This window comes from Arthrobacter sp. MDT2-3 (genome assembly GCF_059090465.1).
Genome location: NZ_JBNHFS010000004.1, coordinates 55,489 through 110,817, shown reverse-complemented (window position 1 = coordinate 110,817; position 55,329 = coordinate 55,489). Strand labels below are relative to the sequence as shown.

The 55,329-nt window shown below is 65.5% G+C and carries 55 protein-coding genes (2 of these 55 cut by a window edge); 22 read left to right on the top strand and 33 right to left on the bottom strand.

All coding sequences use genetic code 11. The features are described 5' to 3' along the window. On the bottom strand, positions 1–333 hold the start of the coding sequence (locus AC5RUQ_RS13265; protein ID WP_493947806.1) for an ABC transporter substrate-binding protein. 987 nt of this gene lie to the left of the window's left edge; only the first 333 of its 1,320 coding nucleotides appear in the window; the start codon lies at positions 331–333; its stop codon lies off the left edge, out of view. 193 nt (positions 334–526) lie between these two features. Between AC5RUQ_RS13265 and AC5RUQ_RS13260 the strand changes: the two genes are divergently transcribed. After that, entirely contained in the window at positions 527–2,587 is a 2,061-nt protein-coding gene (locus AC5RUQ_RS13260; protein ID WP_493947805.1) for a beta-galactosidase, read from the top strand. A gap of 3 nt (positions 2,588–2,590) precedes the next feature. Next, complete coding sequence (locus tag AC5RUQ_RS13255) at positions 2,591–2,803, top strand: hypothetical protein (RefSeq protein ID WP_493947804.1); 213 nt, start codon at positions 2,591–2,593, stop codon at positions 2,801–2,803. 5 nt (positions 2,804–2,808) lie between these two features. On the opposite strand, the gene AC5RUQ_RS13250 is transcribed toward AC5RUQ_RS13255, so the two are convergent. After that, the gene (locus AC5RUQ_RS13250) at positions 2,809–3,903 is read right to left on the bottom strand and encodes a serine hydrolase domain-containing protein (RefSeq protein ID WP_493947803.1); all 1,095 of its coding nucleotides are present in this window, start codon (positions 3,901–3,903) and stop codon (positions 2,809–2,811) included. A 247-nt stretch (positions 3,904–4,150) separates the two neighbouring features. Here AC5RUQ_RS13250 and AC5RUQ_RS13245 point away from each other — a divergent pair, with 247 nt between their 5' ends. Continuing rightward, positions 4,151–5,500 (top strand): MFS transporter, encoded by a 1,350-nt coding sequence (locus AC5RUQ_RS13245; protein WP_493947802.1) that lies wholly within the window; start codon positions 4,151–4,153, stop codon positions 5,498–5,500. A gap of 69 nt (positions 5,501–5,569) precedes the next feature. Here the strand turns inward: AC5RUQ_RS13245 and AC5RUQ_RS13240 are convergent, their stop codons facing one another. Together AC5RUQ_RS13240 and AC5RUQ_RS13235 are read right to left on the bottom strand one after the other, a co-directional pair. After that, entirely contained in the window at positions 5,570–7,213 is a 1,644-nt protein-coding gene (locus tag AC5RUQ_RS13240) for a glycoside hydrolase family 53 protein (protein WP_493947801.1), read from the bottom strand. Positions 7,214–7,432: 219 nt separating this feature from the next. After that, positions 7,433–8,041 (bottom strand): TetR/AcrR family transcriptional regulator, encoded by a 609-nt coding sequence (locus AC5RUQ_RS13235; protein WP_493947800.1) that lies wholly within the window; start codon positions 8,039–8,041, stop codon positions 7,433–7,435. Positions 8,042–8,221: 180 nt separating this feature from the next. On the opposite strand from AC5RUQ_RS13235, the gene AC5RUQ_RS13230 reads away from it, so the two are divergent. From AC5RUQ_RS13230 to AC5RUQ_RS13215, 4 genes are all read left to right on the top strand, one after another. Then, complete coding sequence (locus AC5RUQ_RS13230; protein WP_493947799.1) at positions 8,222–9,505, top strand: MFS transporter; 1,284 nt, start codon at positions 8,222–8,224, stop codon at positions 9,503–9,505. A 6-nt stretch (positions 9,506–9,511) separates the two neighbouring features. Continuing rightward, on the top strand, positions 9,512–11,125 hold the full coding sequence (locus AC5RUQ_RS13225; protein ID WP_493947798.1) for an amidohydrolase: 1,614 nt from the start codon (positions 9,512–9,514) through the stop codon (positions 11,123–11,125). Positions 11,126–11,214: 89 nt separating this feature from the next. Beyond that, complete coding sequence (locus tag AC5RUQ_RS13220) at positions 11,215–12,009, top strand: oxygenase MpaB family protein (protein ID WP_493947797.1); 795 nt, start codon at positions 11,215–11,217, stop codon at positions 12,007–12,009. 75 nt (positions 12,010–12,084) lie between these two features. Next, on the top strand, positions 12,085–12,897 hold the full coding sequence (locus AC5RUQ_RS13215) for a phosphatase PAP2 family protein (protein WP_493947796.1): 813 nt from the start codon (positions 12,085–12,087) through the stop codon (positions 12,895–12,897). A 79-nt stretch (positions 12,898–12,976) separates the two neighbouring features. Here AC5RUQ_RS13215 and AC5RUQ_RS13210 read toward each other — a convergent pair whose 3' ends face one another. Genes AC5RUQ_RS13210 through AC5RUQ_RS13180 form a run of 7 tightly spaced genes read right to left on the bottom strand, consistent with a single transcriptional unit; the run spans position 12,977 to position 19,802 of the window. Next, positions 12,977–14,008 (bottom strand): aldo/keto reductase, encoded by a 1,032-nt coding sequence (locus tag AC5RUQ_RS13210; protein ID WP_493947795.1) that lies wholly within the window; start codon positions 14,006–14,008, stop codon positions 12,977–12,979. Beyond that, positions 14,005–15,375, bottom strand: a complete 1,371-nt coding sequence (locus AC5RUQ_RS13205; protein WP_493947794.1) for an LLM class flavin-dependent oxidoreductase — start codon at positions 15,373–15,375, stop codon at positions 14,005–14,007. The genes AC5RUQ_RS13210 and AC5RUQ_RS13205 overlap by 4 nt, the downstream gene beginning before the upstream one ends. Continuing rightward, positions 15,375–16,754 (bottom strand): LLM class flavin-dependent oxidoreductase, encoded by a 1,380-nt coding sequence (locus AC5RUQ_RS13200; protein ID WP_493947793.1) that lies wholly within the window; start codon positions 16,752–16,754, stop codon positions 15,375–15,377. The genes AC5RUQ_RS13205 and AC5RUQ_RS13200 overlap by 1 nt, the downstream gene beginning before the upstream one ends. A 27-nt stretch (positions 16,755–16,781) precedes the next feature. Then, entirely contained in the window at positions 16,782–17,588 is an 807-nt protein-coding gene (locus AC5RUQ_RS13195) for an ABC transporter ATP-binding protein (protein WP_493947792.1), read from the bottom strand. Further along, positions 17,564–18,427 (bottom strand): ABC transporter permease, encoded by an 864-nt coding sequence (locus tag AC5RUQ_RS13190; protein ID WP_493947791.1) that lies wholly within the window; start codon positions 18,425–18,427, stop codon positions 17,564–17,566. The genes AC5RUQ_RS13195 and AC5RUQ_RS13190 overlap by 25 nt, the downstream gene beginning before the upstream one ends. Next, on the bottom strand, positions 18,424–19,539 hold the full coding sequence (locus AC5RUQ_RS13185) for an ABC transporter substrate-binding protein (protein ID WP_493947790.1): 1,116 nt from the start codon (positions 19,537–19,539) through the stop codon (positions 18,424–18,426). Before AC5RUQ_RS13185 ends, AC5RUQ_RS13190 begins: the two co-directional genes overlap by 4 nt. Positions 19,540–19,571: 32 nt before the next feature. Then, positions 19,572–19,802 (bottom strand): hypothetical protein, encoded by a 231-nt coding sequence (locus AC5RUQ_RS13180; RefSeq protein ID WP_493947789.1) that lies wholly within the window; start codon positions 19,800–19,802, stop codon positions 19,572–19,574. A gap of 358 nt (positions 19,803–20,160) precedes the next feature. On the opposite strand from AC5RUQ_RS13180, the gene AC5RUQ_RS13175 reads away from it, so the two are divergent. Next, complete coding sequence (locus AC5RUQ_RS13175; RefSeq protein WP_493947788.1) at positions 20,161–21,300, top strand: PQQ-dependent sugar dehydrogenase; 1,140 nt, start codon at positions 20,161–20,163, stop codon at positions 21,298–21,300. A gap of 43 nt (positions 21,301–21,343) precedes the next feature. Here the strand turns inward: AC5RUQ_RS13175 and AC5RUQ_RS13170 are convergent, their stop codons facing one another. Continuing rightward, positions 21,344–22,237 (bottom strand): helix-turn-helix transcriptional regulator, encoded by an 894-nt coding sequence (locus AC5RUQ_RS13170; protein ID WP_493947787.1) that lies wholly within the window; start codon positions 22,235–22,237, stop codon positions 21,344–21,346. 142 nt (positions 22,238–22,379) lie between these two features. Between AC5RUQ_RS13170 and AC5RUQ_RS13165 the strand changes: the two genes are divergently transcribed. The 4 genes from AC5RUQ_RS13165 (at position 22,380) to AC5RUQ_RS13150 (ending at position 25,982) form a co-directional block, all read left to right on the top strand. Then, positions 22,380–23,642 (top strand): multidrug effflux MFS transporter, encoded by a 1,263-nt coding sequence (locus tag AC5RUQ_RS13165; RefSeq protein ID WP_493947786.1) that lies wholly within the window; start codon positions 22,380–22,382, stop codon positions 23,640–23,642. Between the two features lie 115 nt (positions 23,643–23,757). Beyond that, on the top strand, positions 23,758–24,798 hold the full coding sequence (locus AC5RUQ_RS13160) for an NAD(P)-dependent alcohol dehydrogenase (protein ID WP_493947785.1): 1,041 nt from the start codon (positions 23,758–23,760) through the stop codon (positions 24,796–24,798). A 182-nt stretch (positions 24,799–24,980) separates the two neighbouring features. Beyond that, positions 24,981–25,751 (top strand): hypothetical protein, encoded by a 771-nt coding sequence (locus AC5RUQ_RS13155; protein ID WP_493947784.1) that lies wholly within the window; start codon positions 24,981–24,983, stop codon positions 25,749–25,751. A gap of 51 nt (positions 25,752–25,802) precedes the next feature. Beyond that, positions 25,803–25,982, top strand: coding sequence for a hypothetical protein (locus AC5RUQ_RS13150; RefSeq protein WP_493947783.1), 180 nt, complete (start codon positions 25,803–25,805; stop codon positions 25,980–25,982). A gap of 14 nt (positions 25,983–25,996) precedes the next feature. Here the strand turns inward: AC5RUQ_RS13150 and AC5RUQ_RS13145 are convergent, their stop codons facing one another. From AC5RUQ_RS13145 to AC5RUQ_RS13090, 12 genes are all read right to left on the bottom strand, one after another. Next, complete coding sequence (locus tag AC5RUQ_RS13145) at positions 25,997–26,593, bottom strand: GNAT family N-acetyltransferase (RefSeq protein ID WP_493947782.1); 597 nt, start codon at positions 26,591–26,593, stop codon at positions 25,997–25,999. Continuing rightward, a complete protein-coding gene (locus tag AC5RUQ_RS13140) occupies positions 26,590–28,623 on the bottom strand; it encodes a penicillin acylase family protein (RefSeq protein WP_493947781.1) in 2,034 nt (677 codons plus the stop codon). Before AC5RUQ_RS13140 ends, AC5RUQ_RS13145 begins: the two co-directional genes overlap by 4 nt. A gap of 184 nt (positions 28,624–28,807) precedes the next feature. Then, the gene (locus AC5RUQ_RS13135) at positions 28,808–29,992 is read right to left on the bottom strand and encodes an ROK family protein (protein ID WP_493947780.1); all 1,185 of its coding nucleotides are present in this window, start codon (positions 29,990–29,992) and stop codon (positions 28,808–28,810) included. A gap of 36 nt (positions 29,993–30,028) precedes the next feature. Next, entirely contained in the window at positions 30,029–31,006 is a 978-nt protein-coding gene (locus tag AC5RUQ_RS13130) for an N-acetylglucosamine kinase (RefSeq protein ID WP_493947779.1), read from the bottom strand. Further along, entirely contained in the window at positions 31,003–32,379 is a 1,377-nt protein-coding gene (gene ggh, locus AC5RUQ_RS13125; protein WP_493947778.1) for a glucosylglycerate hydrolase, read from the bottom strand. The genes AC5RUQ_RS13130 and ggh overlap by 4 nt, the downstream gene beginning before the upstream one ends. Continuing rightward, complete coding sequence (locus AC5RUQ_RS13120) at positions 32,376–33,458, bottom strand: ABC transporter ATP-binding protein (RefSeq protein WP_430227334.1); 1,083 nt, start codon at positions 33,456–33,458, stop codon at positions 32,376–32,378. Before AC5RUQ_RS13120 ends, ggh begins: the two co-directional genes overlap by 4 nt. A 40-nt stretch (positions 33,459–33,498) precedes the next feature. Continuing rightward, positions 33,499–34,338: a carbohydrate ABC transporter permease gene (locus tag AC5RUQ_RS13115; protein WP_256249799.1), complete on the bottom strand. Its 840-nt coding sequence runs from the start codon at positions 34,336–34,338 to the stop codon at positions 33,499–33,501. Then, positions 34,335–35,228: a carbohydrate ABC transporter permease gene (locus AC5RUQ_RS13110; protein WP_493947777.1), complete on the bottom strand. Its 894-nt coding sequence runs from the start codon at positions 35,226–35,228 to the stop codon at positions 34,335–34,337. Before AC5RUQ_RS13110 ends, AC5RUQ_RS13115 begins: the two co-directional genes overlap by 4 nt. After that, entirely contained in the window at positions 35,228–36,571 is a 1,344-nt protein-coding gene (locus tag AC5RUQ_RS13105; protein WP_493947776.1) for an ABC transporter substrate-binding protein, read from the bottom strand. The genes AC5RUQ_RS13110 and AC5RUQ_RS13105 overlap by 1 nt, the downstream gene beginning before the upstream one ends. A 381-nt stretch (positions 36,572–36,952) precedes the next feature. Continuing rightward, complete coding sequence (locus AC5RUQ_RS13100) at positions 36,953–37,231, bottom strand: hypothetical protein (protein ID WP_493947775.1); 279 nt, start codon at positions 37,229–37,231, stop codon at positions 36,953–36,955. Between the two features lie 66 nt (positions 37,232–37,297). Then, entirely contained in the window at positions 37,298–38,053 is a 756-nt protein-coding gene (locus tag AC5RUQ_RS13095; protein WP_493948130.1) for a CPBP family glutamic-type intramembrane protease, read from the bottom strand. Positions 38,054–38,139: 86 nt separating this feature from the next. After that, positions 38,140–38,490, bottom strand: coding sequence for an ArsR/SmtB family transcription factor (locus AC5RUQ_RS13090; protein ID WP_493947774.1), 351 nt, complete (start codon positions 38,488–38,490; stop codon positions 38,140–38,142). 187 nt (positions 38,491–38,677) lie between these two features. Between AC5RUQ_RS13090 and trxB the strand changes: the two genes are divergently transcribed. Next, positions 38,678–39,682 carry a thioredoxin-disulfide reductase gene (trxB, locus tag AC5RUQ_RS13085; protein ID WP_493947773.1) on the top strand — a complete coding sequence of 335 codons (1,005 nt, stop codon included), beginning with the start codon at positions 38,678–38,680 and terminating at the stop codon, positions 39,680–39,682. 210 nt (positions 39,683–39,892) lie between these two features. Then, positions 39,893–41,272 carry an FAD-dependent oxidoreductase gene (locus tag AC5RUQ_RS13080; RefSeq protein WP_493947772.1) on the top strand — a complete coding sequence of 460 codons (1,380 nt, stop codon included), beginning with the start codon at positions 39,893–39,895 and terminating at the stop codon, positions 41,270–41,272. 76 nt (positions 41,273–41,348) lie between these two features. On the opposite strand, the gene AC5RUQ_RS13075 is transcribed toward AC5RUQ_RS13080, so the two are convergent. Further along, complete coding sequence (locus AC5RUQ_RS13075; protein ID WP_493947771.1) at positions 41,349–41,546, bottom strand: hypothetical protein; 198 nt, start codon at positions 41,544–41,546, stop codon at positions 41,349–41,351. A gap of 304 nt (positions 41,547–41,850) precedes the next feature. Further along, entirely contained in the window at positions 41,851–42,588 is a 738-nt protein-coding gene (locus AC5RUQ_RS13070) for a GAF and ANTAR domain-containing protein (RefSeq protein WP_493947770.1), read from the bottom strand. 362 nt (positions 42,589–42,950) lie between these two features. Here AC5RUQ_RS13070 and AC5RUQ_RS13065 point away from each other — a divergent pair, with 362 nt between their 5' ends. The 3 genes from AC5RUQ_RS13065 (at position 42,951) to AC5RUQ_RS13055 (ending at position 44,494) form a co-directional block, all read left to right on the top strand. Continuing rightward, positions 42,951–43,208 (top strand): hypothetical protein, encoded by a 258-nt coding sequence (locus tag AC5RUQ_RS13065; protein ID WP_458779613.1) that lies wholly within the window; start codon positions 42,951–42,953, stop codon positions 43,206–43,208. A 2-nt stretch (positions 43,209–43,210) separates the two neighbouring features. Then, positions 43,211–43,642: a hypothetical protein gene (locus tag AC5RUQ_RS13060; RefSeq protein ID WP_493947769.1), complete on the top strand. Its 432-nt coding sequence runs from the start codon at positions 43,211–43,213 to the stop codon at positions 43,640–43,642. 120 nt (positions 43,643–43,762) lie between these two features. Further along, positions 43,763–44,494 (top strand): GAF and ANTAR domain-containing protein, encoded by a 732-nt coding sequence (locus AC5RUQ_RS13055; RefSeq protein WP_493947768.1) that lies wholly within the window; start codon positions 43,763–43,765, stop codon positions 44,492–44,494. Between the two features lie 23 nt (positions 44,495–44,517). Here the strand turns inward: AC5RUQ_RS13055 and AC5RUQ_RS13050 are convergent, their stop codons facing one another. Beyond that, positions 44,518–45,243 carry a Type 1 glutamine amidotransferase-like domain-containing protein gene (locus tag AC5RUQ_RS13050; protein WP_493947767.1) on the bottom strand — a complete coding sequence of 242 codons (726 nt, stop codon included), beginning with the start codon at positions 45,241–45,243 and terminating at the stop codon, positions 44,518–44,520. Positions 45,244–45,342: 99 nt separating this feature from the next. On the opposite strand from AC5RUQ_RS13050, the gene AC5RUQ_RS13045 reads away from it, so the two are divergent. Both AC5RUQ_RS13045 and AC5RUQ_RS13040 read left to right on the top strand, forming a co-directional pair. Beyond that, positions 45,343–45,675: an ArsR/SmtB family transcription factor gene (locus tag AC5RUQ_RS13045; protein ID WP_493947766.1), complete on the top strand. Its 333-nt coding sequence runs from the start codon at positions 45,343–45,345 to the stop codon at positions 45,673–45,675. A 15-nt stretch (positions 45,676–45,690) separates the two neighbouring features. Next, the gene (locus AC5RUQ_RS13040; RefSeq protein WP_493947765.1) at positions 45,691–46,188 is read left to right on the top strand and encodes an SRPBCC family protein; all 498 of its coding nucleotides are present in this window, start codon (positions 45,691–45,693) and stop codon (positions 46,186–46,188) included. Between the two features lie 60 nt (positions 46,189–46,248). Here AC5RUQ_RS13040 and AC5RUQ_RS13035 read toward each other — a convergent pair whose 3' ends face one another. Further along, positions 46,249–46,773: a PaaI family thioesterase gene (locus AC5RUQ_RS13035; protein WP_493947764.1), complete on the bottom strand. Its 525-nt coding sequence runs from the start codon at positions 46,771–46,773 to the stop codon at positions 46,249–46,251. A gap of 138 nt (positions 46,774–46,911) precedes the next feature. Between AC5RUQ_RS13035 and AC5RUQ_RS13030 the strand changes: the two genes are divergently transcribed. Then, positions 46,912–47,517: a DnaJ family domain-containing protein gene (locus tag AC5RUQ_RS13030; protein ID WP_493947763.1), complete on the top strand. Its 606-nt coding sequence runs from the start codon at positions 46,912–46,914 to the stop codon at positions 47,515–47,517. Here the strand turns inward: AC5RUQ_RS13030 and AC5RUQ_RS13025 are convergent, their stop codons facing one another. Next, positions 47,518–48,132, bottom strand: coding sequence for a GNAT family N-acetyltransferase (locus tag AC5RUQ_RS13025; protein WP_493947762.1), 615 nt, complete (start codon positions 48,130–48,132; stop codon positions 47,518–47,520). It lies immediately after the preceding gene. Positions 48,133–48,208: 76 nt separating this feature from the next. Further along, complete coding sequence (locus AC5RUQ_RS13020) at positions 48,209–50,386, bottom strand: transglycosylase domain-containing protein (protein WP_493947761.1); 2,178 nt, start codon at positions 50,384–50,386, stop codon at positions 48,209–48,211. Positions 50,387–50,565: 179 nt separating this feature from the next. Here AC5RUQ_RS13020 and AC5RUQ_RS13015 point away from each other — a divergent pair, with 179 nt between their 5' ends. Further along, positions 50,566–51,192 carry a PadR family transcriptional regulator gene (locus AC5RUQ_RS13015; RefSeq protein ID WP_493947760.1) on the top strand — a complete coding sequence of 209 codons (627 nt, stop codon included), beginning with the start codon at positions 50,566–50,568 and terminating at the stop codon, positions 51,190–51,192. On the opposite strand, the gene AC5RUQ_RS13010 is transcribed toward AC5RUQ_RS13015, so the two are convergent. Further along, positions 51,171–52,472 (bottom strand): ammonium transporter, encoded by a 1,302-nt coding sequence (locus AC5RUQ_RS13010; protein ID WP_493947759.1) that lies wholly within the window; start codon positions 52,470–52,472, stop codon positions 51,171–51,173. The two genes, AC5RUQ_RS13015 and AC5RUQ_RS13010, sit on opposite strands and share 22 nt — an antisense overlap. A 448-nt stretch (positions 52,473–52,920) precedes the next feature. Next, a complete protein-coding gene (locus AC5RUQ_RS13005; protein WP_493947758.1) occupies positions 52,921–53,715 on the bottom strand; it encodes a carbon-nitrogen hydrolase family protein in 795 nt (264 codons plus the stop codon). Positions 53,716–53,746: 31 nt separating this feature from the next. Here AC5RUQ_RS13005 and AC5RUQ_RS13000 point away from each other — a divergent pair, with 31 nt between their 5' ends. Beyond that, positions 53,747–54,403 carry a GntR family transcriptional regulator gene (locus AC5RUQ_RS13000; RefSeq protein WP_493947757.1) on the top strand — a complete coding sequence of 219 codons (657 nt, stop codon included), beginning with the start codon at positions 53,747–53,749 and terminating at the stop codon, positions 54,401–54,403. Between the two features lie 71 nt (positions 54,404–54,474). On the opposite strand, the gene AC5RUQ_RS12995 is transcribed toward AC5RUQ_RS13000, so the two are convergent. After that, positions 54,475–55,329: the 3' portion of an MFS transporter gene (locus AC5RUQ_RS12995; protein WP_493947756.1), read on the bottom strand. The gene runs 531 nt beyond the window's last position; 855 of the gene's 1,386 nt are visible here — the last part of the coding sequence; its start codon lies off the right edge, out of view; the stop codon is at positions 54,475–54,477.

Below are 55,329 nucleotides of genomic sequence, written 5' to 3'. Positions count from 1 at the left end.
GTCGGCTGCGACCAGCGTGGGGATCTTCTGGTATTCGGCCTGGATCAGGTCGGGGGCGCCGCTGCCGGCCTTGACGGCTGTGAGCAGCTTGGTGACGGCGGGATCGCCGCCGTCCTGCTTGTAGACGGTGACGTGGATGTTGGGGTTTTTCTCGTTCCAGACCTCCACCACCTTGTCCAGGTTGGGGGCCCAGGCCCAGTAGGTCAGTTCCACCTTCTGGTTGGGATCAGTGGCTGAGCCGGCGTCCGTACCTGAAGTACCGGAGCATCCTGCGGTGAGCATCGCGGCCGCGGCGAGCATGGCCACGGCGCCTGCACGAAATGACTTGCGCATTTCGTCCTCCTTGTCGAAAAGCTGAATGGTCTGTCTGAAATATCACCGCTCATCCGAACCGAGGCCGCATGACTGTGAGCGGTTCCAGTAATTCATAGTGCTGCAAGCTGTGTCAATAGCGGATTGGGGATGGTGTTGCCCATTTGCCCTGTGATAGAACTGGGACCGCACACAGTCCTAAGGAGAATCCCCCATGACAGACGTCCTTCACCGCACGGTGCCGCAGACCGCTGCAGCGCCCGAGCGCTCACCTGCGCCCTGGGTCCAGCGGCCTGCCGGCCTTTGCTACGGCGGGGACTACAACCCTGAGCAGTGGCCGCGCGAGGTGTGGGTGGAGGACATCGCACTGATGAAGGAAGCCGGAATCAACCTGGTCAGCATCGGCATCTTCTCCTGGGTCCTGTTGGAACCGCGCGAAGGCGAGTATGACTTCGAATGGCTGGACCACCTGATGGACCTCCTGCACAACGCCGGCATCAGTGTGGATCTGGGCACGCCCACGGCAGCCCCGCCGGCATGGTTCTGGAAAAAGTACCCGCAGGCCCGTCCGGTCAACCGCGAGGGCGTCACCCTTGGGAACGGCTCACGGGGCATGGCCAGCCCCAGCTCGCCCGAGTACCGCAGCGCCGCCGCCAACATCACGGAGCAGCTGGCCTGCCGCTACGCCTCACACCCGGCACTGGTCCTCTGGCATGTGCACAACGAGTACGGCGCTCCGATCAGCGACTCCTACGATGACTACTCCGTGACGGCGTTCCGGGACTGGCTCCGGGCCCGCTACGGCACCCTGGAGGAACTGAACAACGCCTGGGGCACCCTTTTCTGGGGCCAAAAGTACGGCCAATGGGACGAGATCGACGCCCCCCGGCTCTCGGCCAGCGTCAGCAACCAGTCCCAGCGCCTGGACTTCCGCCGCTTCACCTCGGACGCGCTGCTGGCGTGCTACATCAACGAGCGGGACGTCATCCGCAAGTACACCCCGGACATTCCCGTCACCACCAACTTCATGGCCACCAACTGCCTCGCGGCCGACTACTGGAAGTGGAGCACGGAAGTGGACATCGTCGCCAACGACCACTACCTCGTGGCCCAACGGGCCGACAACCACATCCTGCTCGCCATGGACGCCGACCTCACCCGCTCCCTTGCAGGGAACAAGCCCTGGATGCTGATGGAACACTCCACCGGTGCGGTGAACTGGCAGGGGCGGAACATCGCCAAACGCCCGGGCGAACTGGCGCGCAACAGCCTCTCCCACCTGGCCCGTGGCGCGGACGCCGTCATGTTCTTCCAGTTCCGGGCGTCCCGGTTCGGTGCCGAGAAGTTCCACTCGGCCATGCTTCCGCACGCCGGTACCGGCACCCGGATCTGGCGTGAAGTGCTGGACCTGGGCGATGACCTGAAGAAGCTCGCCGCTGCCAAGGGGTCCACAGTGAAGTCCCGGGTGGCCATCCTCTGGGATGTGGAGTCCTTCTGGGCGCAGGACCTGGAATGGCGGCCCAGCAGCGACCTCAACCACCGCGAACGCATCGAGGCGTACTACACCGCACTCTGGCAGGCCGGCATCAGCGTCGACTTCGCGCACCCGGAGACGGACCTCTCCGGATACGATCTCGTGCTCGCCCCGTCCCTCTACCTGGTGGGGAACAAGGCTGCAGCCAACCTCAAGAACTACGTCCAGGGCGGCGGCAACTTGGTGGTCTCCTACTTCTCCGGGATCGTGGACACCAACGACACCGTTCCGGTTGGCGCGTCACCCGGCGCCCTCCGCGACGTACTCGGCCTGGAAATCCACGAGTTCCTGCCGCTCCGCGAGGACGAGACAGTCACCCTGAGCAGTGGTGCCGCGGGCAGCGTCTGGGCGGAGGAAATCCATCCCGGCACCGCCACCGTTCTCAGCCACTACGTGGACGGGCCCGCAGCTTCGCGTCCCGCCGTAACCCGCAACCACTTCGGCAGCGGAACCGCCTGGTACGTCTCCACCAAGCTCGACGGCGGCGACCTCGCCGCTGTGGTGCTTGACGCCGTCGGAAGCGCCGGCATTGAGGCGGCACCGCGGCCGCCGGCCGGGCTGGAAGTCGCTTCCCGCAGTGCCGGGACGGACACCTTCACCTTCCTGATCAACCATGCGGACACCGACGCCGAGTACCCCGCCACCGGGCGCGACCTCCTCAGCGGCGAAACGGTCACTGGTACCGCTGTGGTCCCCGCCGGGACCGTGTGCGTTATCCACTCCAGCACGGAACAGGGGTAAGACATGGCAACCGCAACCGCTGAGTTCAGGGAAGTCAGGGTTAGCAGCGCCAACGAGGTCGAGGACCGGCTGAATTCGGCGGTCAAGGACCTGCAGGTGATCGCAACCCGCAGCCGGACCCACGGGATCTTGGTCACCCGCCTCAACCCCGGCCACTTCCGAGTCTCCTTAAGCGACCAGGTGCCTTTTGGGCTGACCCGCGAGCTGATCCATTAGGCGGCTCAGGTTGCGGTGATGATCGCGTCCAGCTTCCGCAGCGGTCCCCAGGCACCGTCTTCGCTGTTGGCTACAACAGCGAGGGTGACATCCTGGGCAGGGTAGTAGCGGACCATGGCGCTGGCGCCCACGTTGATGCCCTCCTTGTAAATGGAACGCACAGCCCCATCCGAGGTGAGCTCGATGGCAGGGCCGAGCCCATAATGAAGTTCGGCCCGTGCCCCCGGCGCCGGGTCCGGCTTGGAGCTGTGCAGCGCGTGCGGCGTGAGGAAGGCCTCGGTTGTGGCCTGGCTGAGCAGTTCACCTTTGCGGACGGCAGTCAGGAATCGGGTGAGGTCCGCCGCTGTGACGTGGGCGCCGCCGTCGGGGGAGCCGATGGGCGGGTAGGAGTAGATGTTCTGCCGCCACCCCTTGACGGGCCCGCCTGGTCCTTCCCGGACGGGCTCCCAGCCTTCTGCGACGTCGGGCTCGGCTTCACGCATGTCGAAGAACCCGGCGGTCCCCATTCCTGCCCTGGCAAACACCTCCCGGCGCACTGTGCTGCGGAAAGTTTCGCCGGTGGCATGCTCCAGGGCGAGGCCGCACAGGATGTAGCCCACATTGCAGTACCTGCAGCCGTCACCGGGTTGAAAGACGGCAGGTTTGTGCACGAATTGCGGCAGGAAGTCTGCGGTTTTTGTAACGGAGTAGGAGGGGCGGTCCAGCCACAGCGCCGCGTAGGACTCACCCGCTTCCTCATCGGCGTCATCTGCTATGCCGGAGGTGTGGCTGAGCAGGTGCCGCAACGTCACCGCGGGGGAGATGGTGGTTCCGGCCAGGTCCACGTAGGAATGGATGGATTCATCGAGGTGGAGTGTGCCGGCATCCACCTGCTGCAGGATGGCGACGGCGGTGAAGAGTTTCGTCACCGACGCAACGTCGAAGCGGGTTCCGGGGGTTACCGGGACGTTCCAGCGCCGGCTCGCTGTGCCATGGGCAGACTCCATCAGCACCTCGCCTGCCCGCTCCACCCGGACGACGCCGGAGAAAGCGTCCGCGGCCGAGAGGGCAGCCAGCTCGGCATTGACGTCCAGCAAAGGGCTTTCGAGCGAAACAGTCATGTGGCGTCCTTTCATCTCAGGCCATCCTAGGGACCAGAAGGGGCGGCCACCTGTCAGTCCACACCTTCCCACGTGGCTTTGACGTGACCGACGGCACTGTTTATACTTTATGAAACGATTCAAAAAGGCAGCAACCTACTGGCCCCTCAGCGTAGCCAGTCAGCTCCGCGGCATCCCCGTGATCACTAAGACAATCCGGAATAGGACACTTCCGGTTCCTTGCCAACGACGAGAAGGAAATCAGCGAATGACCATAACGACCAACGGGAATGCCCAGCCCGGCCACAAAACCAGCATCGAAGGCAGGGACCCGAAGCGGGCCGCGATGAGCGGCTGGATCGGTGGCGCGCTGGAGTACTACGACTTCGCGCTGTACGGCCTGGCCGCGACACTCGTCTTCCCGGCCATCTTCTTCCCTTCCGAAAACCCCACAGTCGCGATCATCGCGTCGTTGGCGACCTACGCGGTGGGCTACGTTTCCCGTCCGGTGGGCGCTGTTGTCCTGGGCGCCTACGGCGACAGGCACGGGCGCAAGAACGTGCTTGTCCTGGCGATGCTGCTGATGGGCTTCGCAACTTTCGCCGTCGGGCTCCTGCCCACGTACGGGCAGGTGGGTATCCTCGCCCCCATCTTTCTGGTGGCCCTCCGCCTGATCCAGGGTTTTGCGGTGGCAGGCGAACTCGGCGGCGCCAGCGCCATGATCGTGGAGCACTCACCGGACGCCCGGCGCGGCTTCTTCGCAAGCTTTAGCCTTCAGGGCACCCAGGTGGGATCCATCCTGGCCACCGGAGTCCTGCTTCCGCTGGCGGCCCTTCTCCCCGCCGACCAGTTCCAGAGCTGGGGTTGGCGCATTCCCTTCCTGCTCAGCGCCTTCGTGATCCTTGCCGGCTACATCATCCGCCGGCGGGTCCAGGAGCCCCCGGCCTACCTGGCGCAATCCGAAAGCGGTACAGCCAAGCGCCGGTTCCCGATCGTTGACCTCCTGCGCACGCACCCGCGCGTTATGATCCTGTGCGTCATCATGACCTTCACCAACGTGGTGGGCATGGCGACACTCATCTTCGGCGTCTCCTATGCGACCCAGGAGGGCTACGGCATCGGCTTCTCCAGCAGCGAGTTCCTGTGGGTAACCCTCGTGGCCAACCTCGCCGCAGTAGCGACCATCCCGGTGTTCGGCGCCCTGTCCGACCGGATTGGCCGGCGCGTGTTGATGGTGGCCGGCGGAATCGGCGGGGGCCTCATGTCCGGGGCCTACTTGTGGGCCATCGACCAGAAGAGCCTGTTCCTGGTCTTTGTCTGTGTGGTGATCGTGCAGGGCATCTTCTTCCAGATGTGGAACGCAACCTTTGCCACGTTCTTCCAGGAACAGTTCCCCATGCGGATCCGCGTGACCGGCTTCGCGGTGTCGCAGAACGTTGGCCTTATGATCGCATCGTTCTTCCCGAGCATCTTCACGGCGGTGGCTCCTCCCGGTTCAGGAAACGTTCCGGTGGTCATTGGCCTGATCACCTTCGCGATTTGCCTCCTGGCAGCCGCGGCCACCTTCCTGTCCTCCGATACAAAGGGCAAGTCACTCGAGGACCTCGAAGCACATTAGTCTTAACGGGCCAGCCAGAAAAGCCGCGCCTGCCCTGATGGGCAGGCGCGGCTTTTCTGCGCAAAGGGGTCAGTGTTTGACGTCGGGATCCGGCGCGAATTCCTGCAGTGCCGGAAGGACCCGGCCGTCGAAGCCGAACATCGCCTGGTTTTCCCACGCGTTGCCCGTAGTGGCGTCCGCCGGATCCCAGCCGTTGCCGGGAACCGCGGTCCAGGCAGGCTCCCAGGAAACAACGCCGAGACCACGTCCGCCGGGTGCGGAGGCCACCACGTCCTGGACCGCCCGGAAGTTGGCTGCCTGTCCCTCCGGTGTGGCCGGGTAGCCGGGGATGAGCTGGTTTTCCCGGGCTATGACGTTCTCCCACGGATCAACCGGGTTGTCCGCGAGCGTGAACGGGTAGGAGTTTTCCACCACGATCACGTTCCGGTCATAGCGGGCGGACAGGGTGGTGACGGCGTTCTGCAGGTCAGCCATGGAACCGTGCCAGAAGCCGTAGTAGGACAGACCGATCGTGTCGAACTGGACGCCCCGTTTGGTGACCTCGTCGTACCACCAGGTCAGGCCGCCGATTCCGTTATTGATATTGGTCAAATGCAGGATGACGTCCGTCTGGGCGTTGACGTCCTTGGTGGCCCGGGCGCCGGCCGACAGGAACAGTGCCAGGTTGTCCCACTGGGCCCCCTTGACGTCATCCGTCGGGTTGACGTCCCAGGTTTGTCCGAGGGGCCAGAGCATACCTGGGTTGATTTCATTGCCCACCTGCACCGAGTCCGCCGTGGCGCCGGCGTTCTTCAACGCAGTCAGCACCTCGAAGGTGTGGGCGTACACGGCATCGGCCACAGCCTGTGGGCCCAGGCCCGCCCAGGCCGCCGGCATCCCCTGGGCACCGGGATCGGTCCACCGGTCGCTGTAGTGGAAGTCCACCAGGACCTTCATGCCGGCTGCCTTGGCGCGCTTGGCGGTTGCGACTACTTCGTCCGTGGTGTTGTAGCCGTCAGCGGGATTGACCCACACCTTGAGCCGCACCAGGTTGGCCCCCGCATCGGCAAAGGCCTCCACCGCGTCCACCGGCCGGCCGTGTGCGTCGAAGTACACCGCGCCCATGTCCTCGTTCTTTGCGAGGTTGGAAAGGTCGGCGCCACGGACAACACGCTGCACAGATCCGGGGGTGAGCGTGACGTCGTCAGCCACTGCCCAGTCACCGGCCTTGCCGCGGGTTTCGATGACTATCTCGCATGCACTCTTCGTGACGTAAGCGTCGGCGGAAATCTGCAGCCACGCGCCGTCCTGTGCCGTGGACGGAAGGACGGTCTCGCCGTCGACACCGCAGTTCTTGAGTCCGATCCGGGAAGCCCCAAGTGTCCCCTCAGCCTTGACCCGCGCTGAAACCGTCCACCAGCCCTCTGCAAGGTTCCCGGTTTTCTGGCGCAGGTTCACCGTGCCGTCTGAGCCGAGCCGCTGGACCAGTTGGGGATTTCCGGCCTCTGCCGCCGTGGTGGTTGAGGCCGGGTCGCCGGTGGCCTTCCAGCCGGCCAGTCCCTGGGAAAAATCTCCGTTGACGACGGCGCCCGCTGCCTGGCTTTGGGGGCTCTCGGCAACGGCCGGGGCGATTCCTGCCGGCAGTGCCGCAGCAGCGAGGAGTGACGTCACCACCAGTGCTGATCGTCGTTTCCGGTTTCTTGGGTGGTGGATCATTGAGTCGTACTTTTTCATGTCGTCCTCCCTGACGGTACGAAGTGGAAACCGGTCCCTAACCGCAAAAGCTGTTTTAGACCGTGTGCGCTCCCAGTAGTAGCACACGCCAATGAGCGCTGAATAGCCCGTTTCAGGCGACTCAGTTAGTGTGCTTTATCGTGACTCAGCTGTGATCGATCCCAAGGCGAGGCTGTGGACAGCCTTCCTTATGATTTGACGCAGGCGGACCGCCGGGCGTCAGTGCGAAGCTAACCGCATCCGAAGCGAGTCGAGGAGGAGCTGAAGGCCGGTCTCGAAAGCCCGGTCGCTGCGTTCCCGGCCGTGGCCGGATGCCTTGAGCAGCCGCCACAAAGTGGCGGCGGACTCGGTTGGTTCCCAGACGTCGTCGGGGGCTGCAAGGTCCAGGCCGGCGCCCAGTGAAAAAGAGTCGATGACTGAGATGATCGTCAGCACATCGTCGTCAGGGAACCCGCCGGCGATGAGGGCCGATGCCATCCGCTCGTAGGCGGTGATCACTCCGGGATCGGTAATGGTCTTACCCACGATGAGGGGCACCACGAACGGGTGGGCCGCGTACATCTCCCGCTGGCCGCGGACAATCAGCGAGACCACCTCGTGCCAGCCGGCATCCTCCGGAACATAGGGGATGGATTGGGTGGCCAGCCGCGCGCGCATCAGTTCGATGATTTCGTCGCGCCCGGAGATGTGGTTGTACAGGGACGACGCCGTGACGCCAAGGCGGCGGGCGAGGGCATTGACGCCGAAGCCGGCCCCTTCATCCACCAGTTCGATGGCGGCATCGGCGATGCGGTCCACCGACAGGATCGGGGTTCTGGGCCGTGGCATGGGGCTCCCTTCGTCAAATGCCAGTCTATGGACTCTTCCCTTTGATCCACGTCACATGCATAATAAAACGAACGCCATTCGTTTTAGGGGACGCTGCCGGTGATGGCAGCAGGCACGGAGGACGCAACGGAGCGCCGCCGGCCCTGTACCGCGCATATTCCTGTTCAAAGGACACATCCAATGACCCAGCCAGAACCGCAGCGGCTTCCGCTGACCACACAACGCGCCGTCTCCACGTTCGGCATCGGCGTTGTCGGCTTTATGAGCGCCAACCTCGTCCCGTTTATGATCCTCGCCATTCAGGACTCCCTCGGCGTGGGCGCGACGGAAGCCGGAACACTCATGACCGCCTGCCTCCTGGCCACGGCTCTCGCATGCCTCCTGGTCACCCGCTTCACGGAAGGCCGCGGGCGGTACCTCGTGGCACGGCTGGGGCTGGCCGTGACGGCGGCAGGGTTTGGCCTCGCCGCCCTTGACCTGGCTCCCGCGGCGTCCATCATCGGCATCATCGCCGGTGGTATTGGAGCCGGCGGTGCCGTGGCATCCGGCGGGGCAGCCCTGGCCGCCCTCCGCAATCCAAACCGGGCGTCCGGTATCAGCGGACTGGCGAACCGTGCCATCGTCACGGTTGTGCTGGCTGTTATCCCGGCGGTGGGCATCGGGATGGGGAGTGCCTTCGGCTTTGTGGCCGGGCTTGCCCTCGTGCTGCTGTTCACCGCCGGGTGGCTGCCGATGGCTGAGGCGCCAGAGGGACACGACGGAACGCCGGGTGCGTCACCCGCGCCAAGTACGACGGCGGCAGCTGCCACCGGGGGAGCCGTCACCACGGGGACCATCACCACCAGGACCATCACCGTGGCGGGTTTCGCTTTGCTGGCAATTTTCGCGCTCTGGGCGGTGGGCGAAGACTCACTCTGGGCGATGTCCGGAGCCATCGGTGTTGCCCAGGCCGGGATGACGGAGGAACAGTTGGGGCTGGTTCTGAGCGCGTCCACTGCAGGAGGGCTGCTCGCCGCCATCGCGCTGATCTTCCTGGGGACCAGGCTGGGCAGGGCGCTCCCGCTGGGCATCCTGCTGGTACTCGGCAGCGCCCTGAAACTGACTGCCTGCCTCACCACCGACCCCACCATTTTCCTTGTCACCATGATCGCCTGGAACACGGTGTACGCCGTTGCCTTTATGTTTTTCATCGCCACGGCGGCCGCGCTCGATGCCAGCGGCCGCTGGTCAGGGCCCGTGCTGGGGGTCTACCTGGTGGGATCCAGCTTCGCGCCCATGTTCGGGGCCTGGATCGGAGAGGCGTTCGGCTTTCCCGCCCTCGGCTGGGTGCTCGCCGGCTTCAGCCTGGTGCTCTTGGTTCCCGCCGTGTTCATCGCCAGGCTCTCATCCCGGGTCGAGGCGGAACACGCCTCAACCACTCCAAACTCATCCGACATTGCCACCATCCGAACCGCAGGAGTCTGAAACCCCATGACTGTGCTTTACCGCAACGCCCGCGTCTTCACCGCCGACCAGTCTGCCCCCTGGGCTGAAGCGTTCATTGCCGACGCTGGCAAGCTCACCCATGTAGGCAGCGATGCCACCGCCGCTGCGGCTGCCGGTGACGCCGAAGAGGTGGTGGACCTGGGCGGGAGGCTGGTGCTGCCGGGGTTCATCGACGCCCACACGCACGTGATGATGCTCGGCGAGGCACTGGGAAAGGTGGGCCTCACAGATGCCAGAACCCTGCCTGAGATGCAGGAACGCCTGCGCACCGCACGGGCTGCCGACCCCGGTGCCAACCGGATCCTGGGCAGGGGCTGGCTGTTCGACTCGCTGCCCGGAGCACCAACCTCGGCCATGATCGACGAAGCAGTCTCAGATGTACCCGTCTACCTTGATGCCAACGACTACCACTCCTGCTGGGTGAACCGGGCCGCGCTTAAGGAACTGGGCATTAGCCGGGACACCCCTGATCCACTCGGCGGACGCATCGGGCGGGACAGCCAGGGCGAACCGGACGGGATGCTGTACGAGACCGCAGCGCAGCAGTTTGTGTGGCCGTTCCTGGGGGAGGTGACCTCGGACGCTGACCGCGACGCCGCCGTCGAACGTTCCGTTGCGGCCTACCTGGCCGCCGGTGTGACCGGGGCAGTGGACATGGCACTGGGTGAACTCGACCTGGCGGCGTTCCTCCGTGCGGCAGGGCGGCGCGGCGGCCGGCTGCCGATCCGCGTCGTGGCGCACTGGTTCATTCACAACACCGGCGACGAGGCCGAAAACCTGGCGCAGGTGGAACGCGCCGTGCTCCTGGCCAGGGACGTCAATACCGAGTGGCTGCGTGTGGCCGGCATCAAACTGGCGTTGGACGGTGTGATCGACGCCTGCACTGCTGCCATGAACCGGCCCTATGCGGACGGTTCACAGGCCGGGCCTATCTGGTCCCCTGAGCAGTTGGATCCGGTGGTGGCAGCCGCCGATGCCGCCGGGCTGCAGGTTGCCCTCCACGCCATCGGGGACCACGCCAGTGATATTGCCCTGGATGCGCTGGAACGTGCTGCAGAAATAAATGGGCCGCGCCACCGCCGCCACCGCATCGAGCACCTCGAATACGCCTCACCGGAGACCCCTGCCCGGATGGCCCGGCTCGGCGTCACTGCGTCCATGCAGCCCGTCCACGCCGACCCTGCCATCTACGGCAACTGGGTGGCGATGCTTGGAGACGACCGGCCGGACCGCAGCTTCGCCTGGCCCGAATATGTGGCGGCCGGCGCCCTGTTGGCCTTTTCCACCGACGCCCCCACCGCGCCGTACGAGGCCCTGCAGAACATGTTCGTCGCCGCAACGAGGCAGTCGGCTCTGGACCCGTCTTTTCCGCCCAACAATCCCCATTTCGCCCGTCCCTTGGCTGAGGCCATCACACACGCAACCCGCGACGCTGCGGCCTCAGTTATGGAAGAGGACCGACGTGGCCGCCTGGCGGCTGGCCTCGCTGCGGACTTCACCGTGCTCGACGCCGATCCTTTCAAGGACGGCGAGGAATCACTGCTGAATGCCCGCGTACTGCGCACCGTCGTTGGCGGCCGCACGGAGTACGCGGCCTGACTCGGCCAGCTGAAGGGGCCGGGGCGAGGGGGCTGTTCTTCGTGGCAGCTCCCATCCCGCCGCCCGGCGCGCTCCGGTACCCTGTTGAGATGGCGCGAGAACTTGCCGAATTGAACGCGGAGGGCATCCTGCTGGCGGGGGCGGGCCGGGCCATCCTGCTTCAGCTTGCCGATCCGGCGGTGGGCCGCGGCGTCGCCGAGAACAGCACCTTCACGGACCGCCCGATCAATCGGCTCAAAGGCACCCTCACGTACGTGTACGCAGTCACCTACGGGACCGAGGAGCAGGTCAAGGAGGTCCGCCGCAGGGTGAACCGCGCCCATATACCTGTGCGCCGGGGTGCCGATGAGAAATCTCCCGGGTACAACGCCTACGATCCGGAGCTGCAGCTGTGGGTGACGGCAACGCTTTACGACACTGCGCTCACCATCATTGAAAAGATTTACGGCCCGCTCGACGACGAATCCGCCGATGCCATGTACCAGGACTACGCCAGGCTCGGAACCGCCCTGCAGCTTCCACCCGGCAAATGGCCCAAGGACCGTGAAGAGTTCAACCGCTATTACGAAGAACGCATGGCAAACCTTCGGGCCAGCGACGCCGCTGTTCGCGTGGGCCGCGGCCTCCTGTACCCGAAGCGCGCAGCACTGTGGTACCGGGCGATCATGCCGCTCGCCCGGTTCCTCACGGCCGGTCTCCTTCCGGACCAGCTGCGCCAGGACTTCGGCCTGCCATGGAGCGACCGCCATGAGCGCCGCTTCCACCGCACCATGAAAGTCCTCGCCGTGACCTACCCCAAGCTGCCGCAGGGCATCCGGCATTGGTTTAAGAACTACTGCCTCAACGAACTGGAAACGTCCCCGCGCCGGGCAGTGAATGCGTAGTTCCTCCCCGCTGGCGCCGCGCAAGGTAAGGTTGCTTACTAATTTCGGATAACCGGCAGGGAGGGTTCAGGAGACATGGCTGCAGAAACGAAACCGCCCGAGACCGGCGTGAGCGGTGAAGTCCACCAGGACCGCTTTGTCGGCGGGCAGGACCTCACCCGGTGGGACACCAAACCCGGCCAATTCCTGGCCTCCACAGTCCAACGGGCCAGCAGGCTGCTCGGCTCCCATGCGGCGTTGGTCCTCACCCTTTCCGTCGGGGCAGTGCTGGCCGTTGCGCTCGCCGCCGTATTCGCCGAGGTCTATGAATCCGTGGTCCAAGCCGACGGCGTTGCCGGGCTGGACCATCCGATCCTGGACGGTGCCAAGACACTCCGCTCACCGGGCCTGGACATGATCATCACCGGCTACACCGACGTGGGCGGGACCGTGGGGATGCCCGTGCTGGCGCTGGCCATCATGATTGGGCTGGCCCTGAGGCGACGGTCCTGGACCCCGGTCATCCTGATGCTCACCGCCGGACTCGGTTCGCTCCTGATGACCATCGCAGGCAAGGAATTGGTGGGCAGGACCAGGCCTGACCTGGCAGATGCGGTCCCTCCCTACGAGTACTCCGCCTCATTCCCCAGCGGCCACTCGTTGAACTCCGTGGTGATCGCGGGCATCGTGGCGTACCTGGTGATCCTCCGCCTCAAGTCCTCCCGTGCCCGTGTCCTCACGGCGGTGGCAGCAGGAGTCTTTGCCGCCACCATGGGGCTGAGCCGTGTTTATCTGGGTCACCACTGGCTTACCGACGTGCTGGGGGCATGGGCGCTGGGGGCCGCCTGGCTTGCGCTGGTCATCACCGCCCACCGCCTCTACCTCACCACGCGGGTGCACCCAGCCTGACGGGGTGAGAGGTAACCGGACGACGGCGGGACCTTCCCGTGCCGTCCGGCCCACCTGCCGCTCCACCTGACAGGGCAGATCAGCGGCTGCGGCGGCGCAGCGACGGGTCCGTCAACGACGGCGGCCGGTAGCCGGCGTCGGCCTGGTTCAGGGTGGTGCCGGGCGGGACAATCTCGTCGATCCGGTCCAGCACGTCCTTGGAGAGACTGACCTTGTCCGCGCCGAGCGCCCCCTCCAAATGCTCCAGCGTCCGGGGCCCGATGATGGCGGACGTGACGGCCGGGTGCTCCAGCACAAAGCCGAGGGCCAGATGGATGAGCGACAGCCCGGCCTGGTCGGCGAGTTCGGTCAGCTCCAGCACAGCCTGCGTTTTGCGGGCGTTTTCGGCCGACGACGGGTCGTGCCGTTCCGGCTGCCGGACGGCCCTGCTGGAGGTGCTGTGCGCGCCGTCGGCCTTGATCCTGCCGCTCAGCCAGCCGCCGGCCAGCGGGCTCCACGGCAGAACGCCGAGCCGGTGTTTCTGGGCCAGGGGCAACACTTCGCGCTCGATGCCGCGGGCCAGGATGGAGTACGGCGGCTGCTCCGTCACAGGCCGCTCTCGGTGTCGCTCGCGGGCTACGTACTGGGCCTCGACGATCTGGCCAGGCTCGAAGGTGGAGGTGCCGATGTACCGGATCTTGCCCTGCCGCACCAGATCGGTGAGCGCCCCCAGCGTCTCGTCGATGTCCGTGTCCGGTTCCGGCCGGTGCACCTGGTAGAGGTCGATCCAGTCGGTCTGCAGCCGGCGCAGGCTGTCCTCCACCTCGCGGATGATCCAGCGGCGTGAATTTCCTGCCTGGTTTACGTCCTCGCCGAGACGGCCGTGGACCTTGGTGGCCAGCACCACGTCGTCCCGGCGGCCCTTCAGGGCCTTGCCCACGATGACCTCGGACTCGCCCTTGGAGTAGACGTCGGCGGTGTCCACCAGGTTGATGCCGGAATCGAGGGCCTGGTGGATGATCCGGATGGAATCCTCGTGGTCCGGGTTCCCGATGGCCCCGAACATCATGGTCCCCAAGGTCAGCGGGCTGACCTTGAGTCCGGTGGACCCCAAGCTGCGGTATTCGGTCATGCGGATGCTCCTAACAGTTGTTTGGTGTGCTGGCTTGCGGCGCTGTGTGGGCTCTGAGCGGTGTACTGGCTGCCTGGACGGTCGAGTCCGAAGTGTTCGCGCAGGGTCCGGCCGGTGTATTCCGTGCGGAAGAGGCCACGGGACTGCAGGATGGGGACAACCTCATCCGCGAAGGCCTCGAAACCGCCCGGCAGCCACGGCGGCATGACGTTGAACCCGTCCGCGGCCCCGTCTTCGAACCAGCGCTGAATCTCGTCCGCCACCTGGACCGGTGTTCCGGCGAACACGTAGTGCCCGCGGGCGCCGGCGAAACGGTGCAATACCTGCCGGACGGTGAGGCCTTCCCGCCGGATCACGTCCAGGAGCAGCTGGCTGCGGCTGCCCGCCCGGCCCGCTGCCGCCAGCAGGTCCGGAGGGAAGGGCGCATCCAGCCTGACACCGTCGAGGTCCACGCCCAGCAGTTTCCGCAAGATGCCCAGCCCGTACTCCGGCTGGGTCAGTTCGTCGAACTCCTGCTTGAGGGCCCGTGCCTCCGCCTCGGTGGAGCCGAGGTAGGGGCTGATGCCCGGCAGGACCAGGAGCTGCTCCGGGTTCCGGCCGTTCGCCGCGGCCTGCGCCTTGATATCGGCGTAGAACCCCTGCGCGCTCTGCAGGGTCTGGTGCGCGGTGAAAACCGCTTCCGCGTGCTGCGCGGCGAAGGCTTTCCCGTCGGCGGAGGACCCTGCCTGCACGAAAACCGGCCTACCCTGCGGGGACCGCGGAGTGTTCAGCGGTCCCTCCACGCGGAAGTGTTCGCCCTCGTGACCGATGGGATGGATCCGTGAGGTGTCCGCGAAAACTCCCGTGCCGGCGTCGGACACCACTGCCCCGTCCTCCCAGCTGTCCCAGAGCTTGCCGGCCACGCGGACAAACTCATCCGCCCGCGAGTAGCGTTCGGCGTGCGGCGGATGCTCGTCCAGCCCGAAGTTCCGGGACGCCCGCTCCGCGCCGGTGGTGACGATGTTCCAGCCTGCGCGGCCGCCGCTGAGGTGGTCCAAGGATGCGAACAGGCGCGCCGCGTTGTACGGCTCAAGGTACGTGGTGCTGGCCGTACCTATCAGGCCAATCCGTTCCGTGGCTACCGCAACGGCGGAGAGCCACGTGAACGGCTCCAGCCGGAACCGGGTGGCGTACTGCACGTTGCTCTCCAGCGCAGGCCCGTCCGCGAAGAACACGGCATCCAGCTTGGCGGCCTCCGCGCGCTGCGCCAGTTCCTGGTAGAACCGGATGTCCAGGACCCTGTCGGTCCGGGACTTCGGGTGCCGCCAGGCGGCCTCGTGGTGGCCTCCGGGGTAGATGAACAGGTTGAGTTTGAGCTGCCGGCCCATCAGAACGCCGATCCGATGGATGCCAGTTCCCCTGCGCCCGCGCCGGCGTAGCGGTTGGCCGGGCGCTGCAGGCCGTAGTGCTCCCGCAGTGTCCTGCCGGTGTATTCGGTGCGGAACAGGCCGCGTTCCTGAAGGATGGGGACCACCTGGTCCACGAACGTTTCCAGCCCCGAGGGCAGCACCGGCGGCATGATGTTGAAGCCGTCCGCCGCGCCGCCGTCGAACCATTCCTGGATGGCGTCCGCAACCTGGACCGGGGTGCCTGTGAAGGTGCGATGACCGCGTCCGCCGCCCAGCCGTCCGATGAGTTGGCGCACGGTGAGCTTTTCGCGGCGGGCCAGCTGGACGATCAGCGTGTAACGGCTCTTGGCGCCCTCAATCTCGTCCTCGCTGGGCAGGTTGTCCGGCAACTGGCGGTCCAGGGGAAGGTCTTCAGGAGCAACACGCAGGGTCTTGGCCAGCTGGATGCGGGCGTACTCCGGCTTGATGAGGCGGTCCAGTTCCCGTTCCAGCTCCACCGCTTCCGCTTCGGTGGCGCCGATGACGGGCACGATGCCCGGCAGGATCTTGATGGTCTCCGGGTCGCGGCCAGCAGCAGCGGTGCGGTTCTTGAGGTCCCGGTAGAAGGCCTGTGCATCAGCGAGCGTCTGGTGGGCGGTGAAGACGGCGTCCGCGTACCGTGCGGCGAGGTCCTTGCCGTCCTCCGACGATCCGGCCTGGACGATCAGCGGGTGGCCCTGCGGGGAACGGGGGACGTTGAGCGGGCCGCGGACCTTGAAGTGCTTGCCTTCGTGGTCGATCACGCGGATCTTTTCGCCGTCTCCCCACACACCCTCAACTTTGTCCGCCAGTACGGCGTCGTCCTGCCAGCTGTCCCACAGTTTCTGCGCCACCTCAATGAACTCGGCGGCACGCTCGTACCGCACGGCGTGGGCGGGCTGATCGTCGACGCCGAAGTTGCGGGCGGCGTCCGGTCCGGCGGTGGTGACCACGTTCCAGCCGGCGCGGCCGCCGCTGACCCAGTCCACTGACGCGAACCGCCGGGCCAGGTTGAAGGGTTCGTTGTAGGTGGTGGAGGCGGTGGCGATCAGGCCGATGTGTTCCGTGGCGCCGGCAATGGCGGTCAGGAGGACGGTGGGTTCGAGCTTGCCGGCAGGGCGCCGGCCCACCTCACCGAACAGCACGGGGGAGTCGGCGAAGAAGATGGAGTCCAGCTTGCCGCGTTCAGCAGTTCGGGCAAGCTGCTTGTAGTGCTCCACGTTGGTGCTGGACTGCGGGTCGCTCTCGGGCAGCCGCCAGGATGCCTCGTGGTGTCCGGTGCTCATCAGGAAGGCGTTGAGGTGGAGTTGGCGGGTAGTGGGAGAGTTGTCAGAAGTCATGGGATGGTCCTTCAGCTGAGGTAGAGGTCAGTGGCTGGTGCCGACGACGCCAAGGTCGGCAAGGAGGTCGCGGCGGAGGGCTTCGTGGCCGGCGGCATCCACTGCGGTGCTGATCTCCGGCGTCACGGTGCGGACGGTGGCAACGCGGCCGCGGTCCAGCACCACGATCCGGTCGGCGAGGGCAATGGCTTCGTCCACGTCGTGGGTGACCAGCAGGACTGCGGGCCGGTGCAGGGCCACCAGGTCCTGGAGCAGTCCGTGCATTTTGATGCGGGTGAGGGCGTCGAGGGCGCCGAACGGCTCGTCGGCCAGCAGCAGCTGCGGTTCCCGGACCAGCGACCGGGCCAGCGCCACGCGCTGCTGCTCACCGCCGGAAAGTTCATGTGGCCAGGATTTTTCCCTACCGGCGAGCCCCACTTCGGCGAGGGCCTTGCGTGCCCGGGACTCGGCGTCGTGCTCCCGCAGGCCCAGGGTGACGTTGCCCAGCACGCTGTCCCACGGCAGCAGCCGCGAATCCTGGAAGACCACGGACACGCGCTCGGGGACGCTGATCACGCCGCTGCCGCGGACGTCGTGGTCCAGCCCGGCGAGGGCCCGCAGCAGGGTGCTTTTGCCGCAGCCGCTGGGGCCGAGGAGGGCCACGAACTCGCCGGGGGCGATGTCCAGGTCCACGCCGTTCAGGACGCCTTTCGGGCCAAAGCTGCGGATCAGGTTCCGGACCGAAACTGCCTTGGTTGCGCCGGCCGCAGGGGCTGCGCCGGAGGAGGAGCGGACGGAGGAGGAGCGGACGGCGGACGGTGCGACGGCTGTCAGCCCGCCAGAGTGCGTTGCCATGAGAGGGCCTTTCGTTCGAGGAAGCGGACGGCGCCGTCGGACAACAGGCCGAGAATGCCATAGACAGCAAGTCCGAGGACGATGATGTTGGTTTGGCCGTAGGTGCGGGCGAGCTCCATCATGTAGCCAATGCCACTGGTGGCGTTGATCTGTTCAACCACCACCAGGGATACCCATGCTCCGGTGACGGCGAAACGCAGGCCCAGGAAGAACCCCGGCAGTGCGCCCGGAAGAACCACCTTGCGGATGAAGGCGGCGCGGCTGAGCCCCACCGTCTGGGCGAGCTCGACGTAGCGCAGGTCGATCCCGCGCAGGCCGGCGTGGGTCTGCAGGTAGATGGGGACGAAGACGCCCAGGGTGATGGTGAGCACCTTCATGGTCTCGTCGATGCCGAACCACAGGATGAGGAGTGGAATCAGTGCCAGGCCGGGGATGGCACGCTTGATCTGCACCGGCCCGTCAATCAACGCCTCACCCACCCGGCTCAACCCGGCGAGGAGGGCCAGCACCGCACCCACCACGATGCCGAAGAACAGCCCCAGGCCGGCGCGCTGGGCGGAGATGGCGAGATTTTCCTGCAGCCTGCCGTCCGCGATCAGTTCGCCGGCGGTGGCCACCACGGTCCACGGCTCGGAGAGGATCCGCGGGTCCAGCAGGCCTGTTGCGGAAGAAACTGTCCAGAGCCCCAGCAGGGCGGAGGGGCCCAACAGCCAAGCCAGGCGCCGCCGTCGTCCGGGACCCAGCCTCCTGCCGGTGGGCCGCACGTCCTCGCGTGCCGCGAGGGCCGGGTCCAAATGGGGTTCGACGGCGGGACGTTCCAGAACCGGAGCCGCGCTCATGCTGCACCGCCCTTGCCCGCCGCGGCGAAGGCGGTGCCCGCGATGGCCTCGAAGCGGGTGTCGTAGAGGTCCGCCGCTTTCAGCTGCGGCTTCTTCTGTTCCCGAGCCAGCAGGTCGATGGTCTGCTGGTGCCGCTCGATGGCCTCCGTCCAGGATGTGGGGACGTCCCGCTTGCCTGCGGCATCGATCAGGTACTGCCCGTCCTCGGCGGAGAGTCCCTGGTCCTTGATGTAGTAGCCTTCGAGCCATTCCTTGGGGTGGTCCTCCACCCAGCGCTGGGCCTTGCCCCACGCCTCGACGTACTTGGCCAGGGCGGCGGCCTTGGCGGGATCGGCCAGGACCTTGGCGGGGGAGTACAAGTGCCCCGGGTCGTCGCGGAGGCCGTGTCGGAGGGTGGTGGCGCCGTCGGCCTTGTACTTTGCGAGGTACCGCTTGATCTGGACGCCGCCCAGCGGCGCTGCGTCAACCTGCTTGCTGGAGAGCGCCGAGGAGTAGGCATCGCCCGTGCTGGGCAGCTCGATGAGCTTCACGTCATCCTGGGCGAGCCCGGCCTTTTCCAGGATCCGCAGGACCAGCGCGCCCTGGGCCTGGCCCGGGCTGTACGCCACCTTCTTGCCGCGCAGGTCCTCCAGCCTGGTGATGCCTGCGCCCGGCGCAACGCCGAGTTCGTACAGCGGGTGGTTCACCGCGTCCTGCCGGTAGGCGCTGGCGATGATCCGGACATCCAGACCTGTCCAGGTGGCGTGGATGGGCGGGATGTCCGCCACCGAGCCGACGTCCAGGGCGTTGGCACGGAAGGCTTCGGTGGTCTGCGGGCCGCCCGAGATATTGGCGAACTCCACGTTGATGCCGTCCAGGTCCTTGATCAGGCCGGACAGTTCCAAGGCAACCCGGATGCTCGGGTCACCGACTTTGATGGTGGTTCCCGCCGGAACTGACGCGGCGAGCGGTGCGGAGGACGCCTGGCTGGTGGCGTCGCCGGCGGTAGCGGTTCCGCCGCAGGCCGTGAGGAGACCGAGTGCGGGCAGGGCCAGGAGTGCGCCCAGCGCGCGGCGCCGGGTGAAGGCACCATTGGACGATTGTTGGGGCGGGAAGGATGCAGCGGGGGACATGTGGTGCCTTTCGAAGGGACGATATGTGGGCATCAGGGCGCGACGAAGCGCCCGGGGACCCGGATAGCCGGGGAAAAGGGAAGGAGGTGCGTGCCGCCGTCGGACGCTGTTGCGGTGATGCTGCGGTGCTGGGTCAGCGGCTGGTGGCTTAGCTTGTCGAAACCAAGGAGCGGGTGCACATTCGGCGGAGCCAACACAGCGGACCGAAAGTGCGGGTGCTTTGCGGGCTGGTGGTTGGATGCGGCATCGGTCCTCCTGTTCACTGTCGGCGTGTTGCGCTTGGCCCGGCGTGGGCTGTGGAAACACCTAAGCACGGTCTTCAATGCCTTGGCCAGCACCGCGCAACGGAAGCGAAACGGGAGGAAACGGCGCTACTTACGGCGCCATCAGGAGGACAAATCGAGAAACCCGGCGCCATGATCCGCAACGGAGGTTAATGTGACTGGCAAAGGCCGGACCCGTGTCTGGACTGCAGGGGTTCGGCGCTGAAAGATGGGGGTTCTGCCGTAACAGGTTCCAACAGAGACTGCCTGGGGAGCGTTTCTCCCTCCTGCATGCGGCGGCAAGGGGCGATGCTGGAAGGAGCCCTGTCCTGGGCACCGTGATTGATTGGAGAAATGCATGCGTCACCGGACCCTTACCGCGGCTGCCATGGGGACGGGTATCCTCCTGGCTGGCTGCACGGCAACCCCGCCGCAGTCGCCCACAGCTACGTTCCCTGCCCCGTCGTCCTCGGCTCCGGTTACTTCCGCTCCGGCCGCTTCCACATCCACAGCCATTCCAGCCCGGACGGCCCCAGCCATGATCGCCGGGACGCCGGAGCCAGTTGCAACTGGCCTTGCCGCGCCGTGGTCCGTTGTGTTCCGCGACGGGACGCCGTTGGTCAGTGAGCGGAACAGTGCGCGCATTCTCGAACTCGCGCCGGATGGTTCTGCGCGGCCCATCGGGACCGTTGAGGGGGTGGTTGGCCGGGGAGAGTCAGGACTGCTGGGCCTCGCGGTAGGTGGCGGCGGCGACCTCTACGTCTATTCGACGGCGTCGGACGGCAACCGGGTCCAGCGTTTTGCCGTGACCGGCACACCAGGATCTCTCTCACTCGGGCAGCCGAACACACTGCTGGCAGGGATTCCGGCCGCGAGTACCCACGACGGCGGCCGGATCGCCTTTGGTCCCGATGGCATGCTGTACGTGACGGCCGGGGACGCGCAACAGCGCAACAGCGCCCAGGACCGGGATTCCCTTGCCGGCAAAATCCTGCGCATGACTCCGGAGGGTGAGGTCCCGGCCGACAACCCCTTCCCGGGCTCTCTCACGTACAGCTACGGGCACCGGAACCCGCAGGGCCTGGCGTGGGCGGACGACGGAACCCTGTTCGCCACCGAATTCGGGCAGAACACCTGGGACGAGCTGAACGTCATTAGGCCTGGCGCCAACTACGGGTGGCCCACCGTGGAAGGGATTGCGGGCCGGGAAGGTTTTGTGGATCCCCTGCAGCAGTGGCAGCCAGGCACGGCGAGTCCCAGCGGCATGGCACACGCCGGCGGCACCCTGTTCATCGCCAACCTCCGGGGACAGGTTTTGCGGTCGGTTCCCGTCTCGGATCCCACCACGTTCACCGACCACTACAGCCGGGAGTACGGCCGTATCCGCGACGTGGCACTGTCACCGGACGGGCAGCTGTGGTTCATGACCAACAACACCGACGGCCGCGGTGATCCGCAGCCAGGGGATGACCGGATCCTCGCCGTTCCCCTGGCATAACGGCACGCCTCGCAGGGCAGGTTGGGAGTTTAGCGCCTGGTGTTTAGCTCCGGGCGTGGGGTTGGGCTGATTCGACGATGTTCTCGCTCGCGGCCCACGAGGCGAGAAGTTTGAGGGCTTCCTCGGAGGGGCTGCCCGGGGTGGCGGGGTAGACCGTCAGGGTATGGCCGGGATCCTCTTCCAGCCCCAGGACCTGATAGTTCAGCTCGAGGAGTCCCACCACGGGATGCTTGAAGAACTTTGTGCCGGCATAGTGGCGGCGGACATTATGTGCAGCCCAGCGCGTACGGAACTCGTCACTGCGCATGGAGAGCTCGCCGATCAACTCGGCAATGCCCTTGTCGTGCGGGCTGCGCCCCGCTTCGCGGCGAAGGATGGCGACGTTGACGTTGGCTGCCCGGTCCCAGTCCGTGTAGAAATCGTGCGCTCGGGGGTCCAGGAAGATGAACCGTGAATGGTTCACCGGCCGTGCCGTGCCACGGTACATGTCGGAGTACAACGCGTAGCCCAGGGCGTTGGCGGCCACGATATCCATCCGGTTGTTGCCAATAAAAGCCGGCGCTCCGGTGATGGTGTCCAAGAGGTACTGCAGCTCGCGCCGCACCCCGGACGGGACGGAACCGGCGGCGCTCGCAGCACGCTTGCGTCCCGACGTGTTGGCCGCCCGGGCCAAGTCGTAGAGGTGGTCGTGTTCAGCACGGTCCAGCTCCAGCGCCTGGGCAATGGCGTCCAGCACACTGTCGGAAACCCCGGTGAGGTTTCCGCGTTCCAGCCGGGTGTAGTAGTCAACGCTGACCCCGGCCAGCCTGGCCACCTCTTCACGCCTCAGTCCCGGCACGCGGCGCCGTCCGCCGTACGGTTCGATACCCGCCTGTTCCGGGGTGATGCGCCCCCGGCGGGTAGAAAGAAACTGCCGGACCTCGGCTCGGTTATCCATACGGACACGTTACGACGAAACCGCAAACCCTAAGGAGGCCCTGCCAGAACCCGTTACGGCAGGGCCCTCGCTACGCTTGCCGGTTGCCGGTTTGATGGAGATAGCCCCCTTTAGCCATCAACGAGCTGGAGCACCACAACCCATGCTGCCGACCGCAACCACCCGCAGGCCATCGGCCGGCGCCGTCCCGGCCACGCTGGTTGCCACGGTCATCTTCCTGACGGCCGTGGCACCGCTCGCTACCGATATGTATGTTCCGGCCTTCCCGCGTGTATCCGAAGAGTTCGGCACCGCCGCGTCCGCCGTGCAGTTGACCTTGACCACGTTCTTCGCCGGGATGGGGCTCGGACAGCTGGTGGGCGGGCCCTTCAGCGACCAGCGCGGCCGGCGGATGCCGCTGGTCGCGGGAACAGTGCTCATGACCGTCGCGTCGGTCGCGTGCGCCGTGGCACCGGACGTTTGGATCCTGATGCTGGCCCGGTTCCTGCAGGGGTTCGGCGGTGGCTTGGCGATGGTCATCGGGCGCGCCGTCATTGTTGACCTGGCCCACGGGCCGCAGCTGGTCCGGGTACTCAACCTCGTGATGGGGATCGGCGGCGTGGCCCCGATCATCAGCCCGCTGCTCGGAGCTGTGATCCTCCAGCTGACCGGGTGGCGGATGACCTTCTGGTCACTTGCGGCCCTCGGTATCCTGATGACCCTCTGTGCGCTGTTCATCGTTCCGGAGTCGATGCCGCCGGAGAAGCGGCACGCAGGCGGGCTGGGGGAATTCGGCCGCGCGGCGAAGGCCGTGCTCTCCAACCGCCGGTTCGTCGGTTACGTGATGGTGGCGTCGTCGGCCTTCATCGCTTTGTTCGCTTACGTGGCAACGTCCGCGTTCATCCTGCAGAACATGAACGGACTGTCGCCCGTGGCCTACTCGATCGTGTTCGCGGCGAACGCGGGCGGCATGACCATCGCCGCGCTGGTCTCGGCGCGTCTCGCTGGCCGCGTGTCTACCCGGAAGGTCATCTTCGCGGGGCAAATCATCGCCCTGGCTGCCGGGGTGGCCATGCTGGTCGGGGCCTTGTGGTGGGCCACTCCGCTGCTGGTGGCGGTGGGCAGCTTTTTCGCCCTCATGGTGGCCCAAGGCCTGATTAATACCAACGGCGGCGCCCTCGCCTCGGCCGAAGTACCCGAACACCCGGGCACCAGCTCAGCCGTGCTGGGACTCGTCCAGTGGACCACAGCCGGCGTCGTCGCTCCGATAGCGGGACTTGGCGGCTCGGACACAGCCGTGCCCATGGCATTGCTCATGATCGGCGGAGCGCTGCTTTCCCTGTTCGGACTCCTTGTCCTGGCCCGCCCGCAACCCGTACGTCCCCCTGCGGAGCACATCACTGAAGACGAGTACGGGACCCGCTAAAGGGGTTCTGCCATAACCCGTTTCAGCAGGGCCCTCGCTACGCCTCCCACCGCAGGGTTTGATGTTAATCGACCCTGTAGCATTTCGATATCCCCCCAAGAACCACAGGAGAACCATGACCACCGTCAAGGCCTATGCATCCCCGTCCGCCACAGAGGACCTTTTTGCGACCACCATTGAACGCCGCGAAGTGGGCCCCCACGACGTCCTGATCGAGATCAGGTTCGCCGGCATCTGCCACTCAGACATCCACACCGTCCGCGGCGACTGGGGCCCGCAGCAGTACCCGCTGGTTCCCGGCCACGAGATCGCCGGTGTTGTTACGGAAGTTGGCTCCGCTGTCACCAAGCACGCTGTGGGTGACCGCGTCGGCGTCGGCTGCATGGTCAACTCCTGCCGCGAATGCGCCAACTGCCTGAAGGGCGAGGAACAGTACTGCCTGGCCGGGAACGTCGGCACCTATGGCGCCGTGGACCGCGACGGAACCATCACCCAGGGCGGCTACTCCACCCACGTCGTGGTGACCGAAGACTTCGTGGTCCGGATCCCCGAAGGCATCGAGCTCGACGCCGCGGCCCCGCTGCTGTGCGCCGGCATCACCACTTTCTCCCCGCTCCGCCATTGGGGCGCCGGCCCGGGCAAGAAGGTTGCCGTCGTCGGCCTCGGCGGCCTCGGCCACATGGCCGTCAAGCTCGCCGCCGCCATGGGTGCTGAGGTAACCGTCCTGTCCCAGTCGCTGAAAAAGCAGGAAGACGGGCTGCGGCTGGGCGCGGGCAGCTACTACGCCACCAGCGATGCGGCCACCTTCGAACAGCTCGCGGGCACCTTCGATCTGATCATCAACACCGTCAGTGCTTCGATCGACATCAGCTCCTACCTGCAGCTGCTCACCCTCGACGGCGCACTGGTCAACGTCGGCGCCCCCGCCGAACCGCTCCCGGTCAACGCCTTCGCCCTCATCATGGGCCGCCGCTCCTTCGCCGGTTCCATGATCGGCGGGATCCGCGAAACGCAGGAGATGCTCGACTTCTGCGCCGAGCACCGCATCGGGGCGGAGATCGAGGTCATTCCCGCTGAGAAGATCAACGACGCCTACGAGCGGGTCCTCGCCTCTGACGTCCGCTACCGCTTCGTGATCGACACCGCTACCCTCTGATAACAAAACGCGCTCGACGGCGGCCGGCTCCCCAAGGGGCGGGCCGCCGTCGCGCGTTAAGGCTCCCAAACTCTTCTGTTATTCGGCGCAACAGTTCGGCGCCAATCACTCAATGCCCGGCCCGAAACCTGTACGTGGTTCCACAATTGGAGGACAGGATTTCCTAGCCCCGGGAGGGTGATATGCGTAGGTCCGGCGGGCTCCTTCCCGCGATGATTCTGGTTTCTGTTATGCTGGCTGGTTGCGGCCCGCAGGCAGCGCCGCCGACGGCAACAACCCCGGCGGCGACGGCCACCGCCCCCGCCACGTCCGCTTCCCCCAGTCCTTCCGTCACCTCAGGCCCGCCGGACGGCCAGGCCACCACGACGGCCACCGCGACCGCAAAGCCCCCCGCCAAGGGGACGGCATGGATGACCTTTACGACGGCGGACGGGCAGCTCGCGTTTGACCTGCCGGCCGAGTGGAGCGTCCGGGACCCGGCAGGGGAGCTCCCGGAAGGCGGGGGTGCCTTCGCGGAGGTCACCAATGAAGCAGGGAAGCCGCTGGCCACCCTCCGGACCAACATGGCCACTGGTTCCACCTGCACCGAGAAGTATCCCTTCTCGGAGTTTGAGTCGCAGGAACTCCCGGCGCTGGCCCAAAACGGCGACGTGCCCCGGTACGTGTTTGAAACCCGCGGCGATGCCACAGCCCCCGGCCCCGCCGATACCCCTGCTGCCGCCTACGGCATCACCACCGTTGAAGCTCCCACCGGCGGCTCGGCATGTCCGATTTTCCACTTCTTCACCTGGCCGCCCACCGCGGCGATGTTCGGTGCGTTCTTCAACCCGGAAAACAACGTGACGCCCGGTGCCGGGTCCCTGCCATACCTGGAACAAGCCCGCAAATACATGGACACCGCCGAGTACCAGGACATCAGGCGGATGATCACGTCGCTCCGGCCGGCCGGTTAAGAGCCGTCAGTTTTCCGCCATCCGAGCCCACCCTGACAACGAACTACCGACATGAACTATTACAGCCCGGCGGCGCAGGAACGGGCCCGGGACGCCACATACGACGCAATGGAAAAAGTCCTCGACGGCATGTTCTCGCCGTTGAACCGGCATGCGCTGAACGCGCGCTGGAAACAGGCGTGTGAAGCCATGGCGACATACCTGGAAGCCGAAGACAACGGCGAGGAATAGCCTGCCGCCGGCGCTTACCCGGCCGGGCGTGACTCGAACTTCTCCCGCGTAAGGAACACCAGCTGGGCTTCCTTTTCCGCCAGCTGCACCCGTTGGCCAGGCTCGAAGCCGTAGCCCACAAGCCGCCCGATCGCTTTGCTGTTCCGCGCATCCGGTTCCGCCACGACGCGGTCCTTCGACGGGTCGGTCAGGAGGAACCGGATCAGCCCCGACATCAGGGTCGCCGTGAAGTTGGGAACAGGTTGTACCGCCGGGGCCAGGAGCAGGTGCATGCCCGTATCCTCCGGCCGGGCGGGATACGCTTCACCCACGGGATCGTGCAGTGGCTCATACGTCTGGAAAATCCCCACAGGCTGGTCCTCCACCACCATCACGAACCCGTGGTGTGTCTCCAGGCTGTCGAGGAAAAGGTAAACGTCCCGCACTTCGTCCCGGGTCATGGCGCCCATGCCCCAGAACTGCGCGCGTTCCTCCCGCACCCAGCTGTACAGGAGGTCCGCGTCCGCCTCGGGTGTGATCACGACGAGCCGCAGGCGGCCCAGGCCCGGGAGCTGCTCCTCGTACACCGCGCTTCTTGCCGCGAAGGGGATGGCTGTATCAGCGCCGGTCATGGCTTCTCCTTTGTGAGCTGGTCCCAGTCAGTAACAACGGGAATGAGTTCGCCAGCCGCCCAGTGCGGCAGCTGGCTCGCGAAATGGCGGTTGTCCGCGTTTCCCGAGGCGCCGAACGGGACGATCCAGCGGCTCTTCGTCCGGTCCGAGAGGTCCCAGACGTAGCGTGCCACGGGCCCGCGGAAGGACCCGTCCGTGATCCCGGGCAGGCTTTCCGTGGAGAGGACGCAGTTGGTGTCGCCGGACAACGAGGTTACCGGCAAAGTGGGCGCCGCGGCTCCGAGCGCGGGGTAGTCCGATGCCGCGTGCAGCGGCAGCAGGGTGTGGCTGGCTCCCCAGGTTCCTGTCGGCGGTGCTGCGGCCACTTCCTCCAGCGTCTGCCGTGCCGCTGCGCCAACGTCGACGCCGTGTTGGTCACCCTGCGCAAGGATGGTCTCGACGGCGAAACCCACCCTGGCCGCCGGGTGCAGCCACGGCGCGAACAGGGGCGAGCGGCCGTGCGGCGCGGTCAAGGGTTCCAGGGCGGGGCTTTGTGCCAGTGCGAGGACCAGCGCGGAACGCCAGGCAGAGAACGTTGCCGCCGTGTTGCTGTCGGCGTCCATCTGGCCGTCCCAGCCCAGGAGCCGTAGACGCAGCTCGTCGGCAGGGCCACTCCGCAGGTCCAGCCCTTCCAGCAGCGTCCGGAACGCAGGCCATGATCCGAGCAGGGTGTCCATCTGGATGCGCTGCATGGCGTCCGCGTCGAGCCCCGGCCCGGCCTCCTCGAGCAATTGCCGGATGCGCAGGGCCCGGTGGACGGACGCGAATTCCAGCCCGGTCCTGTCTCCGCCGCCTGAATCGCGGTCGTTGGCGTTGACGGCAAGCCCGTCCACGGCAGACCGGGGCAGGTCCACCCACTCGCCGGTCCACTGGTGGTCTGCGGACCAGGCAGGAACAGGGCGGACACGGTTCTCCCTGTTCCGTACCGGCACCTTGCCGGCGACAATGTGGCGTACGTCCCCGCTGGAATCCGCGGCCAGCACGCAGTTGACGGGCTCCACCCAGGAACGCAGGGCCGCTTCCACCTCGGCCGCGGAGCGGCTCCGGAGGAGCGGAAGGAGGGCCTCGAACCCCAGCACCCCGGCAGAGCGCGACGGCGTCCGCAGGCTTAGCGCCCCGCCGTCGGGCCTGCTGGAAATCACCGGGCCCCGCGCCGTTTCGATCACGTCCACAGTTTCTGCGGGGGCGCCGCGCACCGGGATTTCCTCCTGGTGGTTCACCGGCACGGGCTCCCAGCCGTCCGGCCCCAGCGACTGCAAGGCGCCCCCGTTGTGCCGGAGCTGCTCGGTGTACAGGTCCTGGTAGTCCGCCATCGCGTTGGTGACCGCCCAGGCTGCAGTTTCGGTATGGCCGAAGTGCGGCAGCCCGGGGACGCCCGGAAAGGCCAGCCCGACGACGTCGAACTCCGGGCAGGCGAGGCGCACCTGCTGGTACACCCCGGGCAGCTCCATGAGCCGGTGCGGGTCTCCGGCGATCAGTGGAAAGCCGGAATCCGTCAGGCTGCCGGCTGCGGCCCAGGCGTTGCTGCCGGCCCAGACCGGAGCCTCGATGCTGAAAAGCCCCACCGCGTCCGTGCCGAGGGTTGCGGCGACGTGTTCCCGCCAGAGTTTTTTGGGGAAAGTGCTGAAGAGGATGTGATGGACCAGGAAGACGCCCAGCGGAGTCCATGGTTCCCAGCGTCCCGGGGCGGTCCGGGTGTCCCGGAACTCCTGCGCGTCCCTGCGGCCGTCCGTTAGTGCCTGGTTGACGCCGTCCACATACGCCGTGCACCAGCGCTGGGTTGCCGCGTCCAGGGTGGCGAAGCAGCGGCGGGCGGTGTCGTCAAGCCTTGACTGGCGGGCAAACCGGTCCCATAGCAGGCCCCCGACGCCCAGTTGCTCGGCGGTCCTGCCCTCCGAACGCCAGCGTTCCATCTCGATCTGCCAGGAACGGTCGGTTGCGGCGTTGCTTCCCTGCAGGAAGGCCAGCTCCTCCGCGGAGTCCGCCCGCAAATGGGAATCCCCCAGGCGTCACGGAACGTCTCAGCCGGCATGGGCGGGGTCCGGCAGGGGAGTGGGGCGCACGGTCAGTCCTTCTTCTTAGGTGAACCTAAGTAAGAGTAGGGTGCGGGTGCGTGTTCCCAAAAACGGGTCCTGACATAAAAGAAGGTGCGTACTGCAGGGCGCACCGCCGTCCCTAGCCCGCGGCGCTCTCCGCTTCATCCGCAAAGAGCTGGTCAACAGCATCGGGGGCGAAGATCTTGCGCATAACGAGGGTAGTGAGTCCGTGGCAGGCGGCCAGGTCTTCCGGATGTCCTGCCTCCACCACCATGCCTTCGGCGATCCGCTCCACTACGTCGGTGAGGACACGGGAGGACACCTTTTCCACAAATTCGGGCAATCCACCGATTTGCCCACCCAGCACCAGGCGGTCAGGGTTAAGCGTGGTAACGGTGGCTGCAAGCGCCCGGCCAAGCACGTCCGCAGCATCATTGAGGGCCTGCAGGACCTCGGGGACTCCGGTCCCTGCTGCGGCGCCGATGTCATCAATTTTCGTCAGCCCCAGATGGCCCAGTCTGTCCCTGAGGGCACGCCCCGAGCTGTAGGCAGCCAGGCACCCGTGGCGGCCGCAGCGGCAAAGGGGGCCGTCCGCGGACATGCGGATATGGCCAATGTCCCCGGCAGAACCATGGGCGCCGCGCAGGATGGAGCCTTCCACCACGATGCCGCAGCCAATGCCCGTTCCGACCTTGACGTAGACAACTGTCTCAGCGTCACTGGCCCTTTCGCCCAGGGCTGCGGCACGCGCGTCGTTCTCAATAACCAGCGGCAGGTCCCAGGTCGCCTTGACAACCCGCACCACTGAGTCGGGTGACCATCCGGGGATGGTGGTCTGGTGTTTCACGTGCCCGGTACCAGCCTCCACCGGTGCTGGAAGGCTGACGCCGATACCCAACAAGGTCTCGTCGGAACCCTTCTCCAAAAGTTCCCGTCCTGCTTGAACCAGGGGAGTCAGGACTGAGTCAGCCGGCGCGCTGATTTCCAGTGCGAAGGTCTCAGAGCGCAGCTGGCGCCCGGTGGTGTCCGTGATGCTCACGGTGCCGTGTGTCTGGCCGAGAGTCAGCGCCAGGACAACGCGCCCGCGGTCCTCGAAGCGGATCTTCCGGGACGGCCGGCCACCGGTGGAACTGAGGGGTTCGGCCTCGTAGATGTAGCCGCGGCGCGTGAGCGTATCCAGCCGCTCATAAAGGGTGGCACGGGACATCCCGGTGGTTGACAGCAGTTGCTGGCGCGACAGGCCGTCCGCCGAACGGATCAGCTCCAGCAGATGCCCATGTGAGGTAGCCCCGCCCAGGCTTGCAGGCATTCTTTCAAGTGTCACGCCGGCCCCCTTTCTCCGGTCTACAAGCCTACTTCCTTACCGGAGCCCTCCAGGGGCTGGCCCGGTTACCGCTGCGAGGTAAACGCCGGCAAGGTGGACGGCACCGAAGACCGGCTCGACGGCGAGGGGCTTGGCGGCAGCCAGCCCTTCCCCGGCCAGGTGGGCGTTCAGTGCTTCCACAAGCGCAGGCTGGTGGACGCCGAGGCCGCCGCCAAGAACCACCGGGCCAACCAGGGCGAGGCGCCGGGCAACCTGCAGGACCTGGTCCGCCAAATGCCAGCCGCCTTCCCGGATGATGCTCTGACTGAGCACATGGCCGTGGGCCGCCGCCTCGAAAACCACGCCGGACCGCTGGGCCCAGTAACGCCGGTCGTGGTTGGTGTGGAAGTGGCTGATCAGCTGTTCAGGATGTTCCAGCCCGCAATCGGACAACAGCAACCGTGTGAGCTCGTCCGGCGCAAGTCCCAGGTTGAACTGCCGGAGGCTGTGGCGGACAGCCTCCCGCCCGAACCAGTATCCGCTGCCTTCGTCACCGAGCAGGTAACCCCAGCCGCCGCTCCTGGCCTCATCGCCGGCCTCGTTGGTTCCCCAAACGGCAGAGCCCGTGCCGGCGATCACTGCTATCCCTGCGTCCTGGCCCGCCGCTGCCAGGATGAGCCTGGTGTCATGGACAATTTCCACCTTGGCTCGGGGAGCATGCGGGGAGATGAGACTTTGGAGGTTCGCCGCGTCCTCCCTGGTGTCGATCCCCCCGGCCCCGACATAGACTGCGTCAGCATCCAGGCCGCCAAGGGCAGACATGAGGTGCCCGACATTCGCAGCCGCCGTGGCCTGGTCAACGTTTTGCACGTTTGCACTGCCGGCCACCTCATTCCGGGTGACCCGGCCGCCGTCAATCCTGACACCATGGGTTTTAGAACCCCCGATATCCAGCCCCACGATCACCTTTTCTTGGAGTGCCGCTGCGGGCCGGCGACCGGTGGATTCCGCAGGTGCCTTCGGAACTGTGGTCACTGGGGCTTCTCTTGGATTTCGACGTGTCCCGCGGCAGGCCCGGCTCCCATCCATTCCAGGGCAGCAGCCGCGGTCCAGGCCTGGGCCAGGCTGCCCAAAGGTTCGCCGGTAAAGGGTTCGTAGTACTCCCCAAACTGCAGGTCAGCCAACTGTTGAAGCGAAGCCGATCGAAGCTGGCCATAGAGCCCGGCTTCGCCGTCCCTGGCGGAGGCCCAGCCAAGCAGGAGGTTGAGGAACGGCCAAACCGGCCCCCTCCAGTACGTCCGGGGTTTGAAGGCGCCGCTCGCAGGAGAAGTGGACGGCGGGAGCGGGAACCGGAGGTCCGGAAAGCCCATCCACCGCGGCCCCTGCAGCAGCTCGCGCTGGGCGGCCAGGAGGGCAGGGTCTCCGCCGGACACCAGTGGTGCGAAACCGGAGACGGTCTCGGTGCCGATCCACTGTCCGGCCAGCACGTCGTAGTCCCTCGCCAGGCCCGTTGCGGGATCCACAGTGGACGCCACTCCGGCCTGGAACCGGGCCGCCATCAGCCGCAGTTCTTCGGCTTCCGTGCCCCTTCCGATCTCCTCGGCGAGGTCTGCCAGTACTGCGCTGGAAGCGGCCAGGATGGCGGAGAAGAACACGTCGCGCACCCGGAAGTGGACCACTTGCTGGACAGCGGCGTCGTCGAAGTCCACGTCCGCCATTTGCTGGACCAGCCACAGGTACTTTGTGTACTCGGCATCGTCCGGCCGTTCGCTGGCGTCCCCCACGTGGAGGGTGTCCCGGCGTGTGAAGGGAGCGACGTCGCCCGGCACCACCCGTGCATACGGGCCGTCCCAGCGGGGGGAATTGTCGAAGCCGGATTCCCAGCCGTGGTGGATTTCAATGAGGCCCACACCGTCCGGGTCCCGGACCGTGGCGAGCCACCGGTGCCACGCGAGCCAGCCGTCAAAGGACTCGGCAAGAAACGCTTCCGCCGCCACCTGGTCGGCGCCGCCATTTTCCCGGCCGCGGTCAACGATGTGGCGAAGGGCGATAGCGTGCACCGGGGGCTGGCAGATTCCGCTGCTCTTCACACCTGGGGGCAGGGCTGCCGCGCCCGCCGTTCCCCAACGGTCGAAGCCGGGAAAGTAGCCGGTGTCGTTGTCGCTGAACACGATGTGGGGGATCATCCCGGTGGACCACTGGGCATTGAGCAAGGTCCGGAGTTCGGTGACGGCGCGTGGGACGCTGGTGCGGGCCAGGCCGATGGCTACGAATGCGGCATCCCAGCTCCACATGTGCGGGTAAAGGTTTGGTGCCGCGCTGGTCATGGTGCCGAGGTCATTGAGGCGCAGGACCTCAATGGCGGCGCCGCGGAGCTCTTCCATGGAAACGGACGTGACGGGGTTCAATTGGCCTCCAGTGCCATCGAGGTTTCGCGGTCGTAGACCCGCATGGTGTTCGGGGCGAAGCCCAGCCAGATCGTTTTGTGGGGTGCCGTCCGGAAAGTCGGCGGCGCCTGGACCTTTAGGGTGTGGCCATCCACTTCCACCGTGAGGAGGATGGTTGAGCCCATGGGTTCAACCACCAGGACCGTGGCGGCGACGTCGCCCGAGGATCGCTCGTTTCTGACCGTCACGTTTTCGGCCCGGACGCCCAACAGCACGTCCCTTCCGGCGAAGGACCTCAGGATGGACGGGGCCATAAGCTGCTGTTCGCCCAGGACCAGGGTGCCGCCGTCGTGGCTGACTGCGGCGTCCATGAAGTTCATGGGCGGAGATCCGATGAAGCCGCCCACGAAGCGGTCCGCCGGGGCATCGTAGACGTCCAGCGGGTCACCGAGCTGGGCGATGCGGCCCTTGCGCATCACGGCCACCTGGTCGCCGAGGGACAGGGCCTCACTCTGGTCGTGCGTGACGTAGACGGTGGTGGTGCCTAGGTCCTGGACGATTTTTTTCAGTTCCGAGCGGAAGGTCAGACGCAGCAGGGCGTCCAGGTTGGAGAGCGGCTCATCCATGAGCAGGACGTCGGCATCCATGACAATGGCCCGGGCCACCGCGACGCGCTGGCGCTGGCCGCCGGACAGGTTGGCGGGAAGCCGGTCCAGGTACGGGCCAAGCTGCAGTAGGTCTGCCGCCCATTGAACCTTGCGTTCGATTTCTTCAGCCGGGACTTTGGCCATGCGCAGCCCGAAACCGATGTTGTAGCGGACCTTGCGGTGGGGGAAAACGGCGTAGGACTGGAACACCATGGACAGGTTGCGCTTGTTGGGCGGCAGGTAGGTCACGTCACGGCCGCCGATGGCAATCGAACCCGAATCGGGGAGCTCGAGTCCGGCGATCATGCGCAGCAGGGTGGTCTTGCCGCAACCGGAGGGGCCCAGCAGGACGGTGAACTCACCGTCCTGGATCTGCAGGGACACATCATCGGTGGCCCGTTCGGATCCGCCCGGATAGGTCTTTACGAGGTTGGAGATCTGGATATCAGCCACGATCGGCTCCTTCTGAAGTGCGGTGATAGGTCGGGCGGACCTAGCGGATGGTTGAGCCCCACATGTTGGTGAGGTAGCGGCGCATCAGCGCAATGAAGATGATGGACGGGATGACCAGCGCAAAGCCGCCGGCGAACCGGTAGGCGAGCGGTGAGTCGGACAGTGAGCTAAGCACCTGGGCCGGCAGTGTGCGGTGGTCCAGGGTCAGAATGGAGGCGCCCAGGACTTCGTTCCAGGACATAACGAAGGTGAAGATCGACGCCGCCGCCAGGCCCGGCAGTGCCATGGGCAGGACCACCCGTCCGAAGGCTCCGAGTGGCGTGCAGCCGAAGAGCCTGGCTGCCTCCTCCACGTCAATGGGAACGCTAAGGAAAACGCTGGCAGAGATGAGGATGGTGGTGGGCAGGGCAAGCGCGGTATGCAGCAGGATCACGGCGTACGTCGTGTCATAGATGTCCACCGTCAGGAAGAGCCTGGCAAGCGGAACGGACAGGACCACGATGGGAAGGGCGCGCGTGAAGAGCAGGAACAGCTGGTACGGGTCTTTGCCCTTGAAGCTGTAGCGCGCGAGTGCATAACCGGCGGGAACCCCGATGATTGCGGCGAAGAGCAGTGTTCCCAGCCCAACGATCAGCGAGTTGCCCAGGGCCCCGAAGATGCCCGTGGACCCGAGGAACGCGTTGAGCGTCTCCACCGACAGGTTGGTGGGCAGCAGCGACAGCGGAAACTGGTTGAGGGAGTCCCTCGTGGACAGCGCCGCCAGCGAGATCAGGTAGATGGGGATCAGCATAAAAAGTGAGACGGCGATGCAGGCTGCCTGGAGCAGGAAGCGGTTGCGTTTCTGCCGGGCAATGGGTGTTGTGTCCACTGGTGTGCTCATCGGAGGCCTCCCTGGTTTTTGTCGCGGAGTGCCTGCAGGTAGAAGATCGACGTCAGCATCGAGACGACGAGGATGACCAGTGCCAGCGCAGCGGCGACGTTGGGGTTCTGCAGGCCGGTGTACCAGCGGTAGGTCTCGCCCACTACAAGGGGGAAGTTTTGTCCGGTGAGGGCTTGTGCCACGGCGAAGGTTTGGAAGGCCAGGATTGTCCGGAGAATGAGGGCGACCTGAAGGCTGGGCTTGAGCAGCGGCAGGGTCACGTGCCGCAGCCGCTGCCAGAACGTGGCGCCGAAGACCTGGGCGGCTTCGTCGTAGTCCTTGGGAATGCCTTGCAGGCCGGCGACCACAATGATCAGCACCAGCGAGGTTGCCCGCCAGAGTTCAGCGATTAGGACGCACATAAACATGCTGGTCTGGTTGTCGTAGGCCAGCCAGGAACCGCCTTCAATGCCGAACAATGACAGGGCCGAGTTCAGGTAGCCGCGGTCGTTGAAGATAGCCAGCCAGACAAGCCCGGCTGCCAGGTCGCTCAGTGCCAGGGGGATGGCCCAGACGAAGAAGTGGACTTTGTGCAGCCGGGGATTGGTCCGCAGCATCAGGGCCATGCCGATCGCGAAAGCGAACTGCAGCGGAATCATCACCACGATGAGCAGCAGGGTGTTGCGCACGGCGGGCCAGAAGTAGGGGTCCTGGACCATCCGCGTGACGAAATCCAGGGTGAAGCCGTTTTCATCGCGGAAAGCCTGCAGGATTCCCTGGATGACAGGCCAGCCCAGGAGAAGCGCCATAAAGACCACCGAAGGGGCGATCAGCAGGACCGCGGGAGGTATCTTGCGCCGGCGGGGCGGAGCCAGCGTTCCGGCGGGAGTTGGTGGTGCCTCTACGGCCATTACGCTACCTCGCACTTCGTTGAGATCGGATCAGGTGCCCAGCACGGAACGTTAAGGCCCTGCAGGATGGTATTGAGCTGGGTTGCCTGGGTATCGAGGACCTGCTGGATCGGGCGGTTTTCCAGGCAGATTTGTTGGAAGCAGTTTTTGAAGACCTGGGATACTTCGCCTTCCTTCGCGCCCAGACCCACCGGGGGAAGGGCAAGGAGGGCGCCTTCTGATCGTTGCTGCCGCCGGACTGCCGCGGCTTCCAGGGCAATGGCGCCGGTCAGGTCTGACGGGAGTTCCGTCTGGACGACCGGGAAGAAGGCGTTGCTGCGCAGGGTCTCAATCTGGGACAGCGGTTCGGACAGGGCACGGATGGCTTTCTCTGCCAGGTCCCTTTCCTTGCCGTTCTTAGGCAGTGCGAGGCCGGCGATGATAAGCATGTAGCCGCGGCCCTTGGGGCCGCGCGGTGCGGGGACCATCAGCCACTCATCCGGGTTGTTGGCCGGTGCGTTGACCAGCCGCGCAACGTGGTCCCAGCCCACCAGGACTTCGCCACGTGCCAGTGGTTCCTGCATGTTGTCGAAGTTGGTGGAGGCCGGTGTCAGGGCAGACCACAGTTCCTGCATGTAGGTCCAGGCCGTGGCAGCGTCCTCGTTCCGGAAGGTAGTGATCTGGCCGCCGGTGAAGCTCGGCAACAGGAAGCCCTGGTAGAAGCGGTGGTGCAGGCCTTTGGGGCCTGCGGGCATGCCAAACACCGGACGTCCGGCTCCCTGTTTTGCCGCCTTCGCCCACGCAAGGAAACCCTCGTAGGTCAGATCGTTGACGTCCACTCCCGAGGGCAGCCATTCAAGGGCCTTTTTGTTGACGGCCACCACATACGTGGCCTGCATCCAGGGGACGTAGCGCGATGTGGAACCGCCCACTTTCGTCAGCTCGAGCATCTCCTTGGTGAAGCCGCGGCCGGACAGATCGCGGAGGAGGTTGTCCACGTCCTCCAGGGACTCCGCGAGCGGGGCAAGTTCACCGTGCAGCCCGCCAAGCAGGGAGGTCTTGACGTTACCGGCAGAAGCCTGGGTGCTGACGGTGGAAGAGAAGACGCCCGGATCCACGGAGTTATAGGCGACGGGTGCCTTCGCGAACTTCTTCAGCACTGCCTCGTATCGCTGCTTCTCCTCCACGGGCGTGAACTGGGTGGACAGGAAGCCGACGGTCCCTTCCCCGGCGGCCGCGCCGCTCGTGTCAAAGCCTGCGCACGAAGCCAGGAAGGGAGCCGACATAGCCGTTCCCAGTCCGGCCAAAAGGAGGCTTCTGCGGGACATTGCGGCGTGCTTGGGCTGGAAATACATGTCTTTCATTGACTGCTCCAATCGAGTGTGCGCCACTGCACAAACTTTCGTCTAAGCATTAGACATAAGCTCCAGCCTGTCAACCCCCTGGCGACGTCCGGGGCACGACCCGGACACCACGAGGGACCCTGCGGCCGGGCGCAAGAAAGCGACTGCAGGGGCGGGTCTTCGTGCAATAGCACCGGGCGGAGCCCGCCAAGCGGCACCGCGGGTTCGGGAAAGGCTGCATGCGGGCTCAGGCGTGACCCGGCTACCGTCCGGAGAAACCCTTCACGGCGTCCTCGATACTCAGGGGCTGCACGCTCGACGAGGTCGTGTCGCCGTCATCGACGGAGCGGGTCAGATTCGCGTGGAAATCGGGGATGCCTGCCGGCATCGCCTGACTCCGTTCTATTCGCCGCCGGCTTCGTCTTCAAGTTCCTCGAGCACGTCGGCGGCGTCCCGGTTGCCTCGCGCCGCCAACCGGCGGAGCTCATCGAGGTCGCCCATCTCGGCGGCGGTTTCCACCAGTTGGTCCGCCGCGTCCCGGCTGCCGGCACCAGCCAGCTGCCGGAGTTCGTCCAGGTCCCCCCGGTCGGCGGCACGCTCAATCAGTTCATCGACGGCGTCGGACTTGCCGCGGGCCGCCCGCTGCCGCAGGGCCTCAAGCTCAGGATCGGGTGTCTGCACGCTCCCACTATGGGCTCCCGCGTTCTACACGTCCAGAGCAGGCAAGCCCAACTTAAGCGGGAGGCGTCAGTACAGGAAGATGTCGATCCATTCGCGGTTGTGGGCATGGATGAGGACCAGGAACAGCACGAAGTCGAACAGCAGGTGGACGCTGACGATGTAGGACAGCGACTTCGTAATCGTGAAGAGCCTCGCTTGGAGCAGGGCAAACGGGAAGATGAAAAACGGCGCCCAGGAGTGGAATCCCAGCTCCCACAGGAATGACGTGAAAAGCACTGCCTGCAACAGGTTGGCCTGCCAGTCCGGAAGGTGCCGGCGCAGGAGCGTGAACGCCGTGCAGATAAAAAACAGCTCGTCCCAGATCCCCAGCACATTGGTACCCAAAAAGAGCCGGGCGATGCCCTCCGGATCGCTGACGGCCGGCCAGTTGTTGTAGACGCCGGTCCGGATCATGTAGACGGGCATCAGGGCGTACCCGATCAGCAGGACTGCGGGCAGGTACCATTTTTCGGCCCTGGTCCATGGCTGGCCGGTCCGGACGGGGAAGCGGATGGCGTGGTCCCCGGTGACAAACCGCGAAACCGCATAGGGTATGCCGACGGCCAGGATCATCGCGGTACCCATCACGGCCATGTGCTCGGTGCTGATGTCAGTGGTGATGGGAACCAGGCTCATGGCGGTCAGGCCCACGGCAATCAGCGCCAGGTCAATAACAAGGCGGCGGCTGATGATCCCGGCCAGCACCAGGGCGGCGGCCAGGAGGAGGAAGCCCGGGACGCGGTCCTCCCGGGCAAACAGCAGAAAGCCCGACGCCGACACCATCACTGCCGGGACCAGGCTCAGTGACGTGCGGCGCAGGTCAGCGGGGCCGGTGTCGCGCACGTGGGCCTGCGCCGCAGATTGCTGCTTCACAGCGTCGCCAGGAGTCCGGCCGCCTCGTCGAGCGCGCCGGGGACGAGGGAGTAGTAGGCCCAGGTGCCACGCTTTTCGCGGTTGAGCAGGCCGGCGTCCACCAGGATTTTCAGGTGGTGGGAGACCGTGGGCTGTCCGAGGTCCAGCGGCTCGGTAAGGTCGCACACACAGGCTTCGCCCGATTCCCCCGCTTTGACGATCGACAGCAGGCGGAGGCGGTTCGGATCGGCCAGCGCCTTGAAAACCAGTGCCCTCTGCTGGGCCTCCTTGGCGCTGAGGGCCGGCTTCCCGGACGGCGCGCAGCAGGAGGAGTCCACCTCGGGTTCGAGAATCTGCAGGGAGGTCATGCACCCCATTATGCAACAGATTGACATCCGTCGATATAGGCGGGCATACTTCACATATCGAAGTTCATCGATTTATCAAGTCCGCGCAGGAGGACCGTGAGTGCAGGAATTCGAAGCCTCTGGTAGCCGCACAGCACCCGGATGCCCAGTAGCCTTTTCCCAAACGCCTGAAGCAAAGGAATCCGCCGTGACTATTACCTCGAACAGCCAGCACGCCGCCACGGAGCAGTTGATCATTATCGGTTCCGGCCCGGCCGGGTACACTGCGGCGATCTACGCTGCCCGGGCGGGCCTGGAGCCGCTGGTGCTGGCCGGGTCCGTGACGGCTGGCGGTGCGCTGATGAACACCACCGAGGTTGAGAATTTCCCCGGCTTCCCGGGCGGGATCCAGGGGCCGGAGCTGATGGACGGGCTGCAGGAGCAGGCTGAGAAGTTCGGCGCGAAAGTAGTGTTCGACGACGTCACGGAGGTTGCGCTGGCCGGTCACCTGAAGACGGTGGTCACCGGCGGCGGCGAAACCCACCGTGCCCCGGCGGTCATCCTTGCCACCGGTTCCGCGTACAAGGAACTCGGGCTGCCGGAGGAGAAGAAGTTCAGCGGCCATGGCGTGTCCTGGTGTGCCACCTGCGACGGGTTCTTTTTCCGGGAACAGGACATCATCGTGGTGGGCGGCGGGGACTCGGCCATGGAGGAAGCGATGTTCCTGACCCGGTTCGGGAAGTCCGTGACCGTCGTCGTACGCAAGGGCGAGTTGCGCGCCTCACGGATCATGGCGCAGCGGGCCAAGGACAACCCCAAGATCAATTTCGCCTGGAACTCTGCCGTCACGGCCATCCATGGTGACGGCAAGGTCTCCGGGGTGACGCTGACGGATACACGCACGGGTGAGACCCGGCGCCAGGACGCCACGGGGATTTTTGTTGCGATCGGCCACGTGCCGCGCACCGAACTGCTGACCGGGCAGGTGGACCTCGACGAGGACGGCTACATTAAGGTCGATTCGCCCACCACCGTCACCAACCTCTCCGGCGTGTTTGCCTGCGGCGACGCGGTAGACCACCGGTACCGCCAGGCCATCACCGCCGCCGGCACGGGCTGCGCCGCTGCCCTGGACGCCGAACGCTACCTCGCCGCGCTGGAGGATGCGGACAGCATCGCCACCGCCCTGGTCGAGGAACCAACCCACAGCTAGGACCCGGAACAGGGGGAGGGGGTGAGCGGAATGACGACAGGATGCTGCGGCGACTCCGGTTGCTGCGACGACGATCAGGACTGCTGCTAGCAGCCCTCCCTCCTCCCAACCGGGTAGCGCCGCGCGTCGTTATGAGCTGCCAAAAGGACCCCCAGCGTCACCCGGTTGGGCCGCCGAGCGCCAAACCTACGGATGAGACAGAGGAAAAGCATGGAATCAACAAAGGCCCTTCCCGTTGCCGTGATCGGCGCCGGTCCCGTAGGGCTGGCCGCCGCGGCCCACCTGCTGGAGCGCGGCCTGGAGCCGCTGGTCTTCGAAGCTGGCCCGACGGCGGCCACGGCCATTGACCGGTGGCGCCACATCCGCTTGTTCTCACCGTGGCGGTTCAACCTCGACGCCGCCGCCCTCCGCCTGCTCGAGGCCAACGGTTGGAAGGCTCCCCGACTTACAGCTTTGCCCTACGGCGGCGAGCTGGTGGACAACTACCTCACCCCGCTGGCGGCGCTGCCGGAGATTTCCTCCCGGCTGCAGACGGGCGCCCGCGTTGCGGCCATCGGCAGGCAGGGCCTGGACAAAACCCACGTACGCAACCGCGACACTGCGCCGTTCCTGGTCCGGGTGGAGCACGCAGACGGCGAAACCCGCGATCATTCTGTGGCGGCAGTCATCGATGCGTCCGGCACCTGGTCGAGTCGCAACCCGCTGGGCGCATCCGGGCTGCCCGCGCTCGGCGAGGACGCGGCGGGAGACCGGATCTCAGAACCGCTGCCCGACGTCACGGGACGGGACAGGGCAGACTTCGCGGGGCGCCGGGTCCTGGTGGTGGGAGCCGGGCACTCCGCTGCCAACACCCTCATCAGCCTGGCCGAGCTCGCGAAGGACGAACCAAAGACCAGGATTCTCTGGGCCGTACGGGGAGCCTCCGCAGAGAAGGTCTACGGCGGCGGTGACGCGGACGGCCTGCCGGCGCGGGGACAACTCGGCGCCCGGGTGCGGCGCCTGGTGGAGGCCGGCAGGATCGAACTTTTGACGGGCTTTGGTATCGCCGCTTTGAACGACGCATCCGCGGGGGTCAGCGTGCACGCCGTGGACGGCCGCATTGTGGAGGCAGACATCGTTATTCCCTGCACCGGCTTCCGCCCGGACTTGGCGATCCTGCGGGAACTCCGGCTGGACCTGGATCCTGCCGTGGAAGCTCCCCAACAGCTGGGCCCGCTGATTGATCCGGAGTTCCACTCCTGCGGCACCGTTCCGCCGCACGGCGCAAAGCTGCTGGCCCACCCGGACAAGAACTTTTACATCGTGGGCATGAAGTCCTACGGCCGGGCGCCCACGTTTCTCCTCGCTACGGGTTACGAGCAGGTCCGGTCCGTGGTGGCTGCCCTGGCCGGAGACCGCGAAGCCGCGGACCAAGTCCAGCTCGAACTCCCGGAAACGGGAGTGTGTTCCACTGACGCCAGCAGCAGGTGTGACGTTCCTGCCCCGGCCGCTGCTCCTGCGGACGGGGAGGGCGCCTGCTGTGCAGCCCCGGAGCCGGCGCTGGTGGGCTTCCCCACCGGGCTGTCCCATGGCCGCTCGGCCAGCAACTGAAACACCGCAAAAGCGGGAAAGCGGGCGACGCCGGAACCTACCGCCGTCGCCCGCTTTTCCCTAAGGGGTGGTGGACCTACACGGAGGCCAGCGCGCGGTCTTCGCCGCGCACGCTCAGCGTAAAGGTGTTGGGTCCGCTGCAGGTAACGGCGATGCGGCAGGTGGTGGTGTTATGGCGCGCGGAAAGGTCGCTGACCGCGGTGTCCAAGGTGTGGTGGAGGGCCGACCGGTCCCAGATCTTCAGGGTCACGGAGTCATTGGCATCGAACGTCATTATTCAACTTCCATTTCATGCGGTTGGCGGCCCGGAGTCTTCATTGCCCGGACCGTGTCCTCGTCGGTGAGGACGGACTGCAGGCGGGAAAGCGCATTCCCGTACTTCCATGGTGCAGGTTGCTGCGGGGATTGGCAACCGTAGCAGGGCTGATGTGATCAAGCACACGGGACTGTCGGGAGTGTTGCCCGGAAGCCACAGACCCTGCTTTTCCATGGTGCCCAGAGCCGGGTGCGAGTCACAACCAATATGCGAATTGTTGCAGGTGAGACTCGTCACCTTCCGGTGGCGGGGGGAGGCGGCGCTACTCGTCGAAGTAGGTGACGATCTGCTGCTCGCCCGAAATGGACCTGATGACGGAAGCCGCTACATCCCGAAGCTCGATGTTGCGGGTGTTGGAGACCCTGGTGAGGATCTGGAATGCAGTGTCGCGGCTGCACCTGTTTTCGGCCATAATTGCGCCAACCGCCATGTCGATGACGGTGCGGGACTGCATGGCCGACGCGAGGTCGCTCCTGGCCTCGCTGAGCTGCGTGAGGCGAAGCACCAGCCGCACCGAACTTGCGGCCTGGCTGGCGAAGGCTTCCACGGTGGACACATCGTCCTCGGAAAATCCATTGCTCCGGCCGGAGTAGAGGTTGAGGACCGCTTCTGCCTCGCCGGCCAGGTCCAGCGGTACCGCAAGGATAGAGGAAACGCCACGCTCCCTGGCGACCTTCAGGTACGGAGCCCAGCGCCCCTCGGTGGCAAGATCCGATACCAGGACAGTGGTTCCGGCCCGGAGCGCCGTCAGGCAGGGTCCGTCCCCGCACCCGTTCTGCAACTCGTCCAAGGCATGGGCTGCCGCGTCGCTGCTGGCTACTGCTTCGGCTCTCTTGCGCCGGATGACGGTGACTCCCGAATGGATGCGGTTGTCAGGGGAGGACAGCCTTGAAGAGGCAATCACCGCTAAGTCCGTAAGGAAGCCGACGACATCCCGGCTGTCCAGGACCAGTTCCTGCAGCCACATCTCCCCATCCGGAGGTCTACTGTTCTGGGCCACTAGCCCTCGATCCTCGATGCGAAATGGCCTCGGCCACTCGTTGACCGGGGTATTCAACCTCTGGATTTCCCCGTCATCCCGAAATCTCCTGCTACTGACACTACGCTCGTGCAAGTTCTATTGATACGCCCGGTCCTTCTGCCTTCATCGTCCGGCCCGGTTGGCTGTCCGCCGCGGGCGTCCAGGCTTTCCAGTACTACGGGTGCACAACGCTGCTGGACAGCGGGGCGGCGAGTGCGTAGATTCTAAGTGGCGGGCGCCACATGACTGGGACGCTCCCCCTCCGGGGCACGTGCAGGGCCAGCAGGAGGAACCGCTGTAGCAACACGGCGGATGGATGCACACAGCGAAAGAGAGCCATCATGGCTGCCTCGCATTTCTCAACCTTTCTTGCCGAAGCCACAGTTCCCGAATTCGACACGGACTGTCCTATGTCCGCCGACTGCCTTTACGGCCTATATGTCAGCTGGTGCTTCCTTCACGGCCTGGAAGCGAAACCGGACATTACCTTCCGCGCGGCAATGCACCGGGCCGGCGTAGACGTTCATGACAGCAGGCTCCGGATGGTTGGTCCGGCAGCTGCCGACTACATTCTGTCCAGCTACCCCGCTGCGGCCTGACCATGTCGATCCATCCCGAGGGTCCCAACAACGGCGTTAGGGGGGAGCAGGCTGAGGACTATCCCCTCATCTGCACCAAGTGCGGATCGGACCGCCACTTGGCCCTGCACTCCATCGCGGCGCTCACCCCTCCTGCCAGCGATTCCGTGGAAGTGGGTTACTCCTGCAGGACGTGTAGGAACCATTACCTCCACCGGGCAGGCGTTGTTGCTGTTGCCGCGGTCCTGAACCGGGTCCGGAGCCCGGAGGACGTGCTCTCCTTCGGTGGGCACTACATCCACTGCGGGCAGCCCATGCAGAAGACGGGCTCGGAACTCCGCCGCCTTTATGCGCCTGCCACTACTGACCAGGACCTGGCAGACGCCTTGGATGTATACCTCACAACGCAGGTACTGCACTGTCCATGCGGTTTCCAGATTGAGCTGCCTGAATAGGCCTCCGGCTCTCGTCTCGAGAAGTATCCGTTCGGCATAAAGTTAATCGGGATGGAGGTCCCCCTGCTTCATGTAGGTCAACAGGCGCCTCTTTCGTGGGCCGGGACATAGGATAGGCCCATGTCGAATTCATCTGGGAGCGAGCCTGCGGCGCAGCTCCAGAGCATCCTGGTGGGCACGGAAGATGCAACTGAATTTCTCTCCGGGCTCTCCAAGCTGGCCGCCGCGGCGGTATCCGAGGCGGCCGGCGACGAGGTCGAATGCGCAGTCACCGTCAAGCTGAGGCGCAAGCCCTCTACTGCCGCGGGGAGCAGCGAACGCGCGATCGAGCTGGATCAGCTGGAGCAGGCGGTGGGTGACGGTCCCTGTATCAAGGCACTCAGGGACATGTCCCCCGTGATCATCGACGACGTCGCGACGGATCTGAGGTGGCCGGAGCTGAGCCGGAAATTCGCCGAGGCGGGCGTCTATAGCTCCCTGGGCGTACCACTGGAGATCAGTGACGGAGCCAGCGCGGCACTGAACTTTTTTGCTTCCAAGCCCGGTGCCTTCACCCCAAATGTCTACGACAAGGCCCTGGGCTTTGCTGCGGCCGCCCACAGCACACTCCAACTGTCTATCCGCATCAAATCGGCGCAAAGCCGTGCGGATGACCTGGAGGCAGCCATGGAAAGCCGGACCGCCATCAACCTGGCGTGCGGTGTGATCATGGCGCAGAACAGGTGCTCCCAGTCGGAAGCGATGGAGATTCTGACAAAGGTCTCCAGTAACCGCAACCGCAAGCTGCGTGATGTCGCAACCGAACTGATCGAACAGCTGTCCGGCACCAGCATCCAGACGCACTTCGACTAGTCAGCCACTCAGGCGGTGCTGGCTCAGTTGCCCTGCGAGCGGAGGGAAATGCCGCAGCCTGTGCCGGTCCTGCGGATATCCCAGCAGTGGCCGCTGCCGATCACCTCGAACTCCACGTCGCCGGCGTTGGGCAGGACAAGCGCCGTGTTCTCGTCCACCGCCACGGCCCTGTCCACGAACCCCGCGGCGACGGCACCGACGGCCCTGCTGAGGGTCCCGGCCTGGGCTGCGTGGACGTCCACGGCGAATGGAACGAGCCCCAGTCCGTCGCGCACATCGATCTCGTCGAGGTCCTCGGAGCACTCCTCGCCACACACTTCGACGCCGCTAATCCGGTAGCCGCCCATAATGCCCCTGCGGGGCGCAACCATGGCGCCGGCGGAAAACCCAAGGTAGGGGACGCCGTCGGCCACTCTTGCCGCAACCGCACCAGCGCAGTCCCGAAGCCCTTCGAGGTATACGGGGGTCAGTCCGCCGCCCACCACCACTGCGTCAGCGTCATCGAAAGCCGCCGGATCCGCCGGGCTGCCAGCACGCAGCAGGACCGGTGCCACCTCGCAGGAGGTCAGGGATTGAAGCGGCCCGGCGTAATCCTGCAGCACACTTCCAGGGTTTCCGCCGCGGTGGTGCACCACAACGGCGATCCGGCGCAGCTGGCTGCGGTGCCCGGGAATGTCCTTGACGAAACGCTCAAACACTTCCGGGAAGGAGTGGTAGTCCGGTCCGCCACCGGCCAGGAAAATGCCCATGGGCAACAAGATACAGTGCGTGCCTGAGCCTGATGGGCCGGAAACAGGCATTCCACGAAGTATTGACACCTCCTTCAAGCGGGTCTATCGTACAACCAAATGGTTGTAGATCAGCTCCGTGAAACCGAACTTGACCGCCTTTTCCAGGCGTTCGCCGATTCCACCCGGCGGGATATCGTCCGCCGGGTGACGGTCGGAGAATACACGGTCTCCGGCCTCGCGGGCCTTTACGCCATGAGTTTCGCCGCCGTCCAAAAGCACGTTGCGGTGTTGGAGCGCGCCTCCCTGGTCACCAAGGAAAAGCGCGGAAGGGAGCAGATCGTGCGGGGTAACCATGAAGGGCTGCAGAAAGCCCGCCGCCTGCTCGATGAGTACGAGGCGATTTGGCACCAGCGCGTAAGCCGGATCGCTGACATTCTGGCCGAAGGATAAGGAAAGGTTTCTGCAATGCCGGTCATCAGTTCCACCAAGAATCTTGAAGCGCTGAGCTTCACGCTGATCGCAGAATTTGATGCGGACATCCATCGGGTCTGGCAGATCTGGGAAGACCCGCGCCAGCTGGAACGCTGGTGGGGCCCGCCTACCTGGCCGGCCACCTTCGAGGAGTTCGACTTCCGCTCAGACGGCAAGGCCAGCTACTACATGAGCGGTCCCGAGGGCGAAAAGGCCCGCGGATGGTGGCGCTTCACCACCATCGATGGCCCCAAGAGGCTTGCCTTCGACGACGGATTTGCCGATGACAACGGCCAGCCCGTGGATGCCTTGGGAACCACCCACGCCACCGTCAACCTGGAGGGCATTGGCGACCGCACCAGGATGACGATCGTCTCCTCATTCGAGTCGGAGGAGCAGATGGAGCAGATGGTCCAGATGGGCATGGAGGAAGGCATGAGGGAGGCCGTCGGACAGATCGACGCCATCCTTTCCGAACACGCCAACGCCTGAGCGGCTAAGCCGGCACGCAACAAGGGGCGTACGACGGCGGGACCTCCCGCCGTCGTACGCCTAGGCCATTCCTGGGGCGGCGCCCGCGGCAATGACGAGGAGCGAGCTCGTGGCGGTGGCCAACAGCTCACCGGCCGGGCCAAGAATGCGTCCCTCGGCAAAGATGACGCGCTGCCCTTGCTTGACCACCGCTCCCTTGGCCCGAAGGATTCCGTGGCGGGCCGTGATGGGGCGAAGGTAGCTGACGGAAAGGTCAATGGAGGTGTAGCCGAACCCTGCCGCCAAAGTACTGTGGGCGGCGCACCCGACCACCGTATCCAGGAGCGTGCACGCCAGGCCGCCGTGCACTACACCCAGAGGGTTGTAATGCGCTTCAGTGGGCCTGCATTCAAACTCCACCCGCCCGGACTCCACCGCCACAAGAGCCAGGTTCATCAGTGCTGCCATGGGCGGCCGCGGAATAGCCCCGTCACGCATTCCGGAGAGGAACTCAAGACCGGACATCCGCGGGAGGTGTGCCAGCCCCACTCGGGGATCCACCCAGCGAAAGGTTTCCGCCCGCTCTGCTGATCCGCTGGAATCCATGGACGTGCTCCTCTTCGATCGGCCGGCCTGAACAGCTTAAACCTCTCGCCCGAAGTGATCCACGGCTGGCGTTGAAGCCGACGAAAAGCTTCTGAATACTGGAAGGAAGGATCATTCCGACGTGAGGCGGTGGCAGTGATGAGCAGCGGTGCGGAGGACTTGCGGAAACGCCTGGAGCGGGCAGCGGAAGTCCGGTCCTACCGGGGAGCCGGCATCAGCGCCGAGGAAGAGGCGGCGCTCGACGCCCTCGATGCCCGGGAGCGGGAGAAGCGCCGGAAGGTGAGCGATGCTGCCAGGGCGGAGTATCTGGTCCGGGATGCCATGGCACAAGGAAAGTTCGACAACCTCAAGTACGCGGGCAAACCGATTCCGGGTTTGGGGGAGTCCTACGATCCTGACTGGTGGGTCAAGGGCCTCATTCAGCGGGAAAACATCAGCGGCCTCGGTCCGGCGGCCATCCTGCTCCGCACCGAGGACGCCGAGCTGGAGGCCAAGCTCGATGCCCAGTACATGGAGCAGCAGGTCCGCGACATCCTGCAGGATTTCAACCGCCGGGTCATCGACGCGCGGCGCCAGCTGCAGGGCGGGCCGCCGGTCATCACCAAGACCCGGGACGTGGAGGAGGAGGTGCGGCGGTGGCGCGAACGCCGGGCAGCCTCGCAGGTTCCCCAGGCTGAGGTTGAGCCGGAAGCGCCCCGCTCGTGGTGGCGGCGGCTATGGAAAGGGACGGGCCCCGCTTACTGATCAGGCCGGCGGACGACGGCGGTGCTGGCCGCCGTCGTTCGGCTGGTTTGTGGCGAGTGCTTTGCTTTGGTGGGGTGCTTTCGCCTCGAAAAGCTCGCAGAGTGCGTTGTAGTACTTGTCGGTCTGGCCCAGGTGGGTCATGCCAATCCGTGCGCAGACCCGCTGTGAAGCGGTGTTGGCCGGGGCCGTGACTGCCACAACTTTGTCCAGCCCGCTGTCCAACGCGTAGGCGAGGACCGCGGCCGCCGCCTCTGTTGCGCAGCCGTTTCCCCAGTGATCGGGATGGAAGTGCCAGCCAATCTCGGTATCACCGGAAGGCTGCAGGGGCAGGGATCCGCTGGACGCCGGGATGGATTTCAGGAGCAGCGTCCCGGTGAGGCGCGCCGGCTTCAGCTCCACTGCCCAGATGCCGTGGACGGGGTGGGCCATGTCCTGCTGGCCGATGCTCCGCCAGATCCGAATGCGGTCCTCGGCTTCGGAACGGTCCCGCATCACCCGTGGATGGTTGCCGATAAAGCGCTGTACCTCCCACCGCGAGTAAAGGTCCAGCACAAAGTCGGCATCCTCCGGTTCCCACTGGCGCAGGACCAGCCGCTTGGTCTCAAGCCTCTTCACCCCGCCAATCCTGCCAGAGACGTCCGGTTTGCAGTCCGTTGCCTGCAGTCAGATGCCCGCTGTCAGCGGCTTGGGGTCAGCGGCCCGGGGTGGGTGGAGGGCTGGGGCTGGACATGGACGGCGGAGGCGCCGGGAACGGCGCAGCCGGATACAGCGGTGCCACATTCACCATGTAGTTGGCCCACTGCGGCCCGGCGATCATAAAACCATCCAGCCGGGGGTAGAAGGTGCCGTTGATGGTGACGTTCTGCCCTGGGCGCTTCTGGCCTTCGAGCGCATCCCCGAAGAAGGAAGCCGTGGAAAGACCCGTGGTGTAGCCCACCACCCAAGTTGCCCCGTTGTTGTTCGAGGTTCCGGTCTTTGCCGCCACGGGAACCTTGTCCTGGACCTTGGGATTGATCCAAACTCCGGAACCCACCTTCATCACGTCCTGCAGCACGGAGTTCACACCACGGGCCACGTCCGGCTTCACCGCATCCCGGCAATCGACGGTCTGGGCCGGAAGTTTCCCTCCCACGGCGTCAGTTACGTCCAGCAGGGCGATAGGTGCGCAGTATTTTCCGTCCGTCGCGAAGGTGGCAAAGGCGTTCGCCATATGTAGCGGCGCCACGTTGGTGGCACCCAGGAGGTTGCCCAGCTGGTGCATGTTGATGGGGGAACCGTCGTGGCCGCTGTGCAGGCCCACGGCGTCCACCATCTTCTGGATGCCGCAGAAGTCCAACTGGGTGGCGGAAGCGAAGGTGGCGGTGTTGATGGAGTTGTAAAGGCCGTAGTTGATGGGCATCTTTCGGTAGAAGCCCTCTTCAGCGTTCTGGAGGTCATCTGCCGCGCCCAGTTCGGGGTTGTTCTGGGCCGTGCTGTAGGCGCCCAGCACCTTTCCGCAACTGGACCGCCAGGGGAATCCCAGGGGGTAGACGCGCTTCGAGGCGTCCACCTCGGCATTCAGCGGCTTGCCCTCGTTCAGCCACTGGGCGAAGGTGAAAGGCTTCATGGTGGAGCCGGTCTGGAAGCCGCCGGCGCCGTTCAGGTCATTGCCCTGCGGGTCCTTTGCATCGACGTTGAAGTTCAGGTGGGTATCGAACTTGCCCGGCTCGGCCAGGAACACCGTGTTCTGCGCCATCGAAAGAATTCTTCCGCTGCCGGGCTGGACGGACACCAGGGCTGCTCCCCACCGGTCCGGATTGGGCCCTGCCGTACCGTCCACCTGTGACTGGGCTGCCGCCTGAAGCCTGCTGTCCAGGGTTGTGGTGATGGTGAGGCCGCCCCGGTAGAGCTTCCTCTCCCGTTCCTTCAGGGTAGGCCCATACGCGGGGTTGTTCAGGATGAGGTGCGAGATGTAGTCGCAGAAGTACGGCGCCATGGTGGCATTCGCACAACCCTGCCGCTCCGGGCTGATCTTCAGCTCGATGGGCGTGGCTACCGCCTGGTCATGCTCTTCCTGGGTGATCATCTCCTGCCGGAGCATCTCGCCGAGCACCTGGTCGCGGCGGACCACTGACTTCTCCGGGTTAAGCGCGGGGTTGTAGAACGTGGGGCTGTTCACCAGCCCGGCGAGCAGCGCGGACTGGGGAAGGTTAAGGTCCTTGGCGGTGCTGCTGAAGAAGTAGCGTGCGGCCGCCTCGATCCCATAGGCGTCGCTGTTGAAGAACACAATGTTCAGGTATCCCTCGAGGATCTGCTCTTTGGTGAACTTCTTCTCCAGGGCAACAGCCAGTTTCATCTCCCGCAGCTTGTCACCGATGTCCTTCTGGCCGCTGAGGATCACCTCATCCGGCCGGTCCTGCGAGAGCCTCGCCTCGTTGATCACGTTGGTGACGTACTGCTGGGTGATGGTGGATGCCCCCTGCTGGTCACCCTTCGTCAGGTTAGCCACCACCGCGCGGAGGATGCCTTGGGGATCGAGGCCTGCATGTTCATAGAATCTGCTGTCCTCAATGGCGATGACGGCGTCCTTGATGTAAGGCGACATCTGGTCCAGCGGGATCCTGACCCGGTTCTCCGCATAGAACGTTGCGATGGGCTGGCCATCCGAGGTGAGGACCTTGGTGGCTTGAGACGGCGGCTGGACCGTCAGCTCCTCCGGCAGGCTTTCGAAAAATCCGATGGAAGTGCTGACGCCGTAGCCGGCAGCTGCAACGGACGGCACTACCAGGCTGGCGGCAAGCACTCCGCACATGGCGCTCGCCGCGAGGAATCCGAAAATGCTTCCCAGAATGGAACCGCGACCACGCCGTCGCTTCTTTTTATTCGCCATTTTTCAGCCCTCGAGCTTGAAGAGTGCAACCAGACTACGCCGTTGCCGAGGCTGTGAACCAGACATGGAAGATCATATTTCGGTCAATTCTTTCATTGACTCAGCGATAGTTAACGACATATCGTTAACTATCGCTGAAACCACGGCGAAGACTAACAGGACGAAAGGACGATGCCACGATGAAGGGCATTTCTTATGACGAATTTTCAGGCCCCCAGTCTGATCGGGGCCGCTTTGAACGCGGCCGCGGCAGGCGTGGACCGCACGGGCACCGGGGCGGCGGCTTTGGCCCCGCGTTCGGAGCAGGATTCGGCGGCGGCTTTGGACCAGGTTATGGGCCGGGCTTTGGACCGGGGTTTGGGCGCGGACCACGAAGGGCAAGCCGGGGTGACGTCCGCTCGGCCATCCTCTCGCTCCTGGCCGAAGCGCCCTCAAATGGTTACGGACTGATCAAGGCGATTGCCGAAAAGACCGGAGGAGCCTGGCGGCCGAGCCCGGGATCAATCTATCCCACGCTGCAGCAGCTCGTGGACGAGGAACTCATTACCGCGCTCAGCGAGGGCCGCGGGACCGAATTCACCCTCACCGACGCTGGAAGGGCCTGGGTGGCAGAGCATGCCGAGGAAATGGAAGCTGCGTGGAACTCCGGACCGGACAGCCCGGACCGGGACTTCCACCAGAGCATCGGGAAGCTGATGGGAGTTATTCACCAGTTCCGCACGGGGGTCACTGAAGAGCAGCGGGCAGCAGCCATTGAGAAGCTGGACGAGACCCGCCGGGCCCTCTACAAGATCCTGGCCGACTGACCAGCAGGGGCGGGGGACTGCGCCATGGCGTGGGCCGCCGGGTTGAACGCGGCTCCCAGCTCCCCGAACGCGTAGGCGCTCTCAGCGTGCTCGGTCAGGTCAACTCCTGCAGTTTCGGCCTCGCGGGTGACCCGGAACCCGATGGTCTTGTTGATGGCCCGGCCAATAACCAGGGTCCCGATCCCGGACAGCAGCAGCGTGATCACCACAGCCACGGACTGGGCTACGAGCTGCTGGAAGCCGCCCCCGTAAAAGAGTCCGCCGCCCAGCCCGTCTACCGGGAGGGCGATGAAGCCGAGTGCCAGTGTCCCGATGAGTCCTGCGCCCAGGTGGACCCCCACCACATCGAGGGAATCATCCAGCCCGAACCGGTATTTGAGGTCCACGAAAACGGCGCAGGCTGCCCCGGCCACCAGGCCCAGGGCGATAGCGGCCACCGGGCTGATGTTGGCGCAGGACGGAGTGATGGCCACCAGCCCGGCCACCACGCCTGACGCTGCTCCCAGTGAGGTGGGGTGGCCGTGGCGGATCTTTTCCGTGGCCAGCCAGCTGAGCATCGCCGCCGCCGGAGTCACCAGGGTGTTGACCCAGATCAGGCCGGCCTGTTCGGCCGTCGTCGCCGCTCCGCCGTTGAAGCCAAACCAGCCAAACCACAGGATGGCGGCGCCCAGCATAATGAACGGGACGTTGTGCGGGCGGTGGTTGGGATCCTTGGCGAAACCGTGGCGCTGGCCCACAACCAGGGCCAGGACCAGGGCGGCCGTTCCGGAGCTGATCTCCACCACGGCGCCGCCGGCAAAGTCGATGACCTGCCCAAAAACAGCGGTGACGGCTCCATCGGCGCTCATCAGGCCGCCGCCCCAGATCATGTAGGCGAGCGGGCAGTAGACCACGGTGACCCAGACAGGAACGAACACTGCCCATGCGCCAAACTTGGCGCGGTCGGCGATGGCACCGCTGATCAGGGCCACCGTGATGATGGCGAAGGTGGCGCTGTACCCGGCCCTAATCAGGTCCGGGGAACCCATCAGGTTCTGCAGCCCGAAGCTGGCGAAGGGATTGCCGAAGATGCCCAGCACGCCGTCGCCGGTTGTCATGGAGTAGCCCCAGAGAACCCACACCACCCCGACGATGCCGGCGGAAATGAAACTCATCATGATCATGTTCAAGGCGGCTTTGGCGCGCGTCATGCCGCCGTAGAAGAGGCCGAGCCCGGGCGTCATCAGCAATACCATCGCGGCTGAAATCATCAGCCAGACATGTTGGGCAGTGATCTCCACCTGCGGGTCCCTTCGCGTTGCGCCTCGAAGCGGGGCGCTCTTGCCGGCCCTCGCATTTCCCCGCACTCCATCTTTCGGGTGGCGTGTTTCGGGAAACGCGCCTGGAAGTTGCGCTGGCGTTACAGAAAGGGCCGCGGTGTGAAGTCCCCGTGTCGAAAATGTTTCAACAATGTAAACGGCGGCCATCGGCGAGGAGCCTGCGGACATTAATGTCCGCTGGATTGCCTGGCGCGGCGCGGTGGGGTCAGGAGCGGAAGGTGAGAAGCCGTCATCGCGCTCCCCGGCGGCAGGTTACAAGGCCGTAAACGCAGGCTCACCGCCTACGCGCGTTGAATTTCCCGCGCATGGAAAACGACGACGGCGTGCCGCACGGAAAATGGGGCACGCCGTCGTCGTTCGCTGGCAAAGCCGGGGAGACCTACCCGGCCATCTTCCACCTCCAGGTGGATCAGAACTGGCGGGCGTTCGCCAGTACCGGAAGCTTGGTGCGCACCTCGTCCACTACCGAGGGATCGATATCGACGACGGCGAGTTCCGGCTTCCCGCCCAGCGCGGCTACTGCTGAGCCCAGCGGAGTGATGACAGCGCTGTGGCCGATGCCCGTAGGGGCAGTTCCAGCCGGTCCCGCGCCGATGGTCTCGGGGTCGCCCTGGCCGCAGGCCACCACGAAGGTGGTGCTGTCCAGCGCACGGGCCCGCACCAGCAGGTCCCACTGCTCCGCCTTGCCTTCCCCGGCGCCCCACGATGCGCAGACGATGTTGACCTGGGCACCCGCGCGGGCGTTCGCCGTGAACAGGGCGGGGAAACGGACGTCGTAACAGGTGGCAAGGCCGAACACGGTGCCGTTGATTTCGAAGGTCACCGGGCTGGTTCCCGGGTCCACGGTCCTGGACTCCTGGAAGCCGAACGCGTCGAAGAGGTGCACCTTGTCGTATGACGTGTCCACGCTAGGGCCGGTGACCAGCAGCGTGTTGCGGACCCTGCCGTCCTTCCCCGGAGTGAACATCCCCGCTACGATCGCAATGTCCAGTTCCCTTGACAGGGCCCGGACCTTTTCCGCCCACGGTCCGTCCAAGGGCTCAGCGACGTCCGTCAATGTGTTCCCGAACGCTCGCATGGCAGCTTCGGGAAATACCACCAGCTCTGCGCCGGCAGCCTTTGCCTGGGTAGCGTAGTCCCGGATCAGCTCCAGGTTGGCGGCAGGGTCCGCACTGCTGATGATTTGGGCGACTGCTAGACGCATGGATAGCTCCAATCTGTTGTATACATAATGTATGGGAAAAACGGCGGGTACGGCTGCGTCCGGACGGGAAAAGGCGTATTTCCACCTGCGCGAAAACGTCCTGATCGACCCCGAACTCCAGGGCCGCTTCCTCAACGAACAGGAGCTTGCCGCCGAAATTGGAGTCTCCCGCACCCCGGTCCGTGAGGCCCTGTTGCTCCTGGTCTCTGATGGGCTGGTGGAGCTGATTCCGCAACGCGGGGCGTACGTTCCGCCCGTTACTGGCCGGGAAATCTCCGAACTGATGGAACTCCGCGGCGTCCTCGAGACCCATGCAGCCCGGCTGGTGATCGCTGAGAACCGGGTGCCCTCCGAGCTGATGCAGGAGACCCTGGACCTCCAGGCCCGAATCCCGGACACCAGCGAGCCTGATGACGCCCGCGAGTTTATCCGTTTGGACACGCTTTTCCATCAGCAGCTCATTGACGCGGCTGGCAACGAGCTTATTTCCCGGACCTACAGCAAGCTTCACGTCCGGCAGATCCTGGTGGGGGTTGCCGCCCTGTTCCGGACGGGCGGCCGGCGCCAGGACGTGTGCGCCGAACATCAGGGGATCCTCGACGCATTGGTGTCCGGAGATGCCGACCAGGCTCAGAAGGCGATCGACGAGCATCTGGCTGTCACGCGGGATATCCTCCTCCGGACCTGAAGCAGTCTTGTCCACGTGACGCGGCTGCAAGGCCTTGTGGCCACGCCACGTGGACAAAACTTTTCCGTTGGTCAGCGGGATTCGCCCACGCCCGACGCCCGGGCTGCGTCGCTGGCTCCTTCCAGGAGGAGCCGGTAGTCCTGGTCCTCCACGGTGTCATTGTCGCGGCCCATGGCTAGCCCCACCACGGTCACGACGGCGGCAACGGCCACGTAGATGGCCACCGGAACCCAGGTGCCGAACTGTGAGAGCAGCACCGTGAACATCAGCGGCGCGATGGCGCCGCCGATCACGCCAGCGAACGTGTAGGCAAGGGAACTTCCGGTGGACCGAAGCCGGGGCGAGAACTGCTCCACAATAAAGGCCGCCTGCGGACCGTACATAAATGAGTGCGCCATGAGGCCCAGGACGATGCCGATGATCAGCATCGGCTGGTTGTTGCCGCCGAGAATGGCAAAGAAGATGAACGTCCAGACGGCGCCGACCACCGCACCCACTCCGTAGACCAGGCGACGGTTGAACCTGTCGGACACGGCGCCGGCCAGCGGGATCATAAAGAGCTGGAAGGCGGAACCGATCAGGACTGCGGTGAGTACTTGGTTGCGCTCGTAGCCCAGGGACTGAATGCCGTAGGTGAGCGTAAACACGGTGAACAGTGCGTACAGCACGTCAGGTCCCACGCGGGAGAGGATGGCGGCGATCAGTGGGCGAAGTTCATGGCTGAACACCTCGCGGATGGGGGCATGGGGCTGTTCGCCATGGGCCGCGATCGCCTTGAAGACAGGAGTGTCTTCCAGCCGGAGGCGGATCCACAGGCCAAACGCGACCAGCAGCGCCGACACAAGGAAGGCGATACGCCAGCCGAAGCTGAGGAACTGTTCCTCCGTAAGCATCAGGGTCAGGACTGCCAGCGCGCCGTTGGCGAG

What these genes read in the sequence shown, in the direction of transcription:
- AC5RUQ_RS13235 (WP_493947800.1), bottom strand. Translation starts at nt 8,041, where the DNA reads ATGCCACGGCCCAGAACCCCGATCCTGTCGGTGGACCGCATCGCCGAT.
- AC5RUQ_RS13245 (WP_493947802.1), top strand. Translation starts at nt 4,151, where the DNA reads ATGACCATAACGACCAACGGGAATGCCCAGCCCGGCCACAAAACCAGC.
- AC5RUQ_RS13255 (WP_493947804.1), top strand. Translation starts at nt 2,591, where the DNA reads ATGGCAACCGCAACCGCTGAGTTCAGGGAAGTCAGGGTTAGCAGCGCC.
- AC5RUQ_RS13080 (WP_493947772.1), top strand. Translation starts at nt 39,893, where the DNA reads ATGGAATCAACAAAGGCCCTTCCCGTTGCCGTGATCGGCGCCGGTCCC.
- AC5RUQ_RS13200 (WP_493947793.1), bottom strand. Translation starts at nt 16,754, where the DNA reads ATGACTTCTGACAACTCTCCCACTACCCGCCAACTCCACCTCAACGCC.
- AC5RUQ_RS13220 (WP_493947797.1), top strand. Translation starts at nt 11,215, where the DNA reads ATGGCGCGAGAACTTGCCGAATTGAACGCGGAGGGCATCCTGCTGGCG.
- AC5RUQ_RS13020 (WP_493947761.1), bottom strand. Translation starts at nt 50,386, where the DNA reads ATGGCGAATAAAAAGAAGCGACGGCGTGGTCGCGGTTCCATTCTGGGA.
- AC5RUQ_RS13060 (WP_493947769.1), top strand. Translation starts at nt 43,211, where the DNA reads ATGTCGATCCATCCCGAGGGTCCCAACAACGGCGTTAGGGGGGAGCAG.
- AC5RUQ_RS13230 (WP_493947799.1), top strand. Translation starts at nt 8,222, where the DNA reads ATGACCCAGCCAGAACCGCAGCGGCTTCCGCTGACCACACAACGCGCC.
- AC5RUQ_RS13190 (WP_493947791.1), bottom strand. Translation starts at nt 18,427, where the DNA reads ATGAGCGCGGCTCCGGTTCTGGAACGTCCCGCCGTCGAACCCCATTTG.
- AC5RUQ_RS13195 (WP_493947792.1), bottom strand. Translation starts at nt 17,588, where the DNA reads ATGGCAACGCACTCTGGCGGGCTGACAGCCGTCGCACCGTCCGCCGTC.
- AC5RUQ_RS13030 (WP_493947763.1), top strand. Translation starts at nt 46,912, where the DNA reads ATGAGCAGCGGTGCGGAGGACTTGCGGAAACGCCTGGAGCGGGCAGCG.
- AC5RUQ_RS13090 (WP_493947774.1), bottom strand. Translation starts at nt 38,490, where the DNA reads ATGACCTCCCTGCAGATTCTCGAACCCGAGGTGGACTCCTCCTGCTGC.
- AC5RUQ_RS13055 (WP_493947768.1), top strand. Translation starts at nt 43,763, where the DNA reads ATGTCGAATTCATCTGGGAGCGAGCCTGCGGCGCAGCTCCAGAGCATC.
- AC5RUQ_RS13000 (WP_493947757.1), top strand. Translation starts at nt 53,747, where the DNA reads ATGGGAAAAACGGCGGGTACGGCTGCGTCCGGACGGGAAAAGGCGTAT.
- AC5RUQ_RS13225 (WP_493947798.1), top strand. Translation starts at nt 9,512, where the DNA reads ATGACTGTGCTTTACCGCAACGCCCGCGTCTTCACCGCCGACCAGTCT.
- AC5RUQ_RS13075 (WP_493947771.1), bottom strand. Translation starts at nt 41,546, where the DNA reads ATGACGTTCGATGCCAATGACTCCGTGACCCTGAAGATCTGGGACCGG.
- AC5RUQ_RS13115 (WP_256249799.1), bottom strand. Translation starts at nt 34,338, where the DNA reads ATGAGCACACCAGTGGACACAACACCCATTGCCCGGCAGAAACGCAAC.
- AC5RUQ_RS13105 (WP_493947776.1), bottom strand. Translation starts at nt 36,571, where the DNA reads ATGAAAGACATGTATTTCCAGCCCAAGCACGCCGCAATGTCCCGCAGA.
- AC5RUQ_RS13155 (WP_493947784.1), top strand. Translation starts at nt 24,981, where the DNA reads ATGCGTAGGTCCGGCGGGCTCCTTCCCGCGATGATTCTGGTTTCTGTT.
- AC5RUQ_RS13065 (WP_458779613.1), top strand. Translation starts at nt 42,951, where the DNA reads ATGGCTGCCTCGCATTTCTCAACCTTTCTTGCCGAAGCCACAGTTCCC.
- AC5RUQ_RS13240 (WP_493947801.1), bottom strand. Translation starts at nt 7,213, where the DNA reads ATGAAAAAGTACGACTCAATGATCCACCACCCAAGAAACCGGAAACGA.
- AC5RUQ_RS13005 (WP_493947758.1), bottom strand. Translation starts at nt 53,715, where the DNA reads ATGCGTCTAGCAGTCGCCCAAATCATCAGCAGTGCGGACCCTGCCGCC.
- AC5RUQ_RS13110 (WP_493947777.1), bottom strand. Translation starts at nt 35,228, where the DNA reads ATGGCCGTAGAGGCACCACCAACTCCCGCCGGAACGCTGGCTCCGCCC.
- AC5RUQ_RS13095 (WP_493948130.1), bottom strand. Translation starts at nt 38,053, where the DNA reads ATGGTGTCGGCGTCGGGCTTTCTGCTGTTTGCCCGGGAGGACCGCGTC.
- AC5RUQ_RS13040 (WP_493947765.1), top strand. Translation starts at nt 45,691, where the DNA reads ATGCCGGTCATCAGTTCCACCAAGAATCTTGAAGCGCTGAGCTTCACG.
- AC5RUQ_RS13185 (WP_493947790.1), bottom strand. Translation starts at nt 19,539, where the DNA reads ATGTCCCCCGCTGCATCCTTCCCGCCCCAACAATCGTCCAATGGTGCC.
- AC5RUQ_RS13205 (WP_493947794.1), bottom strand. Translation starts at nt 15,375, where the DNA reads ATGGGCCGGCAGCTCAAACTCAACCTGTTCATCTACCCCGGAGGCCAC.
- AC5RUQ_RS13210 (WP_493947795.1), bottom strand. Translation starts at nt 14,008, where the DNA reads ATGACCGAATACCGCAGCTTGGGGTCCACCGGACTCAAGGTCAGCCCG.
- AC5RUQ_RS13150 (WP_493947783.1), top strand. Translation starts at nt 25,803, where the DNA reads ATGAACTATTACAGCCCGGCGGCGCAGGAACGGGCCCGGGACGCCACA.
- AC5RUQ_RS13015 (WP_493947760.1), top strand. Translation starts at nt 50,566, where the DNA reads ATGAAGGGCATTTCTTATGACGAATTTTCAGGCCCCCAGTCTGATCGG.
- AC5RUQ_RS13250 (WP_493947803.1), bottom strand. Translation starts at nt 3,903, where the DNA reads ATGACTGTTTCGCTCGAAAGCCCTTTGCTGGACGTCAATGCCGAGCTG.
- AC5RUQ_RS13050 (WP_493947767.1), bottom strand. Translation starts at nt 45,243, where the DNA reads ATGGGCATTTTCCTGGCCGGTGGCGGACCGGACTACCACTCCTTCCCG.
- AC5RUQ_RS13145 (WP_493947782.1), bottom strand. Translation starts at nt 26,593, where the DNA reads ATGACCGGCGCTGATACAGCCATCCCCTTCGCGGCAAGAAGCGCGGTG.
- AC5RUQ_RS13175 (WP_493947788.1), top strand. Translation starts at nt 20,161, where the DNA reads ATGCGTCACCGGACCCTTACCGCGGCTGCCATGGGGACGGGTATCCTC.
- AC5RUQ_RS13170 (WP_493947787.1), bottom strand. Translation starts at nt 22,237, where the DNA reads ATGGATAACCGAGCCGAGGTCCGGCAGTTTCTTTCTACCCGCCGGGGG.
- AC5RUQ_RS13165 (WP_493947786.1), top strand. Translation starts at nt 22,380, where the DNA reads ATGCTGCCGACCGCAACCACCCGCAGGCCATCGGCCGGCGCCGTCCCG.
- AC5RUQ_RS13045 (WP_493947766.1), top strand. Translation starts at nt 45,343, where the DNA reads ATGGTTGTAGATCAGCTCCGTGAAACCGAACTTGACCGCCTTTTCCAG.
- AC5RUQ_RS13215 (WP_493947796.1), top strand. Translation starts at nt 12,085, where the DNA reads ATGGCTGCAGAAACGAAACCGCCCGAGACCGGCGTGAGCGGTGAAGTC.
- AC5RUQ_RS13260 (WP_493947805.1), top strand. Translation starts at nt 527, where the DNA reads ATGACAGACGTCCTTCACCGCACGGTGCCGCAGACCGCTGCAGCGCCC.
- AC5RUQ_RS13035 (WP_493947764.1), bottom strand. Translation starts at nt 46,773, where the DNA reads ATGGATTCCAGCGGATCAGCAGAGCGGGCGGAAACCTTTCGCTGGGTG.
- AC5RUQ_RS13160 (WP_493947785.1), top strand. Translation starts at nt 23,758, where the DNA reads ATGACCACCGTCAAGGCCTATGCATCCCCGTCCGCCACAGAGGACCTT.